Annotated in this window: 44 protein-coding genes and 1 pseudogene (1 of these 45 running past the window's edge); 35 read left to right on the plus strand and 10 right to left on the minus strand. The window is 71.4% G+C overall.

The features are described from left to right. The coding region (locus HG543_RS10510) for a toxin-antitoxin system YwqK family antitoxin (RefSeq protein WP_211193842.1) at positions 1–1,546 on the plus strand (1,546 nt) is incomplete at its 5' end. Here the strand turns inward: HG543_RS10510 and HG543_RS10515 are convergent. After that, complete coding sequence (locus tag HG543_RS10515; protein ID WP_171817855.1) at positions 1,543–1,941, minus strand: hypothetical protein; 399 nt, start codon at positions 1,939–1,941, stop codon at positions 1,543–1,545. The genes HG543_RS10510 and HG543_RS10515 overlap by 4 nt on opposite strands. Positions 1,942–2,190: 249 nt before the next feature. Here HG543_RS10515 and HG543_RS10520 point away from each other — a divergent pair, with 249 nt between their 5' ends. From HG543_RS10520 to HG543_RS10530, 3 genes are all read left to right on the plus strand, one after another. Then, complete coding sequence (locus HG543_RS10520; protein WP_169344580.1) at positions 2,191–2,658, plus strand: hemerythrin domain-containing protein; 468 nt, start codon at positions 2,191–2,193, stop codon at positions 2,656–2,658. A 361-nt stretch (positions 2,659–3,019) separates the two neighbouring features. Further along, positions 3,020–3,517, plus strand: coding sequence for a helix-turn-helix domain-containing protein (locus HG543_RS10525; RefSeq protein ID WP_211193843.1), 498 nt, complete (start codon positions 3,020–3,022; stop codon positions 3,515–3,517). 58 nt (positions 3,518–3,575) lie between these two features. Beyond that, complete coding sequence (locus HG543_RS10530) at positions 3,576–4,154, plus strand: VapC50 family PIN domain-containing toxin (RefSeq protein ID WP_169344581.1); 579 nt, start codon at positions 3,576–3,578, stop codon at positions 4,152–4,154. A 3-nt stretch (positions 4,155–4,157) separates the two neighbouring features. On the opposite strand, the gene HG543_RS55155 is transcribed toward HG543_RS10530, so the two are convergent. Continuing rightward, on the minus strand, positions 4,158–4,547 hold the full coding sequence (locus HG543_RS55155) for a sensor histidine kinase (RefSeq protein ID WP_343073318.1): 390 nt from the start codon (positions 4,545–4,547) through the stop codon (positions 4,158–4,160). Between the two features lie 151 nt (positions 4,548–4,698). After that, positions 4,699–5,100: pseudogene (locus HG543_RS56760) on the minus strand (histidine kinase dimerization/phospho-acceptor domain-containing protein); the annotation flags it as partial. On the opposite strand from HG543_RS56760, the gene HG543_RS10540 reads away from it, so the two are divergent. Next, positions 5,026–5,400 carry a hypothetical protein gene (locus HG543_RS10540; protein WP_169344578.1) on the plus strand — a complete coding sequence of 125 codons (375 nt, stop codon included), beginning with the start codon at positions 5,026–5,028 and terminating at the stop codon, positions 5,398–5,400. The pseudogene HG543_RS56760 and the gene HG543_RS10540 sit on opposite strands and share 75 nt — an antisense overlap. A gap of 12 nt (positions 5,401–5,412) precedes the next feature. Here the strand turns inward: HG543_RS10540 and HG543_RS56250 are convergent, their stop codons facing one another. From HG543_RS56250 to HG543_RS10555, 3 genes are all read right to left on the minus strand, one after another. After that, a complete protein-coding gene (locus HG543_RS56250) occupies positions 5,413–7,998 on the minus strand; it encodes a right-handed parallel beta-helix repeat-containing protein (protein ID WP_169344582.1) in 2,586 nt (861 codons plus the stop codon). 228 nt (positions 7,999–8,226) lie between these two features. Beyond that, a complete protein-coding gene (locus HG543_RS10550) occupies positions 8,227–8,661 on the minus strand; it encodes a hypothetical protein (RefSeq protein WP_169344583.1) in 435 nt (144 codons plus the stop codon). Between the two features lie 36 nt (positions 8,662–8,697). Then, positions 8,698–9,483, minus strand: a complete 786-nt coding sequence (locus HG543_RS10555; protein ID WP_169344584.1) for an alpha/beta fold hydrolase — start codon at positions 9,481–9,483, stop codon at positions 8,698–8,700. Between the two features lie 262 nt (positions 9,484–9,745). Here HG543_RS10555 and HG543_RS10560 point away from each other — a divergent pair, with 262 nt between their 5' ends. Then, the gene (locus HG543_RS10560; RefSeq protein ID WP_169344585.1) at positions 9,746–10,495 is read left to right on the plus strand and encodes a DNA methyltransferase; all 750 of its coding nucleotides are present in this window, start codon (positions 9,746–9,748) and stop codon (positions 10,493–10,495) included. A gap of 6 nt (positions 10,496–10,501) precedes the next feature. On the opposite strand, the gene HG543_RS10565 is transcribed toward HG543_RS10560, so the two are convergent. Then, entirely contained in the window at positions 10,502–11,164 is a 663-nt protein-coding gene (locus HG543_RS10565) for a hypothetical protein (RefSeq protein WP_169344586.1), read from the minus strand. A gap of 214 nt (positions 11,165–11,378) precedes the next feature. On the opposite strand from HG543_RS10565, the gene HG543_RS10570 reads away from it, so the two are divergent. Further along, complete coding sequence (locus HG543_RS10570; RefSeq protein ID WP_169344587.1) at positions 11,379–12,839, plus strand: DOMON domain-containing protein; 1,461 nt, start codon at positions 11,379–11,381, stop codon at positions 12,837–12,839. Between the two features lie 23 nt (positions 12,840–12,862). On the opposite strand, the gene rhtA is transcribed toward HG543_RS10570, so the two are convergent. Continuing rightward, positions 12,863–13,801, minus strand: coding sequence for a threonine/homoserine exporter RhtA (rhtA, locus tag HG543_RS10575; RefSeq protein ID WP_343073319.1), 939 nt, complete (start codon positions 13,799–13,801; stop codon positions 12,863–12,865). Between the two features lie 465 nt (positions 13,802–14,266). On the opposite strand from rhtA, the gene HG543_RS10580 reads away from it, so the two are divergent. The 5 genes from HG543_RS10580 to HG543_RS10600 all read left to right on the plus strand — a co-directional run bounded on the left by HG543_RS10580 (position 14,267) and on the right by HG543_RS10600 (position 18,160). Then, positions 14,267–14,584 (plus strand): hypothetical protein, encoded by a 318-nt coding sequence (locus HG543_RS10580; RefSeq protein ID WP_343073320.1) that lies wholly within the window; start codon positions 14,267–14,269, stop codon positions 14,582–14,584. Next, the gene (locus HG543_RS10585; RefSeq protein WP_169344589.1) at positions 14,581–15,924 is read left to right on the plus strand and encodes a sensor histidine kinase; all 1,344 of its coding nucleotides are present in this window, start codon (positions 14,581–14,583) and stop codon (positions 15,922–15,924) included. The genes HG543_RS10580 and HG543_RS10585 overlap by 4 nt, the downstream gene beginning before the upstream one ends. After that, positions 15,921–16,658, plus strand: a complete 738-nt coding sequence (locus HG543_RS10590) for a hypothetical protein (RefSeq protein WP_169344590.1) — start codon at positions 15,921–15,923, stop codon at positions 16,656–16,658. Before HG543_RS10585 ends, HG543_RS10590 begins: the two co-directional genes overlap by 4 nt. After that, positions 16,655–17,533, plus strand: a complete 879-nt coding sequence (locus tag HG543_RS10595; RefSeq protein WP_169344591.1) for an SAM-dependent methyltransferase — start codon at positions 16,655–16,657, stop codon at positions 17,531–17,533. The genes HG543_RS10590 and HG543_RS10595 overlap by 4 nt, the downstream gene beginning before the upstream one ends. A gap of 147 nt (positions 17,534–17,680) precedes the next feature. Further along, on the plus strand, positions 17,681–18,160 hold the full coding sequence (locus HG543_RS10600; protein ID WP_169344592.1) for a hypothetical protein: 480 nt from the start codon (positions 17,681–17,683) through the stop codon (positions 18,158–18,160). A 75-nt stretch (positions 18,161–18,235) separates the two neighbouring features. Here HG543_RS10600 and HG543_RS10605 read toward each other — a convergent pair whose 3' ends face one another. Beyond that, positions 18,236–19,396 (minus strand): aminotransferase class V-fold PLP-dependent enzyme, encoded by a 1,161-nt coding sequence (locus HG543_RS10605; RefSeq protein ID WP_169344593.1) that lies wholly within the window; start codon positions 19,394–19,396, stop codon positions 18,236–18,238. Positions 19,397–19,440: 44 nt separating this feature from the next. On the opposite strand from HG543_RS10605, the gene HG543_RS10610 reads away from it, so the two are divergent. The 9 genes from HG543_RS10610 to HG543_RS10650 all read left to right on the plus strand — a co-directional run bounded on the left by HG543_RS10610 (position 19,441) and on the right by HG543_RS10650 (position 36,638). Then, complete coding sequence (locus HG543_RS10610) at positions 19,441–22,383, plus strand: carboxypeptidase-like regulatory domain-containing protein (RefSeq protein ID WP_169344594.1); 2,943 nt, start codon at positions 19,441–19,443, stop codon at positions 22,381–22,383. A gap of 226 nt (positions 22,384–22,609) precedes the next feature. Then, the gene (locus HG543_RS10615; RefSeq protein ID WP_169344595.1) at positions 22,610–23,863 is read left to right on the plus strand and encodes a metallophosphoesterase family protein; all 1,254 of its coding nucleotides are present in this window, start codon (positions 22,610–22,612) and stop codon (positions 23,861–23,863) included. Continuing rightward, on the plus strand, positions 23,860–27,084 hold the full coding sequence (locus HG543_RS10620; protein WP_169344596.1) for an AAA family ATPase: 3,225 nt from the start codon (positions 23,860–23,862) through the stop codon (positions 27,082–27,084). Before HG543_RS10615 ends, HG543_RS10620 begins: the two co-directional genes overlap by 4 nt. Before the next feature lie 51 nt (positions 27,085–27,135). Beyond that, positions 27,136–28,545 (plus strand): carboxypeptidase regulatory-like domain-containing protein, encoded by a 1,410-nt coding sequence (locus HG543_RS10625; RefSeq protein ID WP_169344597.1) that lies wholly within the window; start codon positions 27,136–27,138, stop codon positions 28,543–28,545. Then, positions 28,542–30,311: a carboxypeptidase regulatory-like domain-containing protein gene (locus tag HG543_RS10630; protein WP_169344598.1), complete on the plus strand. Its 1,770-nt coding sequence runs from the start codon at positions 28,542–28,544 to the stop codon at positions 30,309–30,311. The genes HG543_RS10625 and HG543_RS10630 overlap by 4 nt, the downstream gene beginning before the upstream one ends. Positions 30,312–30,390: 79 nt before the next feature. Continuing rightward, positions 30,391–33,564 (plus strand): carboxypeptidase-like regulatory domain-containing protein, encoded by a 3,174-nt coding sequence (locus HG543_RS10635; RefSeq protein WP_169344599.1) that lies wholly within the window; start codon positions 30,391–30,393, stop codon positions 33,562–33,564. 89 nt (positions 33,565–33,653) lie between these two features. Further along, positions 33,654–34,013: an ArsR/SmtB family transcription factor gene (locus tag HG543_RS10640; RefSeq protein WP_169344600.1), complete on the plus strand. Its 360-nt coding sequence runs from the start codon at positions 33,654–33,656 to the stop codon at positions 34,011–34,013. Then, positions 34,010–34,828, plus strand: a complete 819-nt coding sequence (locus HG543_RS10645; protein ID WP_169344601.1) for an SRPBCC domain-containing protein — start codon at positions 34,010–34,012, stop codon at positions 34,826–34,828. Before HG543_RS10640 ends, HG543_RS10645 begins: the two co-directional genes overlap by 4 nt. Before the next feature lie 241 nt (positions 34,829–35,069). Then, positions 35,070–36,638 carry a cyclic nucleotide-binding domain-containing protein gene (locus HG543_RS10650; protein ID WP_169344602.1) on the plus strand — a complete coding sequence of 523 codons (1,569 nt, stop codon included), beginning with the start codon at positions 35,070–35,072 and terminating at the stop codon, positions 36,636–36,638. Positions 36,639–36,699: 61 nt separating this feature from the next. On the opposite strand, the gene HG543_RS10655 is transcribed toward HG543_RS10650, so the two are convergent. Next, the gene (locus tag HG543_RS10655) at positions 36,700–37,485 is read right to left on the minus strand and encodes an MBL fold metallo-hydrolase (protein WP_169344603.1); all 786 of its coding nucleotides are present in this window, start codon (positions 37,483–37,485) and stop codon (positions 36,700–36,702) included. A 75-nt stretch (positions 37,486–37,560) separates the two neighbouring features. Here HG543_RS10655 and HG543_RS10660 point away from each other — a divergent pair, with 75 nt between their 5' ends. The 14 genes from HG543_RS10660 to HG543_RS10725 form a co-directional block, all read left to right on the plus strand. Continuing rightward, positions 37,561–38,460: a LysR family transcriptional regulator gene (locus HG543_RS10660; RefSeq protein ID WP_211193844.1), complete on the plus strand. Its 900-nt coding sequence runs from the start codon at positions 37,561–37,563 to the stop codon at positions 38,458–38,460. Positions 38,461–38,568: 108 nt separating this feature from the next. Further along, positions 38,569–39,264, plus strand: a complete 696-nt coding sequence (locus HG543_RS10665) for a lysophospholipid acyltransferase family protein (protein WP_343073322.1) — start codon at positions 38,569–38,571, stop codon at positions 39,262–39,264. A 62-nt stretch (positions 39,265–39,326) separates the two neighbouring features. Next, positions 39,327–42,671, plus strand: a complete 3,345-nt coding sequence (locus HG543_RS10670; RefSeq protein ID WP_169344604.1) for an MSCRAMM family protein — start codon at positions 39,327–39,329, stop codon at positions 42,669–42,671. A 55-nt stretch (positions 42,672–42,726) separates the two neighbouring features. After that, positions 42,727–43,587: a phospholipid scramblase-related protein gene (locus HG543_RS10675; RefSeq protein ID WP_169344605.1), complete on the plus strand. Its 861-nt coding sequence runs from the start codon at positions 42,727–42,729 to the stop codon at positions 43,585–43,587. Positions 43,588–43,642: 55 nt separating this feature from the next. Then, the gene (locus HG543_RS10680) at positions 43,643–46,369 is read left to right on the plus strand and encodes a hypothetical protein (RefSeq protein ID WP_169344606.1); all 2,727 of its coding nucleotides are present in this window, start codon (positions 43,643–43,645) and stop codon (positions 46,367–46,369) included. Positions 46,370–46,462: 93 nt separating this feature from the next. Next, the gene (locus HG543_RS10685) at positions 46,463–47,512 is read left to right on the plus strand and encodes a hypothetical protein (protein WP_169344607.1); all 1,050 of its coding nucleotides are present in this window, start codon (positions 46,463–46,465) and stop codon (positions 47,510–47,512) included. 35 nt (positions 47,513–47,547) lie between these two features. Then, positions 47,548–48,432: an AHH domain-containing protein gene (locus tag HG543_RS10690; RefSeq protein ID WP_169344608.1), complete on the plus strand. Its 885-nt coding sequence runs from the start codon at positions 47,548–47,550 to the stop codon at positions 48,430–48,432. 20 nt (positions 48,433–48,452) lie between these two features. After that, positions 48,453–49,037 (plus strand): imm11 family protein, encoded by a 585-nt coding sequence (locus HG543_RS10695; protein WP_169344609.1) that lies wholly within the window; start codon positions 48,453–48,455, stop codon positions 49,035–49,037. A 7-nt stretch (positions 49,038–49,044) separates the two neighbouring features. Continuing rightward, positions 49,045–49,836: a hypothetical protein gene (locus HG543_RS10700; protein ID WP_169344610.1), complete on the plus strand. Its 792-nt coding sequence runs from the start codon at positions 49,045–49,047 to the stop codon at positions 49,834–49,836. Positions 49,837–49,935: 99 nt separating this feature from the next. Then, positions 49,936–50,823, plus strand: a complete 888-nt coding sequence (locus HG543_RS10705; RefSeq protein ID WP_169344611.1) for a JmjC domain-containing protein — start codon at positions 49,936–49,938, stop codon at positions 50,821–50,823. A gap of 234 nt (positions 50,824–51,057) precedes the next feature. Further along, positions 51,058–51,723, plus strand: coding sequence for a hypothetical protein (locus HG543_RS10710; RefSeq protein WP_169344612.1), 666 nt, complete (start codon positions 51,058–51,060; stop codon positions 51,721–51,723). Between the two features lie 82 nt (positions 51,724–51,805). Further along, positions 51,806–53,641: a serine/threonine protein kinase gene (locus HG543_RS10715; RefSeq protein WP_281404384.1), complete on the plus strand. Its 1,836-nt coding sequence runs from the start codon at positions 51,806–51,808 to the stop codon at positions 53,639–53,641. A 222-nt stretch (positions 53,642–53,863) separates the two neighbouring features. Further along, the gene (locus HG543_RS10720; RefSeq protein ID WP_169344614.1) at positions 53,864–55,969 is read left to right on the plus strand and encodes a vanadium-dependent haloperoxidase; all 2,106 of its coding nucleotides are present in this window, start codon (positions 53,864–53,866) and stop codon (positions 55,967–55,969) included. A gap of 294 nt (positions 55,970–56,263) precedes the next feature. Next, positions 56,264–57,671, plus strand: partial view of a hypothetical protein gene (locus HG543_RS10725; RefSeq protein ID WP_169344615.1) — the 5' portion only. The gene runs 53 nt beyond the window's last position; 1,408 of the gene's 1,461 nt are visible here — the first part of the coding sequence; it begins with the start codon at positions 56,264–56,266; the stop codon falls past the right edge of the window.

Genomic DNA, 57,671 nt, shown 5'->3' on the forward strand with positions numbered 1-57,671 from the left:
TGTGTATAAGAGACTGCTCCCGGAGAAACAGCGGCTGCCGAGCCAGGCCTTGTTCCTGATGGGCACCGGGGCACTGCCTCTCGCGGGCATCGTGCTGGTGATGCAGGCGGCCCTGCCGGAGCGCTTCCCCTCCCTGTTGGAGCTGGCGCTGCTGGCGCCGGTGCTCACCGGGGCCCCGTCGGACTTCTTCCCGCTGTCCGCGTGGATGCTGGCGCTGCTGCCCTGGGGGTTGGTGGCGCTGGTCTTGGGGATGGGACACGAGCTGGCGCGGCGGGCCCGGGCCTCCTTGGATTGGGGAGCGCTGGAGGGCATCGCGCTGACGCTCGTCCCTGGAGTGCACCTGGTGGGCGGGCCGCGCGTCCTGGGCGAACTGGGGCGGGTCGCCGAGTCCCAGGACTCCGGGCTCGACCTGCGATTGAAGACGAAGAGCGTGGTGGCCGTGGTGCTCCACGTGGCCGCGGTGGCCCTCGCGGTCGTCGCCTTCCGTGGCGCCGAGAACCCCTCCCTGTTCCTGGCGGCCTCGGTGGCGAAGGCCCTGTCGGTGGCGGCCTTCGCCGTGGTGCTTGCCGGGCTGGGTCAGGCGCTGCTCGCGTTGAAGCGCGCCGGTGAGGCGCCCGGGGCAGCGCACACGCGGATGCGCACGGCGGCGCGCGTGGGAGGCGTTGAGCACCCGCGCATGGCTGGCGTGTGGGCCGGCGCGCTGGGAGTCACCGGGGTGCTGCTCGTGGGCGGGGGCTTCGCGCGAAGCGAGGCGTGGGCGTGTGGCGAGGGGACGCGGACGCGGCGCACGGTGGGAGAGAACGGCTCGCGGACGAGCGCGTGCGTGCTGCCGGATGGCCGGCGACAGGGGCCCGAGCAGGTGCGCACGCCGGACGGGCGGCTGCTCGCGAGCGGCGAGTACCAGGAGGGACAGCCTCACGGCACCTTCCGCACGTGGAGCGAAGCGGGCGTGCCGTGGGAGGAGCGCGCCTACGCGCGAGGGCAGCCGCACGGGACGTGGAAGCTGTACGGTCAGGACGGGCGGCTCGCGATGGAGGAGGCGTACGTCGACGGCAAGCGGGAGGGCGCGAGCACGACGTTCCACGCCAATGGCAACCCGCGGTCCCGCAAGCACTACCAGAAGGGCGCGGCGCACGGCCGCCACGCGACGTGGTTCGCGTCGGGGCTGGTGGAGGTGGAAGGCGCGTTCAACCAGGGCCGTCCCTCGGGCTGGTGGGTGCGGCGGGACGTGGAGGGGAAGCTGGTGAAGCAGTGGAGCGAGGGCGGCGGCGGCACGGCGGAAACCGCGGGCGTCGCGGCCGTCTTCGTGGGCGGCAGCTCGCTGGCCTCGTCACTGCCGCAGGGCGCGACCGAGGCGGAGGAGGTGCGCGGAGGCCACACGCGGCAGTGGTGGCAGGAGCGGCTCGCGCTGCTCCGGAGCAAGTCGGAGAAGGACCCGAAGGTGGCCGCGCTCTACCAGCTCACGCTGGAGCGGGCGCGGGCCAACGGCTTCGGCGTCGCCGAGAAGCCCGAGGGCGTGGAGCTGTCGCTGCAGCCCGCGCCCTAACGCGGAGCCGGGGCCGGCAGCACGGGGGCAATCTCCCGGCGGCAGGCCTCGTCGCACTCGGGGAAGCGGGTGAGGAACTCGGCCTGCTTCTGGCAGCGCTTCTCGAAGCCGCGCTTCACGCCCGCGTCCGTCAGGCAGGACTCGCGGATGCTGTCGCGCGTCTCCTGGAAGAAGGCGCCTCGCTGGGCGGGGGACATGGCGTTCAGCGCCCGGTTCTCTCCGCCCTGGAGGTAGAGCCACACGGTGCCGAGCAGCAACAGCACCACGCCCAGCACCAGCGCCTGACGGAGCCGCTTGTCACCGCTCGGGGGCGCGAGGTCCCGCGAGAAGATGTTGTCCTCACCACCACCATCCCCAGGCGGCGAGCCGCCGGCCATCATCCCGTTCAGGCGCATACCCCTTCCGTTTCACTTCAACGCGGGCCCCAATACCAGCACGACGTGTCCAGGGTGTGCACGAGCGTATTCCCGTCGAGACACCAGGCGGGGGTGCATTCCGACGCCCGGAGGTGTGCGCCCCAGGGCTCCCACGGAGACCGGGGGTGGGGAGCGTGCGAGGCCCCGCGCGGCCGGGCCGGTGATTGCGACGTCCGGCGGTCGTGCGGACCGTTCGGATGCAAGGACCCGAGACCAAGGAGCACAGCCGTGGACGTGATTGACCTGTTGATTCAGCAGCACCGCGAGGCCGACGCGCTGTTCGAGGCCTTCCGCAACACCCAGGACGACGCGAGCAAGAAGGAGCTGTGCATCCAGCTCGCGGAGGCGCTCACCCTGCACGCCACCATCGAGGAGCGCTGGATATATCCCGTCGCGCGCCGGGTCATCGGCGAGGACAAGATTCAGCACTCGGAGGAGGAGCACGGTGAGATGAAGCGGCTCATCGCCGACATGCTGCGCTCGCGCAACGACATGAACGCGGTGGGCGGCATCGTGAACGAGCTGGAGCGGGTGGTGAAGAGCCACGTCACGGATGAGGAGCAGAACGTGCTCCCGCAGTTCGGACAGAAGGTCACCGAGCAGGAGATCGGCATGTCCTGCAAGGACATCGTCCGCACCGCCTCCGACGTGCGCAAGGAGGAGATGAGCAAGCTGCAGGGCGAAGCGAGCATCTGAGGACCGGGGACGAAGCGAAGCACCCCTTCAGGGCACCCGACGGGCACACGTTCGGGGTGCCCTTTTGATTGGGAGCGAGGCACAAACGAGCGGCTACCTTCGATCCACTCCAGGACGCACGAAGCTTGCACTTGAGACGGATACCACCGACCGAGCAAGCGACAGCACCAAACGTCCCCAGTCCTTCAATCAACAAAGATCCCATCATTTCAAGTACTTACGATCCAGATCGACCACTCGCTGGATCGGCGTAACGATCGGCACTTGCAGTTACGTCAGCTGTAGGCATCATTAATCGTACGCAACGCACGCAATTAAGCGTCACTGCGGCCCTTGTGCCCCAATGGAGTGGAGCACACCTATGACCGAGCCCCAGCCCGATATCGCCCCCTCCTCCGCGCACAGTTCGGAGCCTGTCGCAGCTACCGAGGCGAGCCTGGGGCAGGTCCAGCAGCTCGCGAAGATCATCACTGAAACGCTTCAGGGGCAGGGGCCCCAGCCGCGCTTCACGCTTCTTGGGCCCAACCACGAAGCGCTTCCCGTCCCCAGGGACGTCCTCACGCTGCTGCAACAGCTCCTGGCCGTCCTCGCCTCTGGGGACACTGTCTCCATCGTCCCCATCCAGAAAGAACTCACGACTCAGCAAGCCGCCAACCTGCTCAACGTGTCGCGCCAGTACCTCGTACAGCTCCTTGATGAGAGAAAGATTCCATACCATCGTGTCGGCACGCACCGGCGCATCTATACCCAGGACCTGCTTGAGTACCGCAGCCGTCGCAAGATGGAGCGGCGTGCAAGATTCGCGGAGATGGTCCAGGAAACCCAGGAGGCCGGCGGATACCCAGAGCTGGATGAGTAACCCGGGCCTCTTCAAGACGCCTTGACTTGCTCTGGCAGATCAAGGGACGAGTGCATGCGTGCACTACGCCCCTTTCCCGGTTGTTCTCGACGCCAACGTCCTCATCCCGCTCACGCTTTGTGACGCGCTGCTGGGAGCGGCCGAGGAAGGACTAATCCAGATCTACTGGTCCGAGGAGATCCTGGAAGAGGTACGACGCAATCTCGTCGAGAAGATTGGTCTCACCGAGGCGAAGGCCGTGCGTCGCGTCTCGACTATGCGCGAGTTCTTCCCTCAAGCGATGGTCACCGGGTACGAGCAGCAAATGCGCGCCATGACTAATCATCCCAAGGACCGGCATGTCCTTGCAGTCGCAACCCATGTTGGCGCGCAGACTATCGTCACGAATAACCTGCGCGACTTCGGAGCCGAGCACCTTCCCCGAAGCATGCAGGCGCAAGATGCAGATACCTTTCTGCGGAACCTGCTCAGTCAGGCTCCAATCGTTATGATCGAGCTGTTGCGCTCGCAGGCAGAGATACGGAAGAACCCTCCCGTAACCTTCAAGCGACTGTTGGAGGGACTGGAAAAGTCAGTCCCGAAGTTCGTCGAGGAAGTCCGAGAGTTCCTCCCGCCTTCGCCCCTCGTGGACCACTGACGCTCACTGGCTCAACCGCTGCGGCAGGATGAACCAGAACGTGCTGCCCTGACCCGGCGTGCTCACCACGCCGATGTCCCCGCCGTGCGCCTGCACGATGTCGCGCGCGATGGACAGGCCCAGCCCGGCGCCTCCGGCCGGCGCGCCCGGCGCGCGGTAGAACTTCTCGAAGATGCGCGCCTGCTGCTCCGGGGCGATGCCCTCTCCGGTGTCCCGCACCTCGAAGCACATGCGCGCGTCCTCCCAGGACACGCGGACCTCCACCTCGCCTCCCGCGGGCGTGTGCTTCACCCCGTTGCCCACCAGGTTGCCCAGCCTCAGCCCCAGCCCCAGCCGGTCCGCGTCCACCTCCACCTCTTCCACGTCCAGCGCCACCTGCCTCGACAGCCGCACCCCGCGGCTCCTCGGCCACCGCCCGCTGCGAGTCCAACGCCGCGTCCACCAGCGCCTCGGCCCGCACCCGGCGCACCTCCAGCTCCAGCCGCCCCGCCTGGATGCGCGACAGGTCGAGCAGGTCGTCCACGATGCCCTGCAGGCGCTCACAGTCCTCGCGCGCCGCGAAGAGCAGGTCCGCCTGCTTCTCCGTCACCGCGCCCATCACGCCCTCCGCCACCAGATGGATGGCCATGCGCAGCGACGTCAGCGGCGTGCGGAACTCGTGCGCCACCGTGGCCACCAGGTCGTGCTTCAGCTCGTCGAAGCGCCGCAGCCGCGTCACGTCCTGGAGGATGACGGTGGCGCCCACCACTTCGCCCGTCTTGCCGTACACCGAGCTGCCTCGAGGCAGAAGCCACCGGTCGCCCTCGGACAGCGCCACCCGCACCGCCTCCTCGTAGCCCCGGGGCTGGTACGCCCCCCGGCCGCCCAGCACGTGCCCGCGCACCCGCTCCAGCACCTCGCGCGCCTCGGGCGACACCCGCCCGAGAATACCCCGACACCGAAGCATCGGTGGGTCGCGGTCGGTTGCCTCAGCATCCTGGCGCCCGTCTACATCGTCTACGGAGTGGAGCTCGAATACCGAGGGAAGGAACGGATCGGCCAGAAGGCCAGCCTCGGTCCCCTCCCTCCGGACACGCATCACGCGGCGGACATCATCGCCCGGAAGATGGAGACCCTGTTCGGAGCCACCGCCCTCTCAAGAGCGCTGGCACAGACTCGGGTTCCCCTCTTCGTCGAGTTCAAGGCGCCTCCGGAGACGATGCTCCTTCACACCCTCTTCACGAGCACCCCCGAGAGCGTGCCCTAACAAGCAACGTGCTCACTCCACCGTCTGCGCCTGCGACGCGCTCACTCCGTCTCCCGCCACCGTCACCGTGACGGCCCCCGCCTGCGCGGCCCGGAAGTAGAACACCGCCTCCTGGTGGGACGCCTCCAGCGTCAGCGCCCTGCCCGCTCCCGACGCCGGCAGTGCCTCCGTGCACGCCGCATCCGCGTAGAACGTCACGCCCGCGCTCTCGGTGCGCACCACCAGCGCGGACGAGGCCAGCGCCGACAGGTTGCCCGCCGCGTCCTGGCTCTGCACCACCAGCGCCCCCGAGCACGTCCCCGCCGCCACCCGCAGCTCCGGCGTGAGGAAGACCACCTCCGACGCAGCCTCCGCCACCACGTCCACATCGAACGTGACGCCCGACCGCGTCGCCCGGTCGTACCCCGGGCCGCTGATGTCGTTGCGGCTGATGACGTTGGCCCTGCCGTAGTCCGAGATGGCCGCCTGGTACATGCCGTTCGTCACCGCCGCGCTGCTCAGCCTGTTCTTCAGCAACTGGATGTTCGTGGGCTCCGACGGCGGCACCTCGCCCGTGGACAACTGTGACAGGTTGATGCCCACGTCGTTGTCCGCCAGCTCGTTATCCTGGATGACGACGTTCTTGCTCAGCGGCACGCCGTAGTACGACCCACCCACCACCACGATGCCCGAGGCGACATAGCCCGGGCCCGTGTACGCGTGGCCCCGCACCGTGTTGTCCACCACGCGCCCCGTGGCGCCGGAGCTCACCTGGATGCCATTGCGCGCGATGGCAGCCACCGGGCCACCGCCATCCAACGCGTTGCCCTCCACCGTCGCCACCACCCGGCCCGCCACCACGATGCCGCCCTTCTGGTAGCCCGACGCCTGGTTGCGCAGCACGTCCACGCGCACCGGCTCCGCCGCGTCCACCGCGTTCCGTACCTCGATGGCCGTGCCCTCCTGACATCCGCCCAGCGAGCCCTCCTGGACCAACTCCCGCACCTCGCTGCCCACAATGGAGCCGCTCGCGCCCTCCAGCCGGATACCGCTCAGCGCATCGGCGCCACCATCACAGGGACCGGCCCTCAGCCCGCGCGCCGCCACCGTCACGCCGCGCACGTGTGCCGTCGTGCCCCGGTTGCGCAGCACTGCGCCCCGGAAGCGGCCCCCTTGCGGGTCCTCCGCCGTCAGCACGCGCCCCGCGCCGTCGAAGGTGTACCCATCCGGGATGAACACCGTGCTCTCCGTCTCGCAGTCCGCGCCCAGCGTCACCGTCGCGTTCGCCATCGTGACGGTGCACGGCGGGAAGCGCCCGCACCGGCGGTCCCCCCACTGCACCGCGAAGGTGTGCGAGGCACTCAGCCCCGATGCATTCGTCACCGTCAGCCGCACCGTGGGCTCCACGCCCGCTGGCAGGCAGGACAGCGCCGTCCAGTCCACCTCACCCGAGTTCCCCGCCTGCACCGGCGTCCCGAGCAGCCCCGTGCTCGCCGTCCACGTGAAGTCCAGCGGCTCGTTCTGCGGGTCCGTCGCCGTGGCCCTCAGCCGCATCAACTGCCCCGCCTGCGCGCTCTGCGAGGGTTGCTCGGTGGACTCGATGATCGGCGGCGCCTTGCGCTCCACGCACAGCTCCACCGCCCCCTCGCGCCGGCCTCCGTACTCGTCACTCACCACCAGCGACAGCCGGCAGTTGTTGCACGCGGCCTCGGGCAGCCGCGTCGGCGTGAAGCTCGCCTGCGCCGCCGCCGGGTCATCGAAGGTGCCCTCGCACGTGGCCGTCCACGCGTAGGTGAGAGCATCCCCGTCATCGTCCACGCCCACCGCCTCGAGCGCCACCGGCGAGCCATCGCTCACCCTCGTGGGCTGCGCCGCCAGCTCCGCCAGCGAGGGCCAGCGGTTGAAGACGGCCTCTCCCCCGTCGCGCTCGACACCGACCGGCACCGGGAAGTCCAGCGTGGCCACCGCGCCCCGCGCGTCCGTCACCTGGAGCGTCAGCATCACCGGGCCCATCTCCACCGGGGCCGTCCACTCCGGCGCGGCAATCGTCTCATCGGAGAAGCTCCCGCCTGTGGCGCGCCACGCGTACGTCAGCGCCTCACCCGGGTTGGGGTCATGCGCCACGGCGCGCAGTTCCAGCTTCGCCCCAGGCCGAGGCACCGCGTCCCCGGCCACCACCGCATCAATGAAGGGCGCCGCGTTACCCGTGGGCTCTCCCGTCACGGGCGCCTGGGGCACCAGCACCACGCGCACCGGCCGGTGCCGCGGCAGCTCCACGTCCCGCACCTCCACCCGCGCCGACTCCGCGCCCGCCGGGTCGAGCACCGTCGCCCGCAGGGTGGCCCGCTCACCCGACTCCACGCCGCGCACCGAGATCTCCCACCCCGAGCCGCCGAAGGTCAGGTCCTCGCCAGTGCCGGCATCCGCGCCGCCCCCTGTGGAGAACTGCACACGCGACACGGCCTCGGCGGGCAGCGAGCGCGGCAGCGCCACCACCACCCGCGCCGACGCGGAGGGCTCCAGGTTGATGCCCTCCTCCTCTTCCAGATGGCAGCCAGTCGTGACCAGCACCAGCGCTCCCACCAGCAGCGCCAGGCGCTTCATGTCCGCTCGATACATGTCCGCGTCCTCTGTCCGGGGCCGAGACACGTCACGATATCGGCAAGTGCCCGACCTCCCAAGGAGCCGGCCCCGGCGGGCGAGCCTGCCCGGCTGTCCTCGGGGGCCGCTTCACGTCGGGGAGTCAACACCCGGGGCAGGCCTCACCAGGGGAACCTTCCCCCGGAGCCCCGAGCGGGGATGCGCGTGGAGCGTGGGCCCGCGAGCGCAGGCCTCTCGCCGCTCACCTCACGCCTTGCTGCCGGCGAAGCCTCCACCAAACGGCGAGAAGCCCCGCTTGCGCAGCGCCTCGCGCTCGGCCTTCAGCGCGGCCAGGGCCTCGTCGCGGTTGTTGTAGTGGTTCACCGCCGCGCCGTTGATGGCGCCGCTGGTGAGCACGAACATGCGCGTCATCTCGTCACCGCCAAAGCGGTACGAGCGGTGCGTGTAGCGCTCCAGCACCTCGCGGCGCTCCTTGCCGAAGACGCGGCCCGCGGTGAACTTCACCACCAGCCCGTCCAGGTTGATGAGCAGGTCCACCTTGCCGGCGTACTTCGACAGGTGCTCCTCCACCTCGCGCCGCCAGCGCTGGACGTCCGCCTCGTTCGTCAGGACGCAGTCCGTGAAGTGGGCCGTGACGACGTCATTCTGCGCGTCGTACTCGAAGTTCATGCTCCAGGCCATCGCTGCTACCTCCTCGTGCCTTGGATGGCGCTCGACTCAGGCCGGCGCGGAGCCGGCGAGGAACGCGGAGATCATCCCCGCCAGCTCCGCCGGACGCTCCACCTGCGGGTAATGGAAGGCGCCCGGCAGGTACGCCAGGCGCGCGCGGCGGATGGGCTTCACGATGGCGTCCCGCAGGAAGGCATGCGGCAGGAAGGCATCGTCCGTGCCCACCACCAGCGTGGGCGCCGTAATCGCGGAGAGCTTGTCCGCGAAGCCGCCCGCGGTGAACGCGTCGAAGTTGCTCTCGATGGCCGGCGCGCACGTGTTCGCCGCGTCCTTCAGCATCTCCTCCGCCAGCTCCGGCGCGAGCTTGTTGGTGCAGAGGGTGACGATGGTGAGCTGCTTGTCGCGGTTGCCCGCCGACGTGCGGAACAGCGCCGCCGCGTCCGGGGGGAACGGAATGCCCGACGCCGGCACCGAGTTCACCAGCATCAGCGCCTCCACCCGCTCCGGCACCTGCGCCGCCACCCACTGCGCGAGCTGGCCGCCCATGCTGTGGCCCACCAGCGTGAAGCGCTTCGCCCCGGCCGCGTCCGCCACCGCCAGCACGTCCTGCGCCAGCCCCTGCAGCGTGTAGCCGCTGGTCGGCTTCCCCGACTGGCCCGTGCCACGGCCATCCGGAATCACCAGCCGCAGCCCCGTCAAATCCAGCCGCTCCACCAGCGAGTTCCACACGGCGCCGGACACCATCCACCCGTGCACGAACACCACCGTGCGCGGTCCATCTCCGATGACGCGATAGTGCAGCGAAGTCCCGTCAGACGCGGAAGTCGTGGGCATTCAGGTCTCCTCGGCGGCGCAGGATAAAGCAGTGGTGAAGAAATGTGCAGAACTGAAAGCAAGCCACGACTCCAGGACGCGTGCAAAGGGGCCTATGTAGGCGCCGTCCCCGAGTGAAGCGGCTCGCACGGAGCATGCGCGGACCTGAAGCGCCGTTCAGTCTTGAACACCGGGCCGCGTGGCCGTTGGGCGGTGCGCGAGGTCCGGGCCTCCTTGCTCGCCCAGCCACCCGGCCCGGGGCTCTGGCAGACTCCGCGCCCTCATGGCGGATGAACGGGACGGGACGGGCGGCGCTCCATCGGAAGGGCCTCGGCGCACGGTGTACTGCGAGGACGCGCTGGCGTGGCTGGAGGCGCGGCCGGTGCTGGAGGGGTGCTCGGCCATCGCGTCGCTGCCGGACGTGTCCGAGTTCCCCTCGCTCACGCTGGCCGAGTGGAAGGCGTGGTTCCGGCGCGCCGCGGGGCTCGTGGCCTCGCGCGTGCCGCCGGACGGGGTGGTGCTCTTCTACCAGACGGACGTGAAGCAGGAGGGCGCCTGGGTGGACAAGGGCTACCTCGTGGCGCGCGCCGCGGAGGACGCCGGCTGCGAGATGCTCTTCCACAAGGTGGTGTGCCGCCGCGCGCCGGGGACGGTGACGTTCGGCCGGCCCGCGTACTCGCACCTGCTGGCCTTCTCGCGCGGGGTGCGCGTGGACATGGGGAAGTCCACGCCGGACGTGCTGCCGGAGGCGGGCGAGGTGACGTGGACGCGCGGCATGGGCGTGGAGGCCTGCCTCGTCGCGTGCCGCTTCATCCTGGAGCACACCGCCACGCGCACCGTGGTGGACCCCTTCTGCGGCCACGGCACGGTGCTCGCCGTGGCGAACGCGCTCGGGCTGGACGCGGTGGGCGTGGAGCTGAGCCGCAAGCGGGCGCGCAAGGCGCGCAACCTGCGCGGCGAGTGGCACGAGGGGAAGCTCGTGCTCGCCGGCGCGGGCGGCACCGGAGCCCCGGAGGACTCCGGCGCGGAGTGACACGCGCTAGTTCGCCGTCGGGAGCGTCCGCTCCGGCCGCGCGGTGTCCGTCACGGGAAGCGGCACGGCCTGGAGCTCCCGGGCGACGGCCGCTTCCAGCTCGCCGATGAAGGCGCCGAAGAGCCGCTCCTCCAGCGCCAGCGCCTCGTCCAGCGACGCGCCCACGGCGGACAGGCGCGCCACGCACGCGTCCTCGATGGTACGCCGGTGGCCCTGCTCCTCGGTGACGACGCGGCCCAGCTCCTCGCGCACGCCCGGGTGACGGGAGGCCGCCTTGTAGAGGGGGTAGAGCACCATGGCGCGGCGCTCGATGGCCGTCGTGGTGAGCAGGTAGTGGAGGTACACGTCCGGAGCGCCCGTGTGCGCCGTGGCCCAGGCGGCCAGCTCGTGGTCCAGCGCCTGGAAGTAGCGGCCCGCGGCCTCCGGACAGAGGAGGCCCGTGATTTCGGCGCCGGCCACCTCGGCCGACAGGCGCTTGAAGGCGAAGGCATGGCGCGTCTCGTCCGCGAGGTGGCCCAGCACCTCCAGCGACGGATGACGGTCCGCCACGGTGCGCGAAATCTTCCGCGCTCCAATGAACTCCATCAGGGACAGGGTGTGCAGCCAGCGCGCCTCGACTTCGGGCACCTGGGAGAGCTGGCGGAGCACGGCCTGGATTCGGTCACGCATGGCGCCGCCGTGTAGCGCGCCGCCACGCTCCGTGCGAGCACGAAGACGCTCGGGTGCTCGCTCGTGGGGCGTATCGGTGGAAGCGGCCGCCGGGACGCCCCTGTTTTCAGGAGGGCCGGGTCTCCGGTGAGTCACGTGTCAGGCCGGCGGTCGCGGTGCTACAGAGGGCTCGCCACGCGGTGCCGCCACCGCGCTCTCCAGGGGGAACGACTCCATGCTCACGCTGCCCACCACGCTCCTGCTGCTCGCCGCCGCGCCCTCCCCGCAGCTCCACGAAGGACTGCCCGCGGGCTTCCAGGTCGATGGGAAGCTCGACGAGTGGAAGCAGCCGCCGTCGCTCGCGCTGGGCGCGGGGAATCAGGTGGCGGGCGAGATGAAGGTGGCCTCGCCGGCGGACCTGTCCGCGAAGGTGTGGCTGGCCATGGATGCCCAGGGCCTCGTCATCGCCGGCGAGGTGATGGACGACAAGGTGCAGCTCACGAATCCGAAGCGGGACATCAACGCCGACCACGTCGAGGTGTGGCTCGCGCTGCCGCAGCCGAAGATGCCGCCGCTGGCCTTCATCAGCCATGTGGACGAGCACCGCGTCACCAAGGAGTCCGACTGCGCGAAGGCGTCCCCGGAGGACCCGGCGAAGTGCAAGACGTGGTTCAAGCAGCAGACGGCGCGGCGCAAGCAGATGCAGGCGGACCTCGTCGCGCAGTACGGCCTGACGCCGAAGGGTGTGGTGCGCTTCGGGCTGAATGGCACCGTGGGGCAGGCGCGCTATGAGCCCTTCCCCGGCGGCTACCGCTTCGAGGCGCTCATCCCCACGAGCGCGTTCCCCCGCACGGCCCAGGCGCCGCTGAAGGACGTGCGCGTGCTGGTGGACCTCGTGGACAGCGACGAGGGCGGCGTGAAGCAGGAGACGTTCCTGTCGTCGTCTCCGAAGCGGAAGTTCGGTGACGCGTCCACGTTCCACGCGGTGGCGCTGAAGAAGCCGCTGCGCTTCGGGAAGTGGCCGGAGCTGCTGGAGCGGGCGCTGAAGGAGCAGCCGGGAGCGTCGTACGCGCCGGGGCCGGACGCGGATGCGCTCCAGGTGTGGCTGAACCCGGCGGTGGCCTACCAGTTCGTGCCCGACTCCCCGAGCCCCGACGTGGTGCAGGTGGACCTGGGCTCGGTGACGAGCCTGGGCAAGGTGGGCGACGTGGAGCTCGTCTCCGTGCCCGCGGTGGCGGATGCGATGGGCACCGTGAGCCGGTGGGTGGTGTCCCGCAGGGGGCAGACGATTCTGGGGACGCAGGACGTGGGCCGGGACCAGGTGAAGGTGGTGCAGCGCGCGCCGGGGATGCACGTGGTCCAGGTGTACGACGGCCCCAACAACCCCATGGGCAGCGGCGCGTGCGGCGCGTGCCCGCTGGTGTACTTCAATCACTTCACGATGGACGCGCAGGGGAAGTTCTCCAAGCCGGAGAACCTCCAGGGCGCGGGCGGCCTGATGGGCAACCCGGTGGAGTGGACCGCGGACGAGGCCCTCACGCGCATCGAGGCGTTCGAGGTGGAGGAGGACGCGAACGGCAAGCGCGGCGAGAAGCGGCTCGCCACGCGCCACACGTTCGACGCGAAGACGGGGAAGTACAAGACGGAGACGTTCGAGGCGCCCGAGCCTTCGGGCGTGGCGGAAGACCAGCCGTGAGCCGGCGGTGACGCGTCCCCGCGTCAGTCCACTCCCTCCGGAACCTCCGCGACGGCCGGCTTGGACGTCGCGGAGCTGCCCGCGGACGCGAGGATGACGCAGCCGATGGCCGCCCACTGAATCACCGTCAGCTGCTCGCGCAGGAACACCAGCCCCGACAGCGCCGCGAGCGCCGGCTCCAGGCTCATCAGGATGCCGAACGTCCTCGCCGGCAGCCGCTTCAGCGCAATCATCTCCAGCGAGTACGGCAGCGCGCTCGACAGCACCGCCACCGCCAGCGCCATGGGCAGAAGTGACACGTCCAGAAGCTGCGTCCCCGCGCGCGCCACCCCGAAGGGACACACCAGCAGCGCCGCCGTCACCATGCCCAGCGACGTCGCCGTGCCGCCGTGCACCGACGCTCCGGCCCGCTGGCCGAACAGGATGTAGAACGCCCAGCACGTGCCCGCCACCAGCGCCCAGAAGACGCCCACCCAGTCGAGCGCCTTCGAACTCTCCGCCAGCGGCAGAATCATCAGGATGCCCGCCACCGCCAGGAACGCCCACACGAAGTCGATGGGCCTGCGCGTCGACAGCAGCGCCACCGCCAACGGCCCGGTGAACTCGATGGCCACCGCGATGCCCAGGGGGATTCGCTCCAGCGCCAGGTAGAACGTCATGTTCATCCCCCCCAGCGCCGCCCCGTAGACGACCACCACCCACAGTTCCTTGCGCGTGAGCTTCCGCCGCCACGGACGCCAGAAGGCCAGCAGCATCAACGCCGCGAAGAACACCCGGAGCGTCGTCACCCCCTGCGCGCCGATCAGCGGAAACAGCCGCTTCGCCACCGACGCCCCCACCTGGATGGAGGTCATCGCCACCAGAAGTGTCAGCACCGCGACACTCACAGGGCTCAACATCGTCCGGACTCGAGACATTTGCGCCGCACCTTCGCACGCCGCGCGCACGCGCCCTACGCCCATCGCGTCCCCACGGACCTGGGGGCACACCCCACACGTGTCCACCGCCCGGCATTCCTCGCGACTTCCGGGAAGGCGGAAGGCGCTGGACAACACTCCCGCGACCCATGGGTTTGACGGGACTCTCGCGGTACCGCTTTGCTCCGGTGAAGAGAGAGAAGGCGCGGTGTCAGGGCATCACGACACCGCGAGGCATCCACGGCTGTGCCTGGTTTCCGGGGGGCAACCAGCATGAAGCCTCGAGACACCCATCCACCAACGTCCACGCTCCGGCCGCCTCACGGCCGAGTCGGCCGAGCACCACTCACGCGGGACCCACACCAGGGCTCCTTCCACACCACCGGGTCATCCCCATACCGGACCGCGCCACCCCCGCGCGCGGAAGGCCGGGGGGGCGACTGCGGACGGAGGAACCTTGTACAACGCCGACAGGGGCCGCGTGACGCGGCTCCCTGGGGGGGTACCACAGTGGACGGCTACAACGACATTCTCGGGCCGCGCATCGTCACCATCGACCTGGCCAGCGCGTTGGGGGACTACATCCTCCGCACGCAGGAACTGGGCGCGGTGGAGGGCGCACGCGGCGCGCTCGAAATCAATCCGGCCCTGCGGCCGGTACTGGAGGCGCTGCACCACGTCCTCGCTGGCGGAGAGGTGGAGGTGCGCATCACCCGCGCCGGCAATCCGGACCTCGTCGAGGAGCTGGGCCGCCGGGCCGCGCGGGCCATCCAGGAAGCCAACCTGCTCCACCTGACAGCGGGCATCTACCCCACCGTCACGGTATGAACCGACGCAACGCCGTCACGTCGTCCTTCCGTCGCTGGACACGCTCGCAGGACGCGGCCGAGGTCCTGACCGCGTCCAGCGTGGGTCCCTGGCTGGTGCTCACCACCTTCGTGGTGGGCCTGCTGGCCGTGGCGGCGTGGGCGCCGGGCGCGCGCCTGTTCTTCGGCATCCCCTTCGGCATCGGGCTGTTGTGCGCCACGCCCATGCTGGTGACGGGGCTGCTCTTCTCCGTCGTCCACCGCCGCCGCCAGCGCATCGAGCCCTGGGGCTGGCTGTGGCTGGCCTTCGGCGTGGCCGCCATGCACTTCTTCGTGGCGGCCCTCATGGCGCTGTCCGCGCTGCCGGGCGCCACCGTCATCGCCTCGCTCCTCCTCTTCACCACCGCGTTCCACGGCCGGCTGCACCGGGTGACGCCGCGCCAGCCCTTCCTCGCCGTGGGCACCGCGCTGGCGCTGCTGGCGGCCCTGCAGCTGCGCGACAGCGACGAGCACCTGGCCCTCTTCGGCGTCATCGGCCCCGCGGCGCTCACCGCCGAGCTGTACCTGGGCTCCTTCGCCATGCAGCACGACAAGGCCCGCTCGGACGCGGAGCGCCTGCGCGCCGCCGTGCACGCGCAGCTCCTGGAGCAGCAGGAGCGCGACGTGGGCCGGCTGTCCCAGGCCCTGGGTGAAATCCTCGGCTACCACCATGACCTCGACAACGCGCTTCAGAACGCCAGCAGCGCGGCGGACATGCTGGCCGTCATGGGCGTGCAGCGGCACCCGGCCGCGCGCGCCGAGTTCGACGAGCGGGTGAAGCAGCTGCGCGTCAGCCTGGCGCAAATCAAGGAGCGGGTGACGGAGATCCGCGCCAAGGGCCGGCGCCACGCCGGCTCGGACCCGGAGCCGGTGGAGCTGACGCCGGTGCTGGAGTCGGTGCAGGCCAGCGTGGGCCTGCGCTTCCCGGACGTGGACATCCACGTCGAGGTGGAGGACCAGCCGCCGCCCCGGGTGCTGATGCGCGGCGGCGCCCCCACGCTGCGCCGCGTGGTGGAGAACCTGGTCCTCAACGCGTGCGAGGGCGACGGCGAGAATGGCGCCGAGCAGGTGCGCATCCGCGCCCGCGTGGAGCCCCTCAGCGGACGGCTGGAGGTCGTCATCTCCGACGACGGACCGGGCTTCACGGCGAGCCACCCCGCCGGCCCCTCCCAGGAGCTGTTCACCACCAAGCCCCAGGGCACCGGCCTGGGGCTCTACACCAGCGAGTGCCTGCTGCGCGCCAGCGGCGGCATGTTGCACCGGCAGAACGCACCCGGCGGCGGAGCCCTGCTGCGCGTCGTGCTGCCCAGGGAGTACCGATGAGCGCGGGAGCCCTCTACCAGGAAGCGCTGCGCGTGCTGCGCCGCATGGAGCTACCGGACGTGGCCGAGCGCGACGTGCTCGCCACGCTGGAGGCGGGCCAGCCCGGGCCGCTGCCCCTCTTCTACGAGGCGGGCGCCGAGGCCGGCCTGCCCCGGCCCGTGCTGCTCTCGCGCGGCGTGGGTCTCTTCTTCTGCTTCTGCGCGGGCAACCTCGCCGACGACCTCATCGACGGCGAATGCACCTACCACGCGCAGCCCGTGCGGGTGGGGCCGTGCGTGCAGTTCCTCCTGCAGAACCTGGCTTTCGCCACGCTGGCGGGTCCAGACGCGCGGGTGCCGGCGCCGGTGCTCGCGGACGCCATGCGCACGCTGGCGCTCGCGGCCGGGCCCCAGGCGCTGGAGGTGCGCGCCCGCGAGTGGACGGCCCCGCTGTTCCGCCAGGTGGCCGAGGGCATCGCCGGGCAGCAGTGGGAGGCCTACCTGCGCGTGCTGTGGGCGGGCTCGGTGCTGGAGCCGCGCGCGCCGGAAGCGGGGCGCGCGCTGGGCGTGGCCGCGCACGTGGTGGAGGACATCCGCTCGCGCGACGTGCGCTTCACCAGCATGCCGCCCGAGGACCGCAACGTGGTGGTGGGCTGGGCCCGCGGCGCCGTGCAGGCGCTGCGCCGGCACGACCTGCGTTGCCTGGACGCGGCCCTGCGCCGCATCGAACCGATTCTCCCGGAGGTGGAGTCATGAGGGCAGAAGCCCCGAAGACCGAGGCGCGGCGTGACGAGGTGGCCGGGTATTACGACGAGAAGACGGAGCGCATCCTGCGCCGCTATGGCCCGGGGCCGCGCGTGCACTACCACTCCGGACTGGTGGACGCGCTGGCCCCACCGGGCGCGCCGGAGGACCAGGTGCGCGCGCAGGTGCACGCCGCCCAGGAGGCGCTGCTGGCGGAGCTGGCGCGCGCGGTGGGCCACTTCCCGGACGGCGGAGACGTGCTGGACGTGGGCTGCGGCCTGGGCGGCGGCTCGCTGTACTGGGCCATGGAGCACCACGCGCGGGTGACGGCGGTGACCAACGTGCCCGCGCACGCGGACCTGGTACGTGGCTTCGCGGAGGTGGCCGGCGTGGGCTCGCGGGTGCGGCCCCAGGTCTGCGACGCGCTGGCGGTGCCGGGCCGCGCGTGCTTCGACGCGGTGGTGGCGGTGGAGAGCGCGTGCTACCTGCCGCGCGCCGACTGGTTCCGCCGCGTGCGCGCGCTGCTCAAGCCCCAGGGCGTGGTGGCCATCGCCGACTGCTTCCTCGGGCGGCCGGAGCTGGCCGGACCCTTCGACCGGTACTGGCGCACGAACATCGGCTCGCTGGACGAGTACCTCTCCGCCGCGCACGCCGCGGGGCTGGAGCTGGAGGTCCGCGACGACGTGTCCTCGCGCGTGGTGGGCTTCTGGTCCCTCACCCTGGAGCTGATGGCCCACGAGCGCGCCGCCGCCAGCGGCATGCACCCGCTGCGCGCGCTCGCCCAGGCCACCCGCGGCGAGTCCAGCCGCGAGCACCTGCGACTCCAGCAGGCGCTGATGGACGGCGGGCTGGAGTACGCCCTGCTCGTGCTGCGCCGCGCGGGCTGACGGCGCGCGGTGGACCTCCCGGAAGCAAGTGCCTGCCAGCCCGCCTGGTGACAGCACGGGCAGGCGACGGAGGCGGTTCGGACAGATGCCGCATGGCGCCATCGCCCCCAGCCTTTGGCCAGTCATTCCACGGGAGGCGGTACACTCATGAAGGCATTCAAGCGTTGGGTGGTGCTCGGGGCGGTCGCGGCGGCCATGACGGTGACCGGGTGCCAGAACCGCGGGCAGGAAGGCGGCACGGGCGGCGCGGGCGGCGCCGGCCAGGAAGGTTCCAGTACCGGCATGGAGGGCACCGGCGGATCCGGCGGCGCCGGTAGCACCGACATGCAGGGCACCGGCGGCTCCGGCGACATGGGCACCCAGGACCAGGGTTCCAGCCCGGACATGGGAGGCACGGGAGGGAGTGGCGCCCAGGGCGCGGGGAGCATGGGAGCCACGGACGCGGGCACCGGCGGCGCGGGTGACGCGGGCATCGGCGGCTCCGGCATGGGCGACGACATGGGTGGCTCCACCGGCGGCTCGGGCGGCGACGTGGGCGGCTCCACCGGCGGCTCGGGCTCCATCGAGAACGACACGGGCAGCAGCGGCACTGGCGCGGGCACCACGCAGCCCGACACCCAGCAGTAATCCCGCTCGGCCCACGTAGGGCCGTAAGGCGCCAGGGTCCGGGATCTTCCCGCGCCCTGGCGCCCGCGCGCGCGTCTAGAGCAGCGGCTCCAGGGCGGCGAGCAGCCGGTCCGCGTCCTCCGGCGTGTTGTACAGGTGCGGCGCGACGCGCAGGTTGTCACCGCGCACGCTGACGTGGATGTCCTGCTCGGCCAGGCGCCGCGCCACCACGGGCGCATACCCGCCCCGGCGTCGCAGGCCGATGAGATGCCCCACGCGGTTCGCCTCGGGGGAGACCTCCAGCCGCAACGCGGTCGCGCCCCGCGCAATTCGGTCCGTCAGCCCGCGCAACGTGCGCTGCAGGTCCTCCACGCCCCACGCCAGCAGTTGCTCCAACGCGGCCGCGGCCATGGGGACGAGCTGGAAGTTGCTGCGCTCGCCCACGTCGAAGCGGCGCGCCCCGGGCTGGTACGTGTCGCGGTAGTCCACCAGCCGTGAGAATTCCTCACTGCCCTGGCGGAGCAGCCAGTTCTGCTCCAGCGGCACGCCCTCGCGATGCTGGGGCGCGACGTAGAGGTAACCCAGGCTGTAGGGCCCCATCAGCCACTTGTATCCCGCGGACACCAGGAAGTCCGGCCGCACGGCGGCCACGTCCAGCGGCAGCGCGCCCACCGACTGCGTGCCGTCCACCACCAGCGCCGCGCCCACCTCGCGCGCCCGCGCCCCCACGCGCACCAGGTCCACGAAGGCGCCGTCCGTCCAGTGGCAGTGCGGCACCGCCACCAGCGCGCAGCGCGAGTCCACCTCCGCCAGCACCGCGCGCGTCCAGTCCCCGTCCTCCGGCCGCGCCACCGTGACGACGTGGGCCCGAGCGCGGCGCGCCAGCTCGCGCCACGGGTAGAAGTTGGAGGGGAACTCCTCCGCCAGCACCACCAGCGTCTGCCCCTCGCGCACGCGCAGGTTGGCCGCCGCCACCGCCGTGCCGTAGCTCACCGAGGGCACCAGCGCCACGCCCTCCGCGTCCGCGCCCACCAGCCGCGCGAAGAGGCCCCGCAGCGCCTCCGAGCCGGTGAAGAAGTCCTCCGGCTTCACGCGCCAGGGTCGCGCCTTGAGGTCCAGCGCCGCCTCGCCCGCCGCCCGCACGGAGCGGAGCTGCGGGGACATGTACGCGCAGTTGAGGTACGTGACGCCGTCGGGAATCTCGAAGAGGTGACGCTGGCTGGGGATGGACACGGGGGGCTTGCTATCGTGTTGCATCTGGGGAACGCAACCGGGGGAGCTGCTTGAGCACGCGTCGGTGGATGTCGGGATGGGTCGTCTTCGGAGCGCTCGTGCTCGTGGCGTGGGGGCTCCTCCACGGCAGGTGGGGGACGGAGGCGCCCGCTGGGACTCCCACGCTCCAGGCCCGGGGCGGCACGCCCGCCTCCCCTGCTTCCCGGACCCGCGCGTCACCGCGTCTCAGCGGCACCCTGAGCATCCACGGCACCGTGGTGGACCTGCACGGCACCCCCATGGCCGGGGTGCGCGTCACCGCCTCGTGGCCGGAGCCCGGGCAGACGCTGTCCGGGCTGCCCTGCCCCGAGAGCACGCGGGAGCCGCATCAGGACCCCAGGGACCCGAGCACCCGGAACCGGAAGCTCCCCGACTGCGTGTACGGCATGGCGGACGTCATCATCGACCTCGTCCGCGCGCGCGAAGGCGAGGCCCCGCTCCATGGCGAGGCCACCACCGGCCCGGACGGGACGTTCGTCCTCGAGGGACTTCCCGAAGGTCCCCAGATGCTGTGGGCGCTCGGAGAGCGCGGCGCGGCGGTGCGCTCCGGCGTGCCCTCCGGCGCCCAGGGCGTGGAGCTGGTGCTGCAGCCGGGCATCCAGGTGGCGGGCACCGTCCTCGGAGGGGACGAGCCCCTCGCCGGGGCCACCGTGACGGTGGTGTCCCTCGATTCGTCGACGCGCTTCTTCGACACGACCAGCGGCGCGGATGGCCGCTTCCGCGTCGGCCCCCTGCCGCGCGACCCGTACCTCATCCTCATCGAGAAGGAAGGCTGGTTCCCGGTGCTCACCGACACCCGGGACGGAACGATGATTCACCTGCGCCGCTCGAGCCGGCTCTCCGGCCGGGTGGTCTCCCAGGGGGCTCCCGTTCCCGGCGCCGAGGTCCGGGTGTCCGAGGGCAACGGCATTCCGCGCGACGACGCGCGCCGGCTCACGGCGGACGCGCAAGGACGCTTCACGCTGGAGCTGCCCGCGGTAGCGCACACGCTCAGCGCCGCGCGCGACGGGCGCTACGCGCTCGCCCGGGTGGCGGAGGGCGACGCGTCTCCAGAGGTGGTGCTGGAGCTGGGCAGTGCCCTGCACGTGGATGGCCTCGTGACGGACGAGTCGGGACGGCCCGTGGCCGGCGCCACCGTGAAGATGCACACGAATGAGAAGTACATCACCACTCTGAAGACCGTCTCCGGCGAGGACGGGCGCTTCCGCGTGGGACCCGCGGAGCCGATGACGTGGGACTTCACGGTGGGAGCGCCCGGGCACATCTACCTGGAGTTCATCGAACCGCAAGAGGTGACATCCGGCATGGCCCCCGTGCGGCTCGTGCTCACCCGCGCCGCCTCCGTCAGCGGTCGCATCACGGACGCCGAGGGCCACCCGCTCGCGGGACTTCCGCTCCAGTCCGTGCGGCCCGTCGAGCCAACGGAGGACGCGCCCGGGAAAGAGGAGCCGCAGGACCGCACCTGGACGGATGAGGAAGGCCGCTTCAGCATCGACGTCAGCGAGCCCGGGGACTACCGCATCGACGTCCGGGACACGCCCTTCATCGACGCCTCCTTCCCCGTCCGCGCACCCGCGAAGGACGTGCACCTCACGCTGAAGCGGGGCGCGTCCGTCGCGGGGACGGTGGTGGAGTCGAATGGACTGCCGCTGCGGGGCTGCTTCGTGGAGCTGTTGGTCCTCCATGAGGACGACACGGCGAGCCTGAAGCGTGCCGGGTCCACCGACGAGCAGGGGCGCTTCCTCATCCAGGGCGTGGAGCCCGGCCGCTACCGGCTGATGGCAACGCAAGAGGTCCCCGGCGTCACCCGCCAGACCTGGCGTGAGGTGGAGCTGAAGGAAGGTCCCCGGGCCCAGGTGGAGCTGCGGCTGGCGCCGGAGCGCACCTTGTCCGGCACCGTCGTGGACGTCGCGGGCAAGCCCGTGGAAGGCGCCTACGTCCGGGCCCGTGCGCTCGAGGCGTCGGAGGAAGGGCCGTCCTGGAGGAGGGGCCGCCGCGGCAATCGCTACCACGGGCCCGAGGGCTACGAGACGGGACCGGACGGCCGCTTCACCCTGCGCGGCCTGACGGAGGCGGAGTACGTCCTCAGCGCCTGGCTGAACCACCATGTCTTCGCCCCCGAGCGGTCCACGGGAGGCACACCCGGCGAGAAGGACGGGCTCCGGGTCGGAGCGGGCACGACGGAGGTGCGCCTCGTCCTCCAGCGGGAGCCCGTCATCACCGGCCGCGTGGTGGGCTCCGACGGCGCTCCCGTCACCCGGTTCCGGGTGCACGGACACCCCATGGAGGACCCGGGCGGTGCCTTCACCCTGCCCCTCCCGAGGCTGGACTCCGAGACGCTCATCATCCAGGCGGAAGGGCTTCCCCCACGACTCCTCGAGCTGCCGACCTCCAAGGGGGACGTGGTGGACCTGGGCGTGGTGCGGCTGGGCGGAGGCCGTAGGCTCCGCGGCCGCGTGTTGGACGCCGAGACGTCCGCGCCCGTCGACACGGCCCTGTTCACCCTCTTCGACCGCGCCGCCGACCCGGAAGTGGCTCCCCAGTATCCCCACGTCATCCTCGTCGGGGAAGCGGAGGAGGACGGCGTCTTCGACCTTCCCGCCGTGGACCTGGAGGCCTTCGACCTGGTCGTGCACGCGCCGGAATACCTCGGCCAGCAACTCACGCCGGCACCGGAGCAAGAGGAACTGACGGTGCGGCTGGACCCGGGCGCCCGCGTGGAGGTGACGGTGAAGGACCGCCGGGGCCGGCTGCTCGCCACGCACATCGAGTTCGAAGGCGACGAGGGCTTCCGTGTGCTGAGCACCGCCTCCCAGGGCCGGCGCGTCCAGCGCGGCCTGCCGCCGGATACCTATACGGTGAGCCTGGACGGCGAAGGCTTCGACGCCCGCCGCTTCCCCGACTTCCCTCCGCAACGCGTGGTGGTGCCCGCGAAGGGCACCGTCCGTGTCCTCTTCCAGGAGAAGGAATAGGAGGGACGCGCTAAGGGAGAACCCCAGGGGTCATTCCCGCGCCACCCGGCGGGGCGGCCCTATGACACCCGGGCAACGCGGGGCCGCTGTTGCCCCGACTACACCCGGTGTGGTGGCCATTCGACGCCGACAGGCAGTCCAGGGCGATTGGCTGTCGTCCATCCATCGGCGCAGACGCCGGAAAATCGGGCGTGCGGGTGGCTTCGGGTACGGTGGGAGACGCGCCATGCCCTTCAAGTTCGTCCACGCCGCAGACCTGCACCTGGACACGCCATTCCGGGGGGTGGCCGCGCAGGGGCCGCTCCCCGGCCGCTTCCAGGAGTCCACCTTCCGCGCGCTCACGCGCATCGTCGACCTGTGCCTGCGCGAGCGCGTGGCCTTCCTGTTGCTCGCGGGCGACTTGTTCGACGTGAAGGACCGCTCCGTGCGCGCGCGCCTCGCGCTGCGAAGCGAGCTGGCCCGGCTGCACTCCGCGGGCATCCAGTCCTTCATCGTCCACGGCAACCATGACCCGCTCAGCGGAGACACGGGAACGCTGGGCCTGCCCGCGTCGGTGAAGGTGTTCGGCCCGGACTGGGAGGAGGCGGAGGTGGTGCGCGAGGGCCGCCGCCTGTGCCGGGTGCAGGGCGTCTCGTACCCGGACGTGGAGGTGCGCGACGACTTGTCCGCGCGCTTCCGTCGCACCGGGGAGGGCTTCTCGGTGGGGCTCCTGCACGCGAACCTGGGCGGCGCGGAGGGCCACGCCAACTACGCGCCCTGCACGTCGGCGGGCCTGGGCTCGCGCGGGCTGGACTACTGGGCGCTGGGGCACGTGCACACGCGGGCGGAGCACCTGCTGCCCGGCGGCGGCGTGGCGGTGTACCCGGGCAATCCGCAGGGCCGTCACGCCAACGAGGCCGGCGAGCGCGGCTGCGTGCTGGTGGAGGTGGAGGACGGCGGCATGCGGCGGCGCTTCGTCCCGGTGGACGGCGTGCGCTGGCACAAGCTGGAGCTGCCGCTGTCCGGCCTGGGCACGTTGGACGGGCTGCTGGACACGGCGGTGGAGGCGGTGGAGTCGCGGTGCTCTGCGGAGCTGGACGGCCACGCGGTGCGGCTCACCCTCACCGGCCGCGGCCCGCTGCACCGCGAGCTGGCACGGCCCGGCGCGCTGGCGCAGGTGGAGACGGACCTGCGCGAGCGGCTGGCCCAGGGCCACCCGCCGGTGCTGCTGGAGTCGCTGCGGGACAGCACCCGGCCGGAGCTGGATTTGGAGGCGGTGCGGGCCTCGGGAGGCTTCGCCCGCACGCTGCTGGAGGAGGCGCGCTTCCTGGTGGAGAGCCCGGCGGAGCTGGCGCGCCTCTGGGAGCAGGAGGCGCTGGGCAGCCTGGGCCAGCGGCTGAAGCGGCTGGGCGTGGATGCCCTGGAGGCGCCCCGTCCGGAGTGGGTGGTGGGCGCGGGCAGGCACGGCGTGGAGTCGCTCCACGAGGAGGAGGCGTCATGAAGCCAGGGCTGCGCATCGACTCGCTGCGCGTGCTGGGCTTTGGCCGCTTCTCCGGCATGACGCGGGAGCTGGGGCCGGGACTGCACCTGCTGTACGGACCGAACGAGGCGGGCAAGAGCACGCTGCTGGCCTTCCTGCGCAGCATGCTGTTCGGCTTCGAGAAGAACGGGCACCCGGAGCGGTACGAGCCGAAGTCTGGCGGCCCCTTCGGCGGAGAGCTGCGCCTGACGACGGACGTGGGGCCGCTGCTGGTGCGGCGCGTGGCGGCGGGGCGGCGCGCCAAGGGCGAGCTGAGCGTGCTCGGGCCGGATGGACAGTTCCTTCCTCCGGAGCGGCTGGAGGACGCGCTGGGGCACGTGTCGCGCGAGCTGTTCTTCGACGTCTTCGCCTTCCGCCTGGACGAGCTGGCCGGCTTCGAGCGGCTCACCGAGCAGCGCGGCGCGTCCGAGGCGCTGGTGGCCGCGAGCATGCGCGGCGCGCGCAGGCTGCCGGAGGTGGTGGCGCGGCTGCAGAAGAGCGCGGACGAGCTGTACAAGCCGAACGGGACGAAGCCGATGCTCAACGAGACGCTGAAGAAGCTGGAGGAGGTCCAGTCCCGGCTGCGCGAGGTGGGTGACCGGCCCGCGCGCTACTTCGCGGAGCGGGAGCGGCTGGCCACGCTCGGCGAGGAGCAGCGGGGGCTGGACGCGGAGCTGCTCTCGGTGGGCCGCGAGGTGGAGCGGCTCGCGCGCCTGGAGGCGGCGCTGGGAGACCTGGTCGCGCTCGCCGAGGTGCGCGCGGAGCTGGAGTCGCTGCCCGCGCTGGAGCACTTCCCCGAGGGCGGCGAGGCCCGGCTGGAGGACGCGCTGCTGCGGAACAGGAACCAGCGCGCGGAGGGCGCGCGGCTGGAGCAGCGGCTCGCGACGGTGCGCGCGGGATTGGAGCGGCTGTCCACGCCCTCGCGGGTGCGTGGGCGCGAGGAGGCGCTGCGGCTGGCGCTGGCCGCGTATCAGGAGCGCTCGGGGTTGATGCGGGCGCTGCCGGCCCGGCGCGCGGCGGTGGCGGAGAAGCGCCGTCAGGTGGAGCGCGAGCTGAAGGAGCTGGGGCTGCCGGTGGACGGGCCCGGGCTGCTGGCGCTCGACTTGAGCGCGGGCGTGCGCGCGACGCTGGAGGAACTGGCCACGCGGCTTGGCGCCGTGGAGACGGAGTGCCGGGAGGCGTCGGGGAACCGGAGCCGGCTGCGCGCGGAGCGGGAGCGGCTGGACGGCGAGGTGGCTGGCGCCGAGGCGGAGCTGGCGAGGCTGCCGGAGACGCTGCCGGGACAGGTGCGCCAGCAGCAGGCGGGCCTCGCGCGGATGCGCGGGGTGCGCGCGGAGCTGGAGAAGCTGGGTGAGCAGCGCGCCGAGCTGCGGCGCCAGTTCGAGAGTGCCCGCACGCAGTCGGAGCCTCCACCGGTGGAGGTGGTGGTGCCCGTGTGGTGGGTGCCGGCCGTCGCGGCGGTGGTGGTGGTGTTCTCGGTGGTGGCGTGGCTGCTGGCGGGGACGCAGGTGGCGGTGCTGTGCGGCGTGGGCGGCCTGCTGCTGACGGGAGTGCTGGAGATGGCGCGGCGGCGCGTGGAGACCGCGCGCGCCTCGGCGCTGGAGGCCCATGCGGCGCGGCAGCGGGGGCGGCAGCAGGAGGAGGAACGGCTGCGCTCGGTGCTCGTGGGACTGGCCGCGCGCGAGGAGGTGCTGCACCGCGAGCTGCTGGCCTCGGCGCAGGAGGCCGGGATGACGCCGGTGGCGACGCCGGCGGACATGGCTTCGAAGGAGGCCGCGCTGGCGGAGGCGCTGGAGCAAGCCGGACGGCGTGAGTCGCTCGTGCGAGAGCGGGAGAAGCAGGGCGCGGAGCAGGGCCGCGCGCAGCGGGAGGAGCGGCGCGCGGAGGAGGTGCTGCGGGAGGTCGAGCAGCGGCAGGCGGAGCTCGCGCGGACGCTGGCGGGACATCTCGCCGCTCGGAGCTTCCCGGTGACGCTTCCCGCCTCGGCCGCGCTGGCGCTGTGGCGGGATGCCGCGGCGCTGAAGCAGCGGTTGCTCGATGTGGGCACCGAGGAAGCGGCGCTCAGCGTGGATGAGCAGACCTGTGCGCCCGTGGCCATGCGGCTGTGGGAGGAAGCGGTGGCGGCGGGACTCGCCTCGGAGCCGGTGGCGACAGTCCCCTCCCCGAGCACCCTGGAGACCGTGGCCGCGAGGGTCTCCGCCGCGCTGGAGACCGCGCGCGAGCAGGACGTGGAGCACCGGGCCCTGGAGCAGAACCATCGCGAGCTGCTCGCGGAGAAGGCCCGGCTGGACGGCCTGTGCCACGCGGAGGAGACGGCCATCGCGACCCTGCTCGCCGAGGGCGGCGCCACCGATGAAGAGTCCTTCCGCCGCCGCGCCGCGCAGGCCCACCGGTACGCGGAGCTGTCCCACCGCGCGCGAGAGCTGTCGCAGCGCCTCGAAGCGCGCACGGGCCTGTCCGAGTCCCAGGCGCGAGAAGCCCTTCGTGAGACGGGCGGCGAGCAGGGTCTGCACTCCGCACTGGAATTCCAGCGCGCGCGCCACACCGAGGCCCAGCAGCGCCAGAAGGAGGTCCTCACCGACCGGGGCGCCCTCAAGCAACTGCTGGAGCAGTGGGAGAACGACGGCGAGCTGTCGCGGCTGCGCATCGAGGAAGAATCCCTGAAGGCCCGCGCCGCCGAGCTGGCCACGCGCTACGCGGCGGACCGGCTGGCGCTGGCCCTGCTGTCACGCGCCCGCCGCCGCTTCGAGGAGGAGCAGCAGCCCCGGGTGGTGCAGCTCGCCTCCGAGCACTTCGACGCCCTCACCGGAGGCCGCTACCGCCGCGTCATCATCCCCAACGCCGAGGAGCGCGAGCTGCGCGTCAGCGACGGCGAGCAGGACTGGAGCGCGGCCTCGCTCTCCCGGGGCACGCGCGAGCAGCTCTACCTGGCCTTCCGCCTCGCCGTGGTGCGCGACTTCGCGGAGACGCGCGGCGCACTGCCGCTCATCGTCGATGACGTCCTCGTGAACTTCGACCCGGAGCGCGCACGCGGCGCCATCCGCCTGTTCGCCCGGCTCGCCACGCAGCAGCAGGTCATCGCCTTCACCTGCCACCCGTGGCTGCGCGAGCTCTTCGAGGCCGAGGGCGCCCGCGTGCAGGAGCTGGACTCCAGCACGAGCAAGCCCCAGCAGGCCTCCCTCACCGTGCTCCAGGCGGGCTGAGTCCCGCCGCCGCGCCACTGGTACACTCGTGGCGCGGCTCGCGGAGGCTGGATGCGCAAGGGGACGAGGCTGGGAGTGGTCCTCGGGGTGCTGGCCCTGCTGCTGGGGCTCGGTCTCTCGATGCGCAGCGGGCAGCCGGCCCCCTCGCTCCAGCGTCAGTCCCAGGCTGTTCGCCCGGACACGCGCCTCCTTCCCGCGCCTCCGCCCCGTCCCGAGGGCGACCTGCATGTTCGCGGCGTGGTGCTTGGAGAACAGGGCCCTGCCCCCAGGGTGCGCGTCTCCGCCACGCGAGCGGAAGCCGGGCACACCCTGTCCACGCTGTCCTGCGGGGACCTCCTCCAGCGACATGACGAGCTGCCCGCCAGGCTCTCGGACTGCCTCGACGAAGCAGCGAGCGCCGTGCTGGAGCTCGTCCTGTCACGTCAGGGCGAAGCCCTCGTGTACGCGGAGACCGTCACCGCGGACGACGGCAGCTTCAGCCTCGAGGGGCTTCCCGACGGAGACTTCACGCTCTGGGCCGCGGACTCGCGACGCGCGGGGATGTGGCCGGACATCGCGGCCGGCGCGGAGGGACTCACGCTCCGCCTCGGAGCAAGGCGCTGGCTGGAGGGCCTCGTCTCCGGTGAGGACGGAGTCCCCCTGGCTGGCGTCCGGGTGACGGCGCTCCACACGGAACACACCCGCTTCTTCGACACTGTGTCCGGAACGGACGGCCGCTACCGCCTGGGCCCCCTGCCCCTCGCGGACTACCGCGTCGCTCTCTCGAAGGAGGGCTGGCTACCGGAACTCACGCACGGCGCCCCGTACGAGGAGACGACCCTCCGCCGTCCCAGGCGTCTCGTGGTGCGCGTGCGAAGCCAGGGTGCGCCCGCCGCCGGAGCCGAGGTCCGCCTGCGACGGCTGGAAGACGCCCGGGGCGCATCGCCCATCCACCTGGCGGAACAGGTAGCCACCACGGACGCGGAGGGCCGCGTCACCTTCGAACCCCTGTGGCCCTTCGTGCACCGCCTCACGGCCTCCCTCGGCACGAGTCACGCCATCGCCCGGGTGGAGCCGCACGCCCCCGAGACCCAGGTGGTGCTGGAGCTGGGCAACGCGCTCCGCGTCGAGGGCACGGTGCGCGACCGCGAGGGAAGGCCCGTGGCCGGGGCACGGGTAAGGGCCCATCTTGCGGGCGAGAGCGAGGAGGCGCACGAGGCCACCACCGACACCGCCGGCCACTACCTTCTCGGTCCCCTCGCACGCGGCAGCCACGCGTTCCAGGTCTTCGCCTCCGGATACCTCACCGAGGAGCCCCGGTGGCTGAAGCTCGGGCCGGAGACAGGACCGGTGGACTTCGTGCTGGCTCCAGCGGCCCCCATCGAGGGGCAGGTGGTGGACGAGGAAGGGCGTCCTCTCGCCGGATTCCTGCTGAGCTCGAGCTGCCCGAGGGTACGCCTCGCCTGGCGAGCGACAACGTGACCGACATCTCGGATGAGCTGGGCCGATTCCAGCTGAGTGCCCCCACGCCCGGCCCTTACACGCTCACCTTCGGAGAGCTGACGCTCCCTGCTTTCGAGACACTCCAGGTCGAGGCGCCCACCACGGAGGTCCGCTGGGTGATTCCCGGGAAGGCCCGCGTGACGGGGAGCGTCACCGACGAACATGGCGCGCCCGCCGCTCGGGTCAGGATGAGGCTGTGGCTCGAGGCAGACGGGTCGCTCAAGGCCCGGGGCACGACGGATGCGCGTGGGCACTTCTCCCTGTGGGGCTTGTCCCCGGGCCGGTATGTGCTCGAAGCCGCCGAAGGCTCGGGAGAGGTCGAGCGCTTCACCTTCCATGCCTTGGAGTTGCGGGAGCGAGAAACGGCCGAGGTGGACCTGCGCCTGGAGGCGGGCTGGACGCTGTCGGGACGCGCCGTGGATGAGACGGGCCACCCCCTGGCTGGTGTCCACATCCGCGCGCGCGCCTTCCCGGAACACACGCCTTCCTGGCGGCCCGGCGCCTGGGTCCATGAACCCTACGGAACGACTCCTTCCGTCCACACGGGAGCCGATGGCCGCTTCACGCTGCGCAACCTTCAGGGCCGTGAGGCCGAGTTGGAGGTGGACCTGGAAGGCTATCGCGCGCCGCCGCCCGACGAGCTCCGCGTGCGAGAGGGCAGCACGGACCTGCGCGTCGTCCTGCGGCGCATGGCCCGAATCCATGGGCGGCTCCTCGGTCCGGAAGGCGCGCCCATCACCCGCTTCGGTGTGAGCGGCATGGAGGTGATGGACCCGGAGGGCGACTTCTCGGTTCCCATCCGGCGCTCCGGTACCTACCACCTGAAGTTCTCAGCGAAGGGAATGGCCCCGCTGCTCCACCGGGTGCCCGCGAGAGAGGGCACGGACGTGGACATGGGCGAGCTCCACCTGAGCCCGGGACGGAGGATTTCGGGACGCGTGCTGGATGCGGAGACGTCCTCGCCGCTGGAAGGAGCCCAGGTCCTGACCTCCAACCTCCGGAACCCGCGCATCCGGATCCGGTCGCACCCCAACGCGGTCCGCACGGACGTGGACGGCACCTTCACGCTGCCCCACGAACCGTCACGCCCCCTCCAACTCCTCGTGGAGGCGGAGGGCTACCGCGTCCGCAGCCTCGAGCTCGGCGGTGGAGACGTGGACGACCTCACGGTCCACATGGAGCAAGGGGCCCGGGTGATGCTCCTCGCGAAGGACGCCCAGGGGCGGCCCGTGGCGGCCAGCGGCTACCTGGACCAGGAAGGCTCCGGCATGGAGCTGGGCACCTTCTTCTACGCCGAGAATGGCATGGACGTGCTGAGGGGGCTGGAACCCGGCCGCTATCGGGTGCACGCCGGCCCGTCCGGGAAGAATGAGAACCACCTCGTCTTCCCCATCCACTTCGTGGACATTCCCGCCACGGGTGAGGTCTCCATCGAGTTGAGGGCACGCGACTCCGGCGCCACGCTGGAACTGCGCCTGAAGGGCGCCACCACCACCGCCGCCCTGTACCTGGGCGTCGCGCCCAGGCCCATTCCGCATGGCAGCCACTCTTCCCTGCTGAGCCGCGCCCTGGAGGCGGAAGACGTGAGCCCCGGCGTCGTGCGATTCCGCAACCTTCCCCCGGGACGCGCCACGCTCCTGCTCGTGAAGAACGAGGCCATCGTCTACCTCGACGAAGTCGACCTTCCCGCCGAGGGCACGGTGGTACGCGAAGTGACCTTCGACGAGAAGCTCCTCCGCCCCTGAGCGGGACTCCCGAGCCGCGGGCTGAGCCCGGCACTGCTACATTCGTGGCGGGGCTCGGGGAGGCAGGATGCACAAGGGGATGAAGCGGGGGTTGGCCCTCGGGGTGCTGGCCCTGTTGCTGGGGCTCGGGTTCTGGATGAGCCGGGGGCACGAGCCCTCCGCGCTCCAGCGCGAAGCCCACGCGCTCCGCCCGGGCTCGGGCTTCCTGCTCCCCACGCCCGCACCGCGTCCCAAGGGCGACCTGCGCATCCGTGGCGTCGTGCTCGGAGAGCGAGGGCCCCTGTCCGGGGTGCGCGTCTCCGCCACGCGCGCGGAAGCCGGGCACACGCTGTCCACGCTGTCCTGCGCGGAGCTCCTCCAGCAGTCGAGCTGGGGCCGCGCGAAGCTCGCCGCGTGCATGGACGAAGCGGCGAGCACCGTGCTGGAGCTCGTCCTGTCACGTCAGGGCGAAGCGCCCCTGTACGCGGAGACCTCCACCGCGAACGACGGCAGCTTCAGCCTCGACGGGCTGCCCGCGGGAGACTTCGTGCTCTGGGCGGTGGACGCGCGAGGCACGGGGATGTGGCCGGACATCGCCGCCGGAGCGGAGGGCCTCTCGCTGCGCCTGGAAGCGGTGCGCTGGCTGGAGGGCACCGTCCTCGGTGAGGACGGCGGTCCCCTGGCCGGCGTGCGGGTGACGGCCCTGCACACCGAGCACACCCGGTTCTTCGACACCGAGTCCGGGCCGGATGGCCGCTACCGCCTGGGCCCGCTTCCCCTCGCGGACTACCGCATCGCCCTCTCCAAGGAGGGCTGGCTGCCGGAGCTCGTGACGGGCACTCCGAATCAGCAGACGACCCTCCGCCGCCCCCGGCGACTCGTGGGACGCGTGCTGCACCAGGGCGCGCCCGCTCCCGGCGCCGAGGTCCGCCTGCGGCGACTGGAGGGCGACAGAGGCCCACTGTGGATTGACGTCGCGGAACTGGCGGTCACCTCCGACGCGGAGGGCCGCTTCACCTTCGAGCCCCTGTGGCCCTTCGCGCACCGGCTCACGGCCTCGCTTGGCGCGAGTCACGCCATCGCGCGGGTGCGGCCGGACGCTCCCGAGACCCAGGTGGTGCTGGAGCTGGGCAACGCGCTCCGCCTCGAGGGCACGGTGCGTGACAGCGCGGGGAGCCCCATCGCCGGAGCGCGGGTGCGGGCCCATCCGGATGGCAAGCTTTCAGAGGCGTACGCGGCCAGCACCGACGCCGCGGGCCGCTATCGCCTCGGTCCCCTGGCTCGCGGCACGCACCGCCTCGTGGCGCTCGCGCCCCGGTATCTCGATGCGGTGCAGGAGCTGAAGCTCGGCGCGGAGACGGGGCCGGTGGACTTCACGCTGACCTCCTCGGCTCCCATCGAAGGCCACCTGGTCGACGACGAGGGACACCCGCTCGCCGACTTCATCATCGAGCTCCAGCTGCCCGACGGCGCGCCGCGCCTGCCGAATGGCACGCCGTCGACCGTCTCGGACGAGGCGGGCCGCTTCCAGCTGAATGCCCCCGCTCCGGGCCGCTACACCCTCCACATCGAAGACCTGGAGGGCTCCTTCCGCGAGCGCCACCAGGTCGACGCCCCCGACACGAAGGCCCGCCTCGTGCTCGACCGGAAGGCCCGCGTGTCGGGGACCCTCACCGACGAACACGGCGCGCCCGTTCCCGGGGCTCGGATGCGGCTGTGGCGCATGGAAGAGCCGGTGTCCGCCCAGGCCCGGGGCATGACGGATGCGCGAGGGCACTTCTCCCTCTGGGGCCTGTCCCCGGGGCGCTACCTGCTCGAAGCCGCGGAAGGCTCGGGAGGCGTGGAGCGCCTCGCCTTCCACCCCGTGGAGCTGCGGGAGCGTGAAGCCGTCGAGGTGCCCCTGCGCCTGGAAGCAGGGCGGACCCTGTCGGGGCTCGTCGTGGATGAGGCGGGCCACCCCGTCTCCGAGGTCAGCGTCTTCACGTTCTCCTTCGCGGAACACGTCCCCGAGTGGCGGCGTGAGTTCAACCCCCAGGGCACGGATGGACCGACGCCGTCCGTCCGCACCGGAGCCGATGGCCGCTTCACGCTGCGGAACCTCCAGGCCCGCGAGCTCGAGCTGCGCACCCACCGGACGGGCTACGACGAGCCGCCGCCCGAGGAGCGCCGCGTGCGCGCGGGAGACACCGACGTGCGCATCGTCCTGCGGCGCATGGCCCGAATCCATGGGCGGCTCACCGGCCCGGACGGTGCGCCCCTCCGCCACTTCCGGGTGAACGGGGAGCAGACGATGGCCCCGGAAGGAGCCTTCTCGCTGCCCATCGACCCCGCCGGCCACTACTCCCTGGAGCTCTCCGCGCAGGGGATGGCCACGCGGGTTCTCAGGGGGAAGGCACGCGAGGGCACGGACGTGGACCTGGGCGAGGTCCGCATGAGCCCGGCGCGAAGGGTGTCGGGACGCGTGCTGGACGCCGAGACGTCCAAGCCCGTGGAGCGTGCCTGGGTCCTGACCTCCACCTTTCGAGAGCCGAGCTTCCCGGTCCGGACCCATGACAAGGTGGTCCGCACGGATGGGGATGGCGCCTTCACCCTGCCCGCCGAGGAGCCCGGTCCCCTCCAGCTCTTCGTGGAGGCGGAGGGCTACCGCGCGCGCGGCCTCGAGCTCGGGAGTGGAGACGTGGAGGGTCTCACGGTGCTCCTGGAGCGGGGAGCCCGGCTGACGCTCTCCGCGAGGGACGAACAGGGGCGCCCGGCGACGGTCAGCGTCTACCTGGACCGGGAAGGCGCCGACAGGTCGACGCGCGGCACCTACGTCAGCGTCGAGCACGGCAGGAGCGTGATGAGCGGACTGGAGCCCGGCCGCTATCAGGTGCACGTCTCTTCATTCGCGAGGCAGGGGCCCACCCCGGTCTTCCCCATCCCATCCGTGGACATCCCCGCCACGGGCAACGTGTCCGTGGACCTGAGGGCACGGACCTCCGGCGCCACGCTGGAAGTCCATGCGAGGGGTGACGCCACCAGCGCCTTCCTCTATCCGGGCATCGCGCCTCCCATCCGCCTGCATGGCGATTGCGATGAACTGCAATCTCGCTCCGTGCGCCCCACGGGTGAGCTCCCGGGCGTCGTGACGTTCCGGAACCTGCCTCCTGGCCGCGTCACCCTCATCGTCTTGAAGTACCAAGCCTTCATCCACCGCGAGGAAATCGACCTCCCCGCCACGGGCACCGTGGTGCGCGAGGTGACTCCCGACTGGAAGCCCCTCCCAACTCCCTGAGCGGAATTCCCGAGCCCGCCCGCTCCCCTCCCTGGAGCACGCATCTATATGCCTTGACAGGCATATAGATGAATCAGCATATACATCCCATGCTGAGCGCGTTCGAAGTGGTGGCGGAGCCGAACCGCCGCCGCATCCTGGACTTGTTGCGCGAGGGCCAGCGTCCCGTCGGGGACCTGGTGGACCGGCTCGGGCTGACGCAGCCGACCGTGTCCAAGCACCTGCGCGTGCTCAAGGATGCGCGGCTGGTGGACGTGGAGCAGGACGCGCAGCGGCGGCTGTACCGCCTGCGCCCCGAGCCCCTCGTGGAATTGGACTCGTGGCTCGCGCCGTACCGCGAGCTGTGGTCCCGCCGGCTCGACGCGCTGGAGCGACACCTGGACACCATGGCGGACGAACCGCCCGCCCCCACCCGCCGAAGCCCGGCCCCGAAGAGGAGGAAGCGATGAAGAACGGAACCCTCACGACGAAAGGCAACCAGGTCGAGCTCCGCTTCGAGCGGCGGCTCGCCCACCCGCCCGAGAAGGTCTGGCGCGCGCTCACCGAGGCGAAGGAGCTGGCCCAGTGGTTCCCCGCCCGCATCGAGGGCCGCCGCGAGGCCGGCGCCGAATTGCGCTTCTTCTTCGAGGAGGGGGAGCCCTCCACCGGGAAGATTTCCGTCTTCGACCCGCCGCGCCTCCTCGAATACACGTGGGAGGGAGACCGGCTGCGCTGGGAATTGCGCCCCGAGGGCGCCGGCTGCCTGCTCGTCTTCACCACCATCCCCGGTGACCGCGCGAATGTCGCCCGCGACGCCACCGGCTGGCACATCTGCCTCGACAACCTGGAGGCCGGCCTCGACGGCAACCCCGCCGCCGCGTTCGACAAGGAGCGCTTCTCCGCCCTCAACGCGGAGTACGCCGCGCGCTTCGGCCTGGGCGCCTTCCCCGCCTTCATGACGGGCGCGGCCAACCGCGTCGCTCCCGCCTCGCTGCGCATCCCCGGCGTGGAGGCCTTCGTCTTCGACGGCGCCGACGGCACCCAGCTCACCCTCTGCCACGCGAAGAGCGACGCGGAGACCGGCGAACAGTGGCGGGACTCCGACGAGTACCTCGTCGTCCTGGAGGGCCGCTACGTGGTGCGCATCAACGGCATGGACATCGAGCTGGGCGCCGGGCGGGAGTTCATCATTCCCCATGGCGCCAGGACCTCCGGCAGATTCAGCGCCGGCACGCGCACGATTCACGCCTTCACCGGCCAGGGCCTGAAGCGCGCGGAGTCGTAGGAGCCGCAATGATTGGGAGGCGCACCGCCTCCCGAAGGTCCCCGCCGACCCGTCCTGACGGACTGTGTCACCGGCGTACGCGCCTGCGTTCGTCTCCGACGCGAGCCACCACCACCCACGGTCCGTTTCCTCACACGGGCAGAGCGCCTCCCTCGGAGCGCCCGGCTCATTACAACCAGCACGGCATCTGGCAGCCCTATTGCAAACGGGGCCTCTCAGCAGAACCGAGAGGAACACCGCCATGCCCCGTATCGCGAGCACCGAAGTCGTCGTCCCCAAGTCCCTGTCCGTGGAGGAGCGCGAGCGTCTGACGGACGCGCTGTACGCGGTCCACCAGCAGATTTTCGACGGCGTGGAGCGGGAGTCGTTCGCGAAGTACGTGGTGGAGTCGAAGGCGGAGCAGACGTGGATTCAGGTCCACAAGAACGACGCGGGCGACATCGTGGGCTACTTCGCGATGCACGTCTTCGAGAAGCCGCTGAACGGGGTGAAGACGGCGGTGTTCCGGGCGGAGGCCGGCTCGCTGCGGGCGTACCGGGGGGCCAACACCAGCTCGCGCCTCGGACTGTCGCTGATGCTGAAGTACCTGCTGCGGCACCCGGGCCGGCCGACGTACTACATGGGCTCGCTGGTGCACCCGTCCAGCTACGCGCTCATCGCCAAGTACTGCACCGAGGTGTGGCCGCGGCGCGAGCAGCCGGTGCCGCCGGAGCTGCTGGCCTTCATGGACGGGCTGGCCACGGAGTTCGGCCTGGAGAAGGTGGACGCGGCCAACCCGCTGCTGCGCGAGGTGGGCTGGCGCACGCGCGAGTCCGAGGTGGAGCGGGAGTACTGGCGGCAGTGCGACAAGCCGTCGGCGCGCTTCTTCGTGGAGGCCAACCCCGGCTACGTGGAGGGGCACGGGCTGGTGACGCTGGTGCCGGCGACGGTGGCCAACATCCTGGGCTTTCTGCGCGTGATGGGCGGGCGCCAGCTGCGCAAGCCCGTGGACGGCGCGCTGGCGCTGGCGCGGCGGCTGCCGGGCGGCGCGCGGCTGCGGCGCACGGAGGTGGCGCGGCGGCTGAAGGCCTCTCCGACGTTCGCCCACTTCGACACGCGGGCGCTGGAGTCGCTGGCCGTGCGCGCCCAGGTGCTGGAGCTGCCGGCGGGCCGCTACGTCTTCCGCAAGGGTGACGCGAGCGACGAGCTGTACCTGCTGGCCCGGGGTGCGGCGTACGTGCTGGCGGAGGACGGCGGGGGCGAGGAGGGGGTGGTGAACCAGCTCGGCAGCGGGACGGTGTTCGGCGAAATCGCGATGCTGGCGGGCGAGCGGCGCTCGGCCTCGGTGCGCACGGCGGCGGCGTCCACGCTGGTGCGGATTCCGCGCGCGGCGCTGCAGCCGCTGCTGGACGCGGACGCGGGGCTGCGCAAGAGCGTGTGGAACACCTTCGCGGAGCGGCGCTTCGACGACCTGGTGCGGAGCCAGGACCGCTACGCGCACCTGGACCGCAAGACGCGGCTCGCGTGGCTGCACCGGGGCGAGCAGGTGGAGCTGGCGGCGGGCGAGGAGCGGATGCTGGAGGCCGGCTCGCATCTGCTGATGCTGGCGGGCGCGGTGGAGCTGTCCCACGCGGCGCCGCGAATGACGGTGCGGGGCACGCTGCTGCTGGAGGTGGAGCGCCCCGTGCGCGTGGTGGCCCAGGAGGGCACGCGGCTGGTCGTCCTGCCGCGCCTGTCCTCGCCGGAGCTGCTCCGCGCGCTGGCGGTGAACGACGCGGAGGCCCTCTCCCTGTCCGTGGCCACGGTGCAGGTGCCTCGCGCGGCGGCGTGACGCTGCCCCACCCCACGAGCCGCCACACGGCAGCCGTGACGCGAGCCCGGGCCGACTCGCGTCACGCCCACAGGCGCCGCGCAATCACCTCGTCCAGATTGCGCTTATGGAAGACCTCCTCGAAACCGCCGCCGAGCACGTCCGCCGGCAGACAGGCGCCGAGGGAAATCGCCCGCACGCGCTCCGGCTCGCCGCGCGCCTCGCGCACCGCCGATTCCAGCGTGCGCAGGTAGTGGCGCGCCGAGCCGAGCGTGCTTGAGGACACCACGCCGCCGTGCCCCTGGATGACGCGCGAGCGGCCCCGCGCCTCCACGCGAGCGAGCGCCGCGTCGATGTCCGCCGGCGCCCCGTAGGCGAAGTACGCCATGTTCCCCACCGCCGTATCCGCGGAGAACAGCAGGTCCAGCGCGGGCACGTCGATGTTGAGCGTGCTCTGCGTATGCCCGGTGTTGGGGAACACCTCCAGCGCGTGGTGTCCCCACTGGAGGCGCAGGGGCGCGGACACGCGCAGCTCCGGGGCACGGAAGAAGCCGGCCTCCTCCTCCGACTGGTAGCGCTCCGCGCGGAAGGTGTCCTCCAGGCGCTCGTGCGCGAGCACCAGCGCCTCCGGGAACACCTGGAGCCCCGCGAGGTGGTCGCTGAAGCCGTGCGTGGAGACCACCAGCCGCACCCGGGCGCGCAGCTCGTCCTGGACGAAGCGCCGCAGCGCCTCCGCGTCCGCCCGGCTGCCGAGCGCGTCCACCATCAGCACCTCGGGGCCGTTGAGGAACAGGGTGGCGTTGGAGGCGTAGGTATCCCCGATGACGACCAGGACGTCCGGGGCCAGGGATTGGGTCTTCAGGCTCATGGAACGCACCTATCCCCAACTTCTCCACATGAATCCAGCGCATCGTCCGCATGAATCCATGCGAGAATCGAATGAATGATTCTGGACGTCAGACACCTGAGGCTGGTGGCGGCGGTGGTGGACACGGGCTCGGTGACGGCGGCGGCGCGCGTGCTGCACCTGTCGCAGCCGGCGCTGAGCCACCAGCTGCGCGACGTGGAGGAGCGACTGGGCGCCGAGCTGTTCCAGCGCCAGGGCCGGCGCATGGTCCTCACCGCTCCCGGCCGGCGGGTGCTGGAGGCCGCGCGCAAGGTGGTGGCCGAGGTGGACGCCGCCGAGGCGGAGGTCTCCCGCATGTCCCAGGCCTCCCAGGGCCTGCTGCGGCTGGCCACCGAGTGCTACACGGCCTACCACTGGCTGCCGGGCGTGCTGCGGCGCTTCTCCGCGAAGCACGCGGGCGTGGAGGTGCGCATCGCCGTGGACGCCACGCGCCGGCCGGTGGAGGCGCTGCTGTCCGGAGAGCTGGACCTGGGCGTCGTCAGCGGGCCCGTGCGGCACCGCCGGCTCGAAGGGGCACCCCTCTTCGAGGACGAGCTGATGGCCGTCATGGCGCCGGACCATCCGCTGGCGAAGAAGGGCGTGCTGCAGGCGGCGGACTTCGCGCGCGAGCACGTGCTGCTCTACAGCATCCCCCTCACGGAGAGCACCCTGTTCCAGGAAGTGCTGGTGCCCGCCGGGGTGAGCCCGGCGCGCGTGTCCCGCGTGGAGCTGACGGAGGCCATGGTCGAGATGGCCAAGGCGGGCCTGGGCGTGGGCCTGTTGGCGCGCTGGGCGGTGGCGCCGGAGCTGGCGAAGGGGACGCTGGCCGCCGTGCGCGTGACGAAGCACGGGCTGCGCCGTCACTGGCACGCGGCCTGGCCGCGCACGGTGCGCCCCGCGCCCTACCTCACCGCCTTCGTGGAATTGCTGGCGAAGGCCGGACCACCGGGGCGTTGAGCAGCGAACTCCGCTTCCCTCCGGCGCGCCGGGCTGTGGCAGACTCCGCGCGCCATTCGACTCCTACTGTCCATCCTCTTCTGGTCGTTCCTGGGGCTCTCCTGCGTGGTGCTCTTCGCGGGGGCCGTGCTCATCTGGCTCGTCACGCTCCCGTTCGACCGGAACGGGCGGGTGTTGCACCTGTACTCGTGCTTCTGGGCGCAGCTGTACTTCTATGTGAACCCGCTGTGGCACCTGAAGGTGGATGGGCGCGAGCGCCTGCCGTGGAACGAGCCGGCGGTGCTGGTGGCCAACCACGAGTCGCTGGGCGACATCCTCGTGCTCTTCGGCCTGTACAGCCCCTTCAAGTGGGTCTCCAAGGCGGAGAACTTCAAGCTGCCGTTCATCGGCTGGAACATGCGGCTCAACCGCTACGTGCCGCTGGTGCGTGGAGACCGGGCCAGCATCATCCAGATGATGGCGAAGTGTGAGTACTGGCTGGCGCGCCGCGTGCCCATCCTCATGTTCCCCGAGGGCACGCGCTCGTTCGACGGGAAGGTGAAGCCCTTCAAGGACGGCGCCTTCGTGCTGGCCATGAAGATGAAGTGCCCCATCATCCCCGTGGTCCTCACCGGCACGGCGCGCACGCTGCCCAAGCACGGCCTGGTGCTGAACGCCACCTCCCACTGCCACGTGCAGGTGATGCCCCCGGTGGACCCGGCCGCGTTCCCCGACGTGGCCACCCTGCGCGAGCACGTGAGGGACCTCATCATCGCGGAGAAGGCCCGCATCGAGGCGGAGCTGCCCACGCCCGCCCAGGCGTAGGCCCCCGGAGACCTCGACCCACCGGCCCTGCTACCCTCGCGGGGGGCGCACGGGAGGGGTGCATGCGAATGCGGTCCGTCGTGGTTGTCGCGCTCGGCGTGCTCGTGCTGGGCGTGGGGGTGGCGCTCGTCTTCTCGCGTCTCCAGTCCCCGTCGCCCACCCCGGCCTCCACCGCACGCGGTCTGAAGCGAGCGCTCCCCGGCCCCAGCACGCCCACGCCGCCGCCTCGCGGTGCCCTGTCCATCCGGGGCCGCGTGCTGGACAAGCACCGGGCCCCCGTCCCCGGCGTGGAGGTGTCCGCCACGCGTGCCATGCCCGGCGAGTCCCTCTCCGAGCTTCCCTGCGACGAGAAAGCTCCCAAGGTGCCGCTCTCCTCCGCCGCGTGCGAGGGCGCGGCGACGGAGGTGCTGCTGCAGCTCATCGAGGAGGAGCGCGGCGGCGCCCCCGTGCTCGCCCGGACCACCAGCGCGGAGGACGGCACCTTCCAGCTCGACGGGCTCCCCGAGGGCACCGTGACGCTCTGGGCGCTCGGCAAGCGGGACGCGGCGCTGCGGCCGGACGTGTCCACCGGAACCGACGGCGTGGAGCTGGTCCTCGGAGAGGGCGTGTCGCTCGCGGGCCGCATCGTGGTCGAGTCGGGCGCGCCGCTCGCGGGCGCGAAGGTGACGCTCTTCGACGTGGAAGGCTCGCGCTATTTCGAGCTGCTCACCGGCGCGGACGGCCGCTTCGCGTTCGGCCCGCTGCCGGACGTCCTCTACGGCCTCGTCGCCTCCAGCCCCGGCCTGATGCCGGTCTACCTGCCGGCCGTCACCCCGGAGCGCCTGAAAGAGGACCTCGTGCTCCACGCGTCCCGGCGCCTCGTCGGCCGGGTGCTCGCGGAGGGCAGGCCCGTCGCGGGGGCCCAGGTGCGGGTGGAGGCCACGTCCCACGTCACCACGTCGGACGCCCAGGGCCGCTTCAGCATCGAGCCGCTCGCCCCAGGCGACTACGTCGTATGGGGCGAGCACGCGGACCAGCACGCCCTGGCGCGGGTGACCCTCGATAAGGCACGGGAGACGGAGACCACCCTCCACCTGGGCACCCTCCTCTTCGCCGAGGGAACGGTGCGCGACGAGGCCGGCAACCCCGTCGCGGGTGTCGTCGTGGAGTGCAAGTACGAGATCGCCGAGCTCTGGCTCCCGAGCGCCACCACGTCGGCGGATGGCCGGTTCCGGCTGGGGCCCGTGCCTCGCAGCGACTTCCTCCGCTTCATGGTGCGCTCCGATGCGCACCTGCTCCACGTCGAGCTGAAACGCCTCTCGCCCTCCGGACCGCCCCTGGACTTCACCCTCATCCGGGCCGTCCTCGTCGAGGGCCTCGTCACCGACGACGAGGGACAGCCGCTGGAGGGGGTGGATCTCTACACGAAGGGGGTGGAGCTCGACACGGAACGGCGGGTGGACCCGCAAGGGACGAAGCACGGCCCGGATGCCGAGGAGTCGATCATCATGGACCTCTACCACCACGAAGAATCGGACGAGACGGGCCGCTTCCGGCTCAAGGTCCCCGCGCCGGGCCGCTACCGCGTCACCACCAGCGCCGTCAACCGCATCCCGCTGGAGGTGGCGGTGGACGCGCCCGCCACGGGAATCCACCTCCGGCTGCGCGAGGGCGCCACGGTGGAGGGCACGGTGGAGGACGCGCGCGGCGAGCCCCTGCCCGAGGTGGACCTCGTCCTGCGCCTCGGCCCCGGCACCGGCGCCAGCCCTCAGGAGACCGCGAGCGACGAGAAGGGACGCTTCACGCTGGACCGCCTGCCCCCCGGCACCCACACGCTGGAGGCGACGCTCCGGATTGGCGGCGCCGAGCACCGCGCCTCGCGCACCGTGGAAGTCTCGGGCCCCGGCGTCGTCTCCGTCACCCTGCGCATGGACACGGGCCAGTCCGTGTCGGGCCTCGTCGTGGACGAGCAGGGCCGTCCCGTCCCCGATGCCGAAGTGGAGGCGTATGCGCACTTCGACGAGGAGGACGAGCACCCGGGCGGCTCGCCCGCCACCGCGAGGACGGGCCCGGACGGACGCTTCACCGTGCACCACCTGGTGGAGGGTGCCGTCGTGCTCTCCGCCGACAAGCCCGGGTACGAGATGGACGCCTCGCGGTCCTCCCGGCAGGACCTGCGCGTGACGGCCCGCACGGGGGCCAGGGACGCGCGGCTCGTGCTGAACTACCGGGGCTTCATCTCCGGGCGCGTGGTGCGCGCGGACGGCGCTCCCGTCACCCGCTTCGCCGCCGGCATCGACTTCCTCGGCAACTTCGTGAGGAGCGAGGATGGCTCCTTCCGGTTGCCGATGACGCAGCCGGGTGCCCGGAGGCTGCGCATCCAGGCGCCGGACTTCGCGCCGTACGAGCGCGACGTGGAGCTCGCGGAGGGACAGGACCTGGACGTGGGCGAGGTGCGGCTGGAGAAGGGACGCCGGGTGCGCGGCCGGGTGGTGGACGCGGAGACCTCCGAGTTCCTGGCATCCACCACGGTGCTGCTCCGCCTGGCGGAGCGGCCCCCCGGCGAGCCGAAGCATCTCAGCCTGGACTCGGTCGAAACCGCCCACGACGGCACCTTCTCGTTCGGACCACTGGACGCGCGTCCCATGCTGCTGGAGGTGCTGGAGCAGGGCTATGTCCCCCTGCGCCAACCCATTGGAGAGGGAGACTCGGAATTGGAGCTGCGCCTGTCCCGGGGCGCGCGGGTGGAAATCACCGTGAGGGACCGCGAGGGCCGGCCCGTGGAGGCCACCGTCCAGCTCGTGCCCCTCGGTGGAGAAGCCATGAAGGCGATACCCCTGCATGGCCTGCCCACCTCGACGCGGATCGACATGCTCGAATCGGCGGCGCTGCGGTTCCTGGACGAGGGCGGCCTTCGCTTCACCACTTCCGGAGGCGCCTACACCGCCCGGGGACTGTTGCCGGGGGAGTACGCGGCCATGGCCGTGGACGTGCCGCCGGACGAAGCGGGGCGTATCCGACACTTCCTCGCCCAGCGCGTGCGCGTTCCCTCCCATGGCACGGTGGCGGTGGTCCTCCCGGAGCGGTCCGGAAGCACCAGGCTGCGCGCCGTCATGTCCCGGGAGCACCTGCCAGGGCGCCCGCAGAAGGTGCGCCACGGGCTGGTCCCCGGCGCCGTGCCCGCCTCCGAGACGTATGAGGACTTGCTGCTGCGGCTGGCCACCCAGAAGCTGCCGCTCACGTACGACGACATGTCGAGGGCCGGGGCGTATGAGCAGCTCCCGGCCGGCCGCTACACGTTCCTCCTGCTCGTCAGGACGGAGGACGGGCGCCACCTGGCCTGGAGCCGGGAGCTGGACCTGCCCGGCGAGGGGACCGTCACCCTGGAGCTGGCGCCCGACTTCCGGCCCGTGCCCGCCACCCGGTGAGAGCGGCCCGCCCCCCACCTCGCGTGGCGGGTCGGAGCGGCGCTAGGCTCGGGGCATGAGCAACAAACCCAACCTCGCGAACAGCGAGGAGCTGGAGCTGGACTGGGGGAGCCGGCAGCAGCGCCCCGCTTCGCAGGATGGGAGCGACATCGCCGTCGCCAACGCCGCCCAGCTCCACGAGGTGTCCCCCGCCATGGCGGGCAAGGGGCCGCCGGGTGACCCGCGCTACATGAGCACCGAGATGCGCCTGCAGCTCGCGGGGCTGCTGGAGGCGCCGTCCCTGCGCATGCGGCAGATGCGCGAGCTGGCGGAGGTGCTCATCGGCTGGGAGTCGAAGAACCGGTACGAGGTCTGCGACGAGACAGGCCGCGTGACGGTGTACGTGGGCGAGACGGGAGACGGCTGGGGCTCGGCGCTCAAGCGCAACTTCTGGCCCTTCTACAAGGCGCGGCTGGAATGCGTGACGCTGGGCGGCACGGTGGCGCTCGCGCTGGAGCGGCCGTGGAGCTTCCTCTTCGCCCGGGCGCACCTCTACGCGTGGGACGGCCGGGAGCTGGGCACCATCCAGCAGCGCTTCACCTTCCTCGGGCGCCGGTTGGACTTGCTGAGCCCCGGGGGCGCCGTCGTCGCCACGGCGGAGGGGCCGCTCTTCAAGCCCTGGACGTTCCGCATCCTGCAGCGGGGCGCGGAGGTGGCCGTCGTCCGCAAGCGGTGGAGCGGGCTGTTGCAGGAGGCCTTCACCGACGCGGACACCTTCACCCTGGAGTTCGCCCCGGAGTGCACGGACGCCCGGCTGCGGCAGATGATTCTGGGCGTGGCGCTGCTGGTGGACCTGACGTACTTCGACAACCGCGACAACAGCTCCCCGGTGGGCACGGGCCTGCAACTGCTGGACTGGCTCAACCCCTGGTCGTGAGAGCCCCTGAGCGGAGCCTGCCCGGGGGCTCCAGCCTGTGCTAAGCCCCGGGTCCATGTCCACGAGCGATGCGCTGAGCGCAGCAGACCTCGAGCGGCTGGTCCGGGCCGAGGCGCCCGACCTGGCCGAGGCCGTCCTCGCCTTCCTGGCCCAGCCGGAGAAGGAGCCCGAGACGCCGCTGCCGAAGGATGCCTTCACCTTCGACAGGCTGCTCCAGACGCTCACCCAGGCCCAGGCGCGCTACGACGCGGAAGGCCGCCGCACCGCCTCCACCGAGGCGTGGCAGCGCTTCCTCGCGCAGAAGGACGTGCCGCTCCCGCCGCGGCTGGCGCTGGCCGGCATCCTCGTCGCCCTCTACGAGAAGGACACCGACGCGTCCCGCGCGGTGCTCATCGACATCATCCGCCGCTCGGACCTGCGCTTCGGCCTGTGGGGCGGCCTCAAGCGCATCTACAAACTGGCCGAGGCCCGGCACGACGCGGAGCTGTTCGGCGTGCTCGCCTGGCGCTTCGACGTGGAGCGCGGCCGGGGCGGCCACCGCCGCGAGGTCTCCTCCGGCACCCTCACCTACCTGCGCCGCCGCGCGTGGCGCTACCTGCGCCACCTGGGCGCCGCCGTGCCCGAGCTGTACCCCCAGTTCGCCGTGGAGGTGCTCCGCCACTACGAGCAGGACCCGGACTGGTACTCCGTCTGGGTGGCCCACCACATCTGGGCGCACGGCAACGGCAACTACTCGGCCACCACCTTCCCCATGCAGCCGCCCGCGGACATGGTGAAGCACCGCGCCTTCCCGGACGCGTGGAAGCGCTCGCCGGACGCGCTGATGCGCCTGTTGGACACGTGCCTCTCGGACCCGGCCGCGCGCTTCGCCATCCAGGGCCTGCGCAAGGACCACCCGGAGGTGCTGCGCAAGGTGACGCCCGCGTGGTTGGACAGGCTCGCCCGCCGCCCGCTGGCCAGCGCCCATGACTTCCTCGTGGAGACGCTGCAGGGCTCCCCCGAGTTCCACCAGGGCAAGCTGCGCGCGCTCGGCCTGCACGACGCGGTGCTCGCGCTGCTGATGTCGCCCAGCGACAAGGCCCGCGCGTACGCCATCGAGTACGCCCGCGCCCACGCGCAGGACCTGCCCGCCGAGCGGCTCGCGGAGCTGGTGGCCCAGGGCGCCGCCGACGTGAAGGCCTTCGCCGCCGCCACGCTGGAGAAGCGCAACCCGCGCGAGCTGGGCGTGGAGCTGCTGGGCCGGCTCTTGTCGTCCAAGCCCACGAATGCCTTCGCGGCCCGCTCGCTGGAGCAGTCCTTCGACCGCGCGGAGCTGCCCGCCGCCTTCCTGCGCGACATGTACCTGGGCACCGGCGAGCAGCTCAACTGGGTGAAGGGCTTCGTCTCGTCGAAGTACGCCCCCACGGAGCTGCCCGCGGACTTCTGGAAGGAGCTGCTCGAAGACCCGCGCCTGGAGAAGAAGCCGCAGCCGGTGGAGTCCCTCGCGCTGAAGGCGCTGGGCCAGTACTCGCCCAAGGCCATTGGCGCGGAGTGGATGCTGGACAAGGCCGCGCACCCGCGCATCGGCGGCGCGGTGAGCAACTGGCTGATGCGCGTGGAGAGCCTGCCCGGGCTGGACGTGGAGCGGGTGAAGGGGCTCGTCTTCAGCGCGAAGCACCGCAACGTGGCGCTGGCGCTGCTGGGCAAGCCGAAGCTGTTCACCCCGCGCCAGCTCACCGTGCCCTGGCTGCTGGCGCTGGCCCGGCGCGCGGACCCGCAGCTGCACGGCTTCGCGCACCGCTACCTGCTGGAGCACGTGGCGCCCGCGGACTTCAGCGACTCGGGCGACGCGGCGGCGGGCCTGGAACGCCTGTTCGAGCTGGCGCTGGGCGCGAAGCAGCCCGTGCAGGTGCGCGCCTTCGCTCAGACGTACCTGCGCTGCCACCACCCCGTCATCGGCCCGGACCAGCCGGAGTCGAAGTCCTACGAGCTGAAGCCTCGCGCGCCGCGCAAGGCGTACACGCCGGAGAAGCTGTGGCCCGCGCTGTCCGACTCGCGCGACGACGTGCGCCGCTTCGCCCTGGCCATCGCCCGCGCGGAGCTGCGCGCCTGGGGCTGGCACACGCGCGTGTACGAGCTGGCCGATGCCGAGGCGAAGGAGGTCCGCAACCTCGCCTATGACGCCCTGCTGAAGGCGGGCGAGGAGGGCGCGGACGCGCGGCACGTGCTGCAGCCGGAGGAGCTGGACCCGGTGAAGGTGTTCTCGCTGACGGAGAGCACCAAGCGCAGCACGCGCGAGGTGGCGGTGGAGCTCATCCGCCGGCACTACGCGCGGCTGGGCGGCGCCGAGCGGCTCGCGTGGCTGATGCAGAGCGCGGACCGCGAGGTGGGCCTGTTCGCCGTGCGGCTGCTCTGGGAGAAGCACCGCCCCACGAGCCTGCCGGAGGGCTGGAAGCCCGCGGGCGCGAAGGAGGCCGTCGCCGCCAGCACCACGGAGCGCTTCGCCAACGTGGACGCGCTGCGCGCCTTCCTGCGGAAGACGCTCTTCGGCCTGCCTCCGGGCCGCTCGAAGGAGGCGCGCGAGGGCGAGGTGCAGAAGCGCCTGTCCGCCAGCGTCGCCAAGCGCCGGGTGATTGAGCTGGTGCGCGACCTGGGCCTGGAGGACGAGGCCTTCGCCCGCGTGGTGGCGCCCGTGCTGGGCGAGTTCACCGGCTCGCTGGCGAAGGGCGAGTGGCAGAGCTGCCTCGCGTCGCTCGTGCAGCTGCGCGCCGCGCACCCGGAGGCGCAGCTCGGCGGACTGTGAAGCCCGCCTCCAGCATGAAGTAACGGGATTGCGGTAGCATGGGTGTGTCCTGGAAGTCGGGGGGACGCACCCATGAGAGTGGTTGCGGTAGGAATGAGCTCGAGCCTGGGCCCGGCGACGACCGCCTGCGCCGCGTTCCGGGCGGGCATCGTCAGGGCGCGGCCCTCGGAAGCGGTGGCGACCTTCGCCCCGGGTGACGCCGAACCGCGGCCTGTCTTCGTTCGTGAGTTGCTGGGGTCGACCTTCGGCTTCTCGGGGGTGGGCCGGCTCGTGGCTCTCACCCTGGAGGCACTGGAGGACCTGAGCACCCGCGTGCCGCTGGAGACGCTCGGCCGCGAGGCGGGTGTCTTCGTGGCGCTACCTGGGTTCTCGGATGACGCGGGAGTGGAGGCCACCGGGAGGCTGGGCCGCCAGGTGCTGGCGCGGGCGCTGGAAGGACTGGGGCAGTCCTGGCCGGAGGAGCGCTGGCGCTTCTTCAGCGGCGGCTCCGCGGGCTTCGCGCTCGCGCTGGACGCCGCCCGTCAGGCGATGGAGCGTGGCCTCTTCGAGACCTGTGTCGTGGGCGGGGTCGACTCACGAACGGAGCCGGGGCACCTGAGCCATCTGCTGGCCGAGCGCCGGCTCAAGACGGCGGACAACCCGGTGGGACTCGTGCCCGGCGAGGCCGCCGCCTTCGTCGTACTCCGCTCGCGGGGACCGAAGACGCCCGCGGTGGAAATCACCTCGGTCCGGCTCGGGTACGAGCCGCGGCACCGGGGCACCGCCTCGCGAGCGGACGGGGTGGCGCTCTCCACGTGCATCCAGGATGTGCTCGGGGGCGGGACCGCTGGCAAGGGCGAGGTCGTGTTCGTCACGGACCTCAATGGCGAGGAGGTGCGCGCCTGGGAGTGGGGCTGTGCACTGATACGCCTGCGGAGCGATGGCGTGTTGGGAGCGGATGCGCCTTTCTGGGTTCCTGCCACGAGCTTCGGCGACGTGGGCGCGGCGGCCGGCGCGTTGGGAGCATGCATCGCCAATCACGCCTTCCTGCGCCGCTACTCCCCGGCCCCTCGGATCGTCGTGGTCATGCAGTCGGACTCGGGAGAGCGCGCCGCGTTCACCGTGTCGTGCAGTGGAACTCCCGAACGAGGAGGTCGCACATGAGCAGGCCCGGCGGTAGTGGCAGGGGACGTGGCCCGGTGACGATCCAGGGACTCGTCCAGGGCCCCTTCGAGCTGTACGGGAAGCCCGTCTCCGATGGACGGCCCAACCTGCGTGACTTCGGCTCCACGCCTGACGGTACGGGCGAGATGAAGCGCAACGAGCCCCGCAAGCAGCAGGTGAAGGAGACGAAGCAGAGCCGCAAGCGGGATGACGGCCAGCAGGAGACCGCTCCACACGTCGACCCCCGCGACCCGTATCGCGCCATCCTCGCCAAGGGCAGCAGCTATGCGAGGAATGGCGCGGCGTACACCCGCGGCACCCGGCCCTCCGAGTACAGCACCTTCTCGCACCTGGGTCCGGCGGCGTTCCAGTCAGACATCCAGGCTCGGGCCAGCATCACCCAACCACTCAACTTCAACCCCGAGCTGACGGGCCAGTCGCAACCCTATCCCTGGCGCGCCCACCACCTGATTCCGGGTGAGGCTTTCTATACGGAGGGCTTCAACGGGAAACCTCCGTTTCCCAAGCAAGAGAACTTCGACGTCGTGCTGCAGACGCCCTACGACATCGACCACGGACACAACCTGATTCTGCTTCCAGCCCTTGCCTGGGCCGTGCCCGTCCATGCCCTGATGCAGCATCCCAACAATCACAATGGCTACACGAAGGACGTGATGCAGCGGCTGAGGCGTGTCGACTCACGTATCGACATCCTCCGAGGTCAGGCCATGGAGCACAAAGCTCTCGTGGCCAACGTATTCGAGGACCTGAAGCGGCTGGAAGCAGACCTCTGGAACGAACTCCTCGAAGAATCACGAGCAGCCGTCCGAGGAGCCGCCGAGGGCGAGCTCTACACTGGGCCCTGGTGCCGTTGGAAAACCCAGGAAGGTCGGGAGTACGTCTGGCCCTCACTCTGGTAATCAACCGAGAGGAGAAACCGATGGGCTTCTCACTGATTTGTGACCGGAACGATGGGGCCGTCCTCGACTCTGTTCCAGACGGAGGCCCGGAAGGGTGGCGTTACTTGGTGTCGGAGCGTCTGGCGGCGGAGTATCCCCCTGGCGGTCTCCTCACGGGGTTCTCACCCAACTTCCCGGAGCTGCGAAAGCTCTACGACTTCGTCGACAACATCCTGGACATCCGCGTCGTATCCGACCGGGTGCGGTGCATCATCCTGGAACTCGCCCCCGACGACGTGGAGTTCCTGCCCCTTACACTGGTCGACCATCAGCGGGACGTCGCTTCCCGCGATTACTTCATCATGAACGTGGTCGCCGACCGGGACGTCATCGACCTCGACCGCTCCAAGGTCCGGATGAGCCACATCCTCCCGGAAGACATCGACCGGGTCTGGAACCTCGTACTCAAGGACGACATCCCACCGGAAGGTCCCAGGGTCTTCCGCCCCAAGCACCTGCGCATCTACACGATGGTCACCCCCACCGTCCAAGACGCGCTGACCCGCGCCGGAGTCACGGGAGTGAAGTTCCTCCCCGCCCATGGCTGGAACGGGAAGTTCCGTTGAGGGCCCCATGGAGATCGACTTCACCCTCCTCCGGGAGAACGCAGGGGCCGCGGTGCCCGTCCTCATCTCGCACATCGACCCGGACACGAAACGCGACCGGCTCGTCGAGGAGGTACGTGAGCTGTGCCGCTGCTTCGTCAACATCGCGGCGGCCACGCTGCTGCTGGAGGGCCGCTCCCAACCCTTCTTCCTCAACCTCTGCCGGACGGCGGAGAACTGGCGCCGGCTCCTCGTCCACCTGGAGCAGCGCCAGCAGCCACCACCCCCTGCCTCATGGGGCCTCACTCCGCTGGCCGGAGCGATGGCCGCGAACCACTGGGGACTGGCCTCACAGGTGGCGGAGCGGCTGACGGCCGACTGGCGGAAGGACGAGGGGGAGTACGCCGTCGAGTTCGCCTGGGCCTCCACGCTGGCCGGACTGGTCCTGCATACGACGCGAGGCGAGGCTCCCACGGCCCGGATTGAACAACTGGCCCGCGTCTCCAAGGAGACGTGCTGGCCCACCCTGGCGCGGGCACTCCTGGACGGAGACACGGCCATGTTCCTTTCCGCCTTCGCCGATGCCCATGCCCTTCACGAAGCCCGTACCGAGAAGCTGGCCCGCGGCTTCACCCAACGCGAGGACCGCTTCGCCGCGCACCGCTACCTGTGGTTCGAGGGATTGGCCCTGCTTCGACTGGCCCGGAAGCGCGGGCTCGACCTGCCCCACGAGCGTCACCGCTACTGCCCGCCCCTCGCCCAGGTCCCCATGACCGAGCCGTACCAGGGAGACTGGGTCACACGTCTCGGCGGACCGTGAAGCCCGCCCCTGTCGAAAGGGGCCACGTCTCCGTCTCCTGATGAGCACCCCTCGCGCCCGGCCCCCCGGGCGCTCCGGGTGCGGCTACTCTGCCGGCCCATGCTGCTCGACGAACTGCTGAACGACTTCCCCCGGGAGCGCTTCCTGCGGGAGCACTACCAACGCAGTCCCTACTCCGGCCGTGCCGCGGCCGAGCGCCTGCTGAAGCTCGGCTCGTGGGACACCATCGACACGCTCATCGAGCAGACGGAGTGCGACCTGCTCCTCGCGCGCCAGGGCGTGCCGTACACCGGCGCGCGCCCCCGGACGGCGAAGGAGGCCCGCGAGCTGTTCGCGCAGGGCTACACGTTCGCGCTGCGCCAGCCGGACCAGCACCACGCCGAGCTGTCGGAGCTGGCGCGCACCTTCAGCGCGGAGCTGCACGGCCGCATCAACCTGCACATCTACTGCACGCCCGCCGGACACCACGGCTTCGGCTGGCACTGCGACCCGGAGGAGGTCTTCATCCTCCAGACCACCGGCCGCAAGGACTACCTCCTGCGGGAGAACACGCTCCACCCCGTGCCCCTGCCGGACGCCATGCCGAACGGTGCCCTGGCCGCGAAGGAGACCACGCCCGTGGAGACGCGCTCGCTGGGCGCCGGGGACTTCATCTACATCCCCGCCGGGCACTGGCACATGGCCCAGGCGCCGGAGGAGGCCATCTCCATCTCCATCGGGCTGATGGCGCCCACGCTGCTGGACGTGCTGGACCTGGTGCGCGCCACGCTCGCCAGCAATCCCACCTGGCGCAAGCGCCTGCCCTCCCTGGGACGCGCGTCCGACCTGGACGACGCGCGCAAGCTGGAGCTGCTGCGAACGCTCGGCGCGCAGCTGGGAGGCGAGCTGCAGCGTGCCCTGTCGGACCCGATGCTCCCCCTGCGGTTCCTCGCGCAGACGGCGCAGTTCTATCTGCGCAGCGCGGGCCTGCGCGGCGGCGGACGCTGACGGCGCCAGCCCTCGGCGGCAGAGAAATCCGAGGGGAAGCCCGGGTAGGTCGATGTGGGCAGTCCACATCAACTTCCCTGGAGGAAGCATTCCTCCAGCCCAGGGGCCCTCCCGGAAACTTCCGGAAGGCTCGGTCCAATAATCCTCACGTAGGGGTGAGTTCCTCCGAGGTGCCTCGTGAAGACTGTCGGACCGCGTCAGAGCCCTGTGTCCTCCTCGAACTCTTCCGGGAAGGTGCGGAAGGATGATGTCGATGTCGTCGACATCCGGTTCGGCACGGGCAGGCCCAAGCCCGACGCGGCCGGCTCCACGATTCGCAAGGGCGGCCACGGCGGCGGCGTGATGACCGTGTGCAACCACAAGAAGGACGACGACTTCCAGCAGCAGTGCCCCGGCGGCCTCGGCGGCAAGCTCCTCCCCAAGCTGGAGGACCTGCTCACGCGCAAGGGCCTCCAAATCCCGCAGGGCTCCAACCCGTCGGTGCCGGCCGGCTCGCTGCACACGCTGCTCGAGCGGCTGACGCAGGCGAAGCCCCTCGGCGCCAACGTCGAGGTGGAGCTGGGCGGCAAGTGGAAGCCCATCAAGAACGGCGGAGGCCACTCGGACACCCTCTCCAAGGGTCCGGACGTCGCTCCCGGCACGCAGGCGGACTTCGCCCCCGTGCTGACCTCCCGTCCTCCCGTGACGCTGCCCGGCCTGGGTGGCCGCCCGTTCCCGGGCCGTCCGATTCCGCGGGACCTCCCCATCCCTCGCGGCGGCATCGACCGCCCGGGCCACAAGCCCGGCAAGCCCACCTCCGACACCATCAACGTCAGCACGACGGGGGGCCCGAAGCCTCGAATTCCGAGCGGCATCGAGGGTCGCCCGGGCATCGGCATCAAGAAGCCCACGCTCGAGTAGGGCACGCGCCTGGCGGTGACTCGCGGCTTCACGGGCAGCGAGGGAAGACCTGGGCCGGGCTTGGAGGTAGCCTCCGGGCGCAATGAGCGGCCATGAGCGCTTCGGACCGTACCGCCTCCTCCGCGAGCTCGGCGCGGGGGGCATGGGACGCGTCTCCCTGGCGGAGCGGGACGGCGAGGAGGCTCCGGTCGTCGTCAAGCGCATGAACGCGGAGCTGGCGGCGGACGCCCGCTTCCGTCGGCGCCTGCTGCGCGAGGCCGAGGTGGCCGCGAGCCTCGAGCACCCCAATGTCGTGCGGGTGCTCGACACCGGCGTCATCGACGACCAGCTCTACCTGACGATGGAGTACGTGCCGGGCTCCAGCCTCGCGGGAGTCCTGGCCGCCAGCCGCCCCGAGCTGCTTCCGCTCGCGCCCGTGCTGCACGCGGTGGCGCAGGCGTGTGATGGGCTCGCGTACGTCCACCGCTTCGCCGAGCCACGCACCGGCAAGTGGATGGAGCTGGTCCACCGCGACATCTCCCTGGACAACCTGCTGGTGTCGTACTCGGGCGAGGTGAAGGTCGCCGACTTCGGCATCGTGAAGACGGTGGACGGCACGCAGACCACCTCCGGCGTCATCATGGGCAAGCTGGGATACATGTCGCCGGAGCAGCTCCGCGATGAGACGCTCGACGCGAGCAGCGACCTGTACTCGCTGGGCGTGTGCCTCTTCGAGCTGCTGGCGTGCCGGCGGCCGTTGCCGGTGCAGCGCGGGCGCGCGGTGATGGAGGCGGTGCTCTACGACGTGCCTCCGCCGCTGGAGCAGTTCCGGCCGGACGTGCCGCCGTCGATTGCGGCGCTCGTGGCACGGATGCTCTCGAAGGACCGCAAGGTGCGGCCCACCTCGACGGAGGTGGCGAAGGAGCTTCGCGCGGTCCTCGCCCAGCGGCCGGAGCCGACGCTGTTCCCCTCGAAGCTGCTGGATGCTCCGCCGCGCAACCGGGCACGGCCCGCGCCCGCCGAGCAGGCCACGGAGGTGGCGAGCGCGCCTCCGACGCGGCCCCAGCGACTGTTGGGCCCCGCCCCCGCGCAGGATGTCCGTCCCGTTCGCAGGCCCACTCCGGCGCCGGCTCCCGCCGGACGGAAGCTGACGCCGATGCATGGCGTGGACGCGAGCAAGGAGACCCTGGCGCTGGCCCCCGCGGAGCGCCGGCCGACGCCCGCGCCCGCGCCGAGCGCACCCACGCGCGGGCCCGCGCACCAGGAGCACCCGCGCGCCTCACTTCCCACGAGCCCGCCGGACTCCGGGGCGCCGCGGTATGAGCACTCGCTCTCCGCGCTTCCCACGAGCCCACCGACCTCGGAGTCCCCGCACTACGAGCACTCGCTCTCCGCGCTTCCCACAAGCCCGCCGACCTCGGAGACGGAGTCACCGGAAGGCTCGCTCTCGGCGCTGCCCACGCGCGCGCCCACGCCGAAGCGCGCGGACTCCCACTCCGGGATGCCCGCGTCCAGGCCCGTGCCCTCCCGCTCCGAGCTGCCCGCGCACGAGCCCGCGCCGGAGCCCGAGCACTCGGTCTACTCGGTGCCCACGCGCGCGCCGACGCCGAAGCCCTCCCGCTCCGAGCTGCCCGCACCAGAGCCCGAGCACTCACTCTCCTCGGTGCCCACACGCGCGCCGACGCCGAAGCCCTCCCGCTCCGAGCTGCCCGCGCACGAGCCCGATGCACGGCCCGAGCACTCACTCTCCTCGGTGCCCACACGCGCTCCGACGCCGAAGCCAGGGCACGCCCCCGCCTCGGCTCCGGACGCCGCCGTGGCCGCCGAATCCACGCGCCTGCTGGCCTCGGCGCCGTCGCGCCGCCGGCTCCGCAAGCGATGGGCCGCGCTGGGAGGACTCGCGCTGCTCGGGGCCGCCGCGTGCTGGTGGTGGGCCTGAGCCGTCGGGCCGCGCTCGCCTCCATCCGTCGACGAATCAACGCCCTCGTCACGGCACCGCCGCACAGCACGGTGGCATCTGCCACCCAACAAACACCGGCTCCACCGCGAGTCCGGCTTGTCGCCAGGGCTGTCGGACCCGGGGGCTAGTCACGGCCCTGCCTGGGCCCACCCCCACTTCGCAGCCGGTGTCCAGGTGTCGCTCCTTCCCGAGGAGACACCCATGAGAACGTGGTTCCGAGTCACACCGCTGTTGTCCCTCCTGCTGGTGCCCGCCGCCCGGGCCCAGAACATCGACCGCGCGAACGAGGCGCGCAAACGCCGTGTGGACGCCGCGGACTTCCAGCGCGCCCAGCCGCTCCCCATCCACCAGAACAACAACGACCAGAACACCTTCGGCCTGTGGGCCGTCTACTCCAAGGGCCTGCCTCACGACTTCGTCGGCGAGCCCGACGGCACCGCCTTCTTCTCGCTCTACAACGCCCTCACCGGCACCTCCCCGCTCGAGGACGTCATCCTCGGAGGCGAGCGCAAGCTGGTGAATCCGCAGGCGGGCCTGTCCTACGTGCTGGAGGGCGCGGACCCGCAGGCCCTCACCATGCGGCCCGCGCCGTCCATCGACAGCAACGAAGCAGCCAGTGAGATGGAGGAGCTGTACTGGATGTCGCTGCTGCGCGACGTGAGCTTCAGCCAGTACGCCAGTGACCCCGTCCTCCCGCTCGCCATCGACCGCCTCAACGCGCATCCGGAGTACCGTGGCGCGAAGAACGGCAGCGGGCAGGTGACGCCCGGCACCGTCTTCCGCGCGGACCTGCCCGGCGCCATCAACGGGCCGTTCATCTCCCAGTTCCTCTACAAGACGGTGACGTTCGGCGGAGGCCCGCTGACCAGCACCATCGAGGGCAACCCACCGGCCGCTGGCGTGGAGCCCACCGCCGTGCAACTCGTGGAGCAGCGCATCCTCACGCGCAAGGGCGGCGATGACAGCCTCACCGACTTCGACGAGTGGCGCTCCATCCAGGACGGCCACATGCCGGACGACCCCACGGACACGCTGGAGGACTACGACGCCACGCGCCGCTACATCCGCAACGCGCGCGACCTGACGGAGTGGGTGCACCTGGACTACCCCATCCAGGGCAGCCTCAACGCCGCGCTCCTCATGGCGCGCCAGGGCGACTTCCTCCCCGATGGCCGGTACGACCCGGACCCCAAGTCCTCCCCGCTCATCCATGACGGGAACAACCCGTACCGGACCTCCAGGACGCAGGAGCCCTTCGTCACCTTCGGCAACAGCGAGGTGCAGTCGCTGACGGGGCTGGTGACGAACACCGCGCTGCGCGCCATGTGGTACCAGAAGTGGCAGGTGCACCGCCGGCTGCGTCCCGAGGAGTATGGCGGCCGCATCCACGCCCACCTGAGCGGCCTGCGCAGCTATCCCCAACTGCCCGCCGTGCTGCTCGGCTCGCCGGTGCTGAGCCGCGTCCGGCTCTACAACCTGCAGCGCAACCTGGAGCGGGGGCTGAGCAACACGCCCACGTACCTGCTGCCGCAGGCCTTCCGCGAGGGCAGCCCCCTCCACCCGGCCTATGGCTCCGGCCACTCCACGTACACCGGCGCGGGCGTGACGATTCTCAAGGCCTTCCACACGGACGCCCCCATCCTCAACCCGCAGGTGCCCAACGCGGACGGCACCGCGCTGGTGCCCTACAGCGGCACGCTGATGATGTTCGACGAGCTGGACAAGCTGGCCTCCAACATCGGAGTGGCGCGCCTCTTCTCGGGCGTGCACTACCGCAGCGACCATGACCACGCGGTGCGCCTGGGCGAGCTATACGCCCTGCGCGTGCTCCAGGACTGGACGCGCCTCTACAACGAGAGCTTCTCCGGCTTCGAGGTGCGGACCTTCGGAGGCAACGTCCTGACCGTCACCCCGACGCAGCCGGCGCTGCCCCACTTCGTGAGCGCCATCAACGGCTTCGCCCTCTACGGGCAGACGGCCACGGGCACCGGCCCGGGCACGCGCCTGCGCGCCCTCACCAACAACGCCATCATCGACCTGAGCGACCTGGCCGCCCAGGGCTACACGCGCCTCAACATCGTCGCCGACACGTTCATGCCGCAGACGGCGGGCAGCGTGCGGTTCCAGTACGACAGCAGCAACTTCGTCGACAGCCAGGCGTCCTACTTCCTCTTCGGGGACACCTTCGCGAACGGCAGCACCTTCACCGTGGGCACGCATGTGCTGCGCGCCACGCCGTACAGCGCGGCGAACGCGGGCGGCGTCGGCGGCGTGCCGCTCGTCATCCGCTTCACCGTGCAGCAGTAGCAACCGGCTTGCGGCCCGGTCCATCCTCGGAGATGGGCCGGGCCGCACGGCTCGTCACGGTGTCCGCGCTCCGGCCGTACTCGCCGTGGAGCCGGAGAGGGCGGACTGTTGCGTTCGTGGGATTCGTCGCGAGTGCTCGCGACATTTTCGCGGGCTTTTCGTTTCCGGAGTGGACGGTGGTCGCAGGGGGCGGAGCCGGAGCGAATCTCGGGACAGGTGCGCCCGGAGTCATCGCTTCCGTGCACCAATGGCCCGGGCCTCGTCCAAAGACAACCACGGATCGGGACCATCTGAATGAGACTCGCTTCACGTCTGCTGGCGTTGTCGTTGTGCGTCTCCACCACCGCCCTCGCGAAGAACAACCCGAGGGACCGCGACGGTGACGGCTTCATCGAGAGCAGCCGGTACATGCCGACCACGGACCCCAACCTGGACCCGAACTGGGACTGGACGGTGAGCGGGGCGGGCCACACGCTGTATTACACGGACGCGACGGGCATCGTCCGCTCCACGGTGCGGCAGGTGCCCTTCTACACGGGCGGCCACCCCCTCAACACGCTCGAGAAGGACATGTACCCGGAGGACGGCTGGGTGCTCGTGTACCGGGACTTCGGCACGCCCACGTCCGCGCCGGACCTGCCCTTCTTCGCGCTCTACAACAAGTACCGCGGCATCCTCCGGGTGATGGTGTTCAACACCCGCGAGCTCCAGTTCAGCCGCTTCAACCTGGAGCTGGCCTTCAAGAGCCAGACGGCCACGGGCGCGCTGCTCACCTTCTCCGAGCCGACGCGCGCCTTCACCAGCGACTATGACGTGGCCAAGCGCGAGGTGTTCGCCGTGGAGGCCAACGCGCTCAACGGCTGGATTCACGCCGACTTCATGCTCACCGGGTATGACCCGAACCTGAGCCCGGACACGCAGCTGCGGCTGAACATCCGCGGCCTCACCCTGCAGGACATCACGCTCAACGCGGATGAGTTCACCCTCTCCCAGGTGTTCACCAACGCCAACCCGGGTGGCGGTGCCGGCGGAGGCACGGACCTGCTGGGCGCCATCAACGGCGGCTTCAAGACCTACAGCACCGCGGAGACCATGCTGAAGTCGCTGCGCAACAGCGCCACCCGGAACTCCACTGCCTGGTGGGCCAGCACGGTGCTGAACCTGACGCAGTTCGTCCCGTACGTGGGCGGGCTGATGGGCTTCGTCAACTCGTTCTTCGGCGGCGCGGAGAAGCCGTCCCCCCGCGAGCCCCTCAACTTCCAGGGCGCGCTGTCGATGAGCGGCTCCATCACCGAGTCCACCCCGCTCTACAGCATGGACTTCGCCACGCACTACCTCGGCAACGGCAACCCGCCGGACCACTACCGGCCCGTGCGTCCCATCACCTGGGGCGTCTTCAACCTGACGGCGAAGCCCCAGTCGACGGTGAAGTTCTCGCGCGTCTGCACCGGCACCACCCGCCCGAGCTGCACCACGAAGACGGACTACGCCGGCATCGTGCCCGTCAGCTACGTCTTCAACCCCAACGCCGGCCTGAGCCTCGTCTCCATCGAGTACGCCTACACCTTCGACGAGCAGCGGCCCACCCACTTCACCGAGTACACCCCGCGGGTCACCATCCCCCAGGGCGAGGAGCTGCCGAAGGGCATGGCGCTGCGCGTGAAGCTGCGCACCACCACGCCCACCCGCTACGCGGATGACG

This window comes from Pyxidicoccus fallax (assembly GCF_012933655.1).
Classification (GTDB): domain Bacteria; phylum Myxococcota; class Myxococcia; order Myxococcales; family Myxococcaceae; genus Myxococcus; species Myxococcus fallax.

Bases quoted from the DNA above. Each gene is read 5' to 3' on its own strand.
- HG543_RS10515 (WP_171817855.1), bottom strand. From the start codon at position 1,941: ATGCGCCTGAACGGGATGATGGCCGGCGGCTCGCCGCCTGGGGATGGT.
- HG543_RS10525 (WP_211193843.1), top strand. From the start codon at position 3,020: ATGACCGAGCCCCAGCCCGATATCGCCCCCTCCTCCGCGCACAGTTCG.
- HG543_RS56250 (WP_169344582.1), bottom strand. From the start codon at position 7,998: ATGTATCGAGCGGACATGAAGCGCCTGGCGCTGCTGGTGGGAGCGCTG.
- HG543_RS10550 (WP_169344583.1), bottom strand. From the start codon at position 8,661: ATGGCCTGGAGCATGAACTTCGAGTACGACGCGCAGAATGACGTCGTC.
- HG543_RS10555 (WP_169344584.1), bottom strand. From the start codon at position 9,483: ATGCCCACGACTTCCGCGTCTGACGGGACTTCGCTGCACTATCGCGTC.
- HG543_RS10560 (WP_169344585.1), top strand. From the start codon at position 9,746: ATGGCGGATGAACGGGACGGGACGGGCGGCGCTCCATCGGAAGGGCCT.
- HG543_RS10565 (WP_169344586.1), bottom strand. From the start codon at position 11,164: ATGCGTGACCGAATCCAGGCCGTGCTCCGCCAGCTCTCCCAGGTGCCC.
- HG543_RS10570 (WP_169344587.1), top strand. From the start codon at position 11,379: ATGCTCACGCTGCCCACCACGCTCCTGCTGCTCGCCGCCGCGCCCTCC.
- rhtA (WP_343073319.1), bottom strand. From the start codon at position 13,801: ATGGGCGTAGGGCGCGTGCGCGCGGCGTGCGAAGGTGCGGCGCAAATG.
- HG543_RS10585 (WP_169344589.1), top strand. From the start codon at position 14,581: ATGAACCGACGCAACGCCGTCACGTCGTCCTTCCGTCGCTGGACACGC.
- HG543_RS10590 (WP_169344590.1), top strand. From the start codon at position 15,921: ATGAGCGCGGGAGCCCTCTACCAGGAAGCGCTGCGCGTGCTGCGCCGC.
- HG543_RS10595 (WP_169344591.1), top strand. From the start codon at position 16,655: ATGAGGGCAGAAGCCCCGAAGACCGAGGCGCGGCGTGACGAGGTGGCC.
- HG543_RS10600 (WP_169344592.1), top strand. From the start codon at position 17,681: ATGAAGGCATTCAAGCGTTGGGTGGTGCTCGGGGCGGTCGCGGCGGCC.
- HG543_RS10605 (WP_169344593.1), bottom strand. From the start codon at position 19,396: ATGCAACACGATAGCAAGCCCCCCGTGTCCATCCCCAGCCAGCGTCAC.
- HG543_RS10610 (WP_169344594.1), top strand. From the start codon at position 19,441: ATGTCGGGATGGGTCGTCTTCGGAGCGCTCGTGCTCGTGGCGTGGGGG.
- HG543_RS10615 (WP_169344595.1), top strand. From the start codon at position 22,610: ATGCCCTTCAAGTTCGTCCACGCCGCAGACCTGCACCTGGACACGCCA.
- HG543_RS10620 (WP_169344596.1), top strand. From the start codon at position 23,860: ATGAAGCCAGGGCTGCGCATCGACTCGCTGCGCGTGCTGGGCTTTGGC.
- HG543_RS10625 (WP_169344597.1), top strand. From the start codon at position 27,136: ATGCGCAAGGGGACGAGGCTGGGAGTGGTCCTCGGGGTGCTGGCCCTG.
- HG543_RS10635 (WP_169344599.1), top strand. From the start codon at position 30,391: ATGAAGCGGGGGTTGGCCCTCGGGGTGCTGGCCCTGTTGCTGGGGCTC.
- HG543_RS10640 (WP_169344600.1), top strand. From the start codon at position 33,654: ATGCTGAGCGCGTTCGAAGTGGTGGCGGAGCCGAACCGCCGCCGCATC.
- HG543_RS10645 (WP_169344601.1), top strand. From the start codon at position 34,010: ATGAAGAACGGAACCCTCACGACGAAAGGCAACCAGGTCGAGCTCCGC.
- HG543_RS10650 (WP_169344602.1), top strand. From the start codon at position 35,070: ATGCCCCGTATCGCGAGCACCGAAGTCGTCGTCCCCAAGTCCCTGTCC.
- HG543_RS10655 (WP_169344603.1), bottom strand. From the start codon at position 37,485: ATGAGCCTGAAGACCCAATCCCTGGCCCCGGACGTCCTGGTCGTCATC.
- HG543_RS10660 (WP_211193844.1), top strand. From the start codon at position 37,561: ATGATTCTGGACGTCAGACACCTGAGGCTGGTGGCGGCGGTGGTGGAC.
- HG543_RS10670 (WP_169344604.1), top strand. From the start codon at position 39,327: ATGCGAATGCGGTCCGTCGTGGTTGTCGCGCTCGGCGTGCTCGTGCTG.
- HG543_RS10675 (WP_169344605.1), top strand. From the start codon at position 42,727: ATGAGCAACAAACCCAACCTCGCGAACAGCGAGGAGCTGGAGCTGGAC.
- HG543_RS10680 (WP_169344606.1), top strand. From the start codon at position 43,643: ATGTCCACGAGCGATGCGCTGAGCGCAGCAGACCTCGAGCGGCTGGTC.
- HG543_RS10685 (WP_169344607.1), top strand. From the start codon at position 46,463: ATGAGCTCGAGCCTGGGCCCGGCGACGACCGCCTGCGCCGCGTTCCGG.
- HG543_RS10695 (WP_169344609.1), top strand. From the start codon at position 48,453: ATGGGCTTCTCACTGATTTGTGACCGGAACGATGGGGCCGTCCTCGAC.
- HG543_RS10700 (WP_169344610.1), top strand. From the start codon at position 49,045: ATGGAGATCGACTTCACCCTCCTCCGGGAGAACGCAGGGGCCGCGGTG.
- HG543_RS10705 (WP_169344611.1), top strand. From the start codon at position 49,936: ATGCTGCTCGACGAACTGCTGAACGACTTCCCCCGGGAGCGCTTCCTG.
- HG543_RS10715 (WP_281404384.1), top strand. From the start codon at position 51,806: ATGAGCGGCCATGAGCGCTTCGGACCGTACCGCCTCCTCCGCGAGCTC.
- HG543_RS10720 (WP_169344614.1), top strand. From the start codon at position 53,864: ATGAGAACGTGGTTCCGAGTCACACCGCTGTTGTCCCTCCTGCTGGTG.